Annotated in this window: 52 protein-coding genes and 1 tRNA gene (1 of these 53 running past the window's edge); 20 read left to right on the top strand and 33 right to left on the bottom strand. The window is 41.7% G+C overall.

Features of this window, described 5'->3' with window-relative positions; all coding sequences use genetic code 11:
• From F1E73_RS04715 to F1E73_RS04685, 7 genes are all read right to left on the bottom strand, one after another.
• Nucleotides 1-59, bottom strand: the beginning of a protein-coding gene (locus F1E73_RS04715) for a TIGR04283 family arsenosugar biosynthesis glycosyltransferase (protein ID WP_150451242.1). The gene continues 649 nt to the left of window position 1, outside the view; 59 of the gene's 708 nt are visible here — the first part of the coding sequence; it begins with the start codon at nt 57-59; its stop codon lies beyond the left edge, outside the window.
• A complete protein-coding gene (locus F1E73_RS04710; RefSeq protein WP_150451241.1) occupies nt 46-801 on the bottom strand; it encodes a DUF547 domain-containing protein in 756 nt (251 codons plus the stop codon). The genes F1E73_RS04715 and F1E73_RS04710 overlap by 14 nt, the downstream gene beginning before the upstream one ends.
• A 60-nt stretch (nt 802-861) precedes the next feature.
• Nucleotides 862-1,827, bottom strand: coding sequence for an arsenosugar biosynthesis arsenite methyltransferase ArsM (gene arsM, locus F1E73_RS04705; RefSeq protein WP_086475933.1), 966 nt, complete (start codon nt 1,825-1,827; stop codon nt 862-864).
• A 547-nt stretch (nt 1,828-2,374) separates the two neighbouring features.
• Nucleotides 2,375-3,190: a purine-nucleoside phosphorylase gene (locus F1E73_RS04700; RefSeq protein WP_150451240.1), complete on the bottom strand. Its 816-nt coding sequence runs from the start codon at nt 3,188-3,190 to the stop codon at nt 2,375-2,377.
• A 5-nt stretch (nt 3,191-3,195) separates the two neighbouring features.
• Nucleotides 3,196-3,810 carry a TIGR04282 family arsenosugar biosynthesis glycosyltransferase gene (locus F1E73_RS04695; protein ID WP_086475935.1) on the bottom strand — a complete coding sequence of 205 codons (615 nt, stop codon included), beginning with the start codon at nt 3,808-3,810 and terminating at the stop codon, nt 3,196-3,198.
• A gap of 80 nt (nt 3,811-3,890) precedes the next feature.
• The gene (locus F1E73_RS04690) at nt 3,891-4,385 is read right to left on the bottom strand and encodes a rhodanese-like domain-containing protein (RefSeq protein ID WP_223883355.1); all 495 of its coding nucleotides are present in this window, start codon (nt 4,383-4,385) and stop codon (nt 3,891-3,893) included.
• 220 nt (nt 4,386-4,605) lie between these two features.
• Nucleotides 4,606-4,678 (bottom strand) — tRNA-Phe (locus F1E73_RS04685).
• A 103-nt stretch (nt 4,679-4,781) separates the two neighbouring features.
• Between F1E73_RS04685 and F1E73_RS04680 the strand changes: the two genes are divergently transcribed.
• The 7 genes from F1E73_RS04680 to F1E73_RS04650 all read left to right on the top strand — a co-directional run bounded on the left by F1E73_RS04680 (nt 4,782) and on the right by F1E73_RS04650 (nt 12,520).
• Nucleotides 4,782-5,510 carry a type III pantothenate kinase gene (locus F1E73_RS04680; RefSeq protein WP_086475936.1) on the top strand — a complete coding sequence of 243 codons (729 nt, stop codon included), beginning with the start codon at nt 4,782-4,784 and terminating at the stop codon, nt 5,508-5,510.
• Nucleotides 5,511-5,579: 69 nt separating this feature from the next.
• Entirely contained in the window at nt 5,580-6,785 is a 1,206-nt protein-coding gene (locus F1E73_RS04675; RefSeq protein WP_317045156.1) for a hypothetical protein, read from the top strand.
• A 42-nt stretch (nt 6,786-6,827) separates the two neighbouring features.
• Entirely contained in the window at nt 6,828-8,198 is a 1,371-nt protein-coding gene (locus F1E73_RS04670) for a tetratricopeptide repeat protein (protein WP_086475938.1), read from the top strand.
• A 1-nt stretch (nt 8,199) separates the two neighbouring features.
• Nucleotides 8,200-8,808 carry an LPS export ABC transporter periplasmic protein LptC gene (gene lptC / locus F1E73_RS04665; protein WP_086475939.1) on the top strand — a complete coding sequence of 203 codons (609 nt, stop codon included), beginning with the start codon at nt 8,200-8,202 and terminating at the stop codon, nt 8,806-8,808.
• Nucleotides 8,801-9,001 carry a hypothetical protein gene (locus F1E73_RS04660; RefSeq protein ID WP_086475940.1) on the top strand — a complete coding sequence of 67 codons (201 nt, stop codon included), beginning with the start codon at nt 8,801-8,803 and terminating at the stop codon, nt 8,999-9,001. The genes lptC and F1E73_RS04660 overlap by 8 nt, the downstream gene beginning before the upstream one ends.
• Before the next feature lie 65 nt (nt 9,002-9,066).
• A complete protein-coding gene (locus F1E73_RS04655) occupies nt 9,067-10,296 on the top strand; it encodes a hemolysin family protein (RefSeq protein WP_394334909.1) in 1,230 nt (409 codons plus the stop codon).
• 103 nt (nt 10,297-10,399) lie between these two features.
• A complete protein-coding gene (locus F1E73_RS04650) occupies nt 10,400-12,520 on the top strand; it encodes a peptidylprolyl isomerase (RefSeq protein WP_150451239.1) in 2,121 nt (706 codons plus the stop codon).
• A 174-nt stretch (nt 12,521-12,694) separates the two neighbouring features.
• Here the strand turns inward: F1E73_RS04650 and F1E73_RS04645 are convergent, their stop codons facing one another.
• Nucleotides 12,695-13,642, bottom strand: coding sequence for a GYDIA family GHMP kinase (locus tag F1E73_RS04645; protein WP_086475943.1), 948 nt, complete (start codon nt 13,640-13,642; stop codon nt 12,695-12,697).
• Nucleotides 13,639-14,973 carry a hydroxymethylglutaryl-CoA reductase, degradative gene (locus F1E73_RS04640; protein WP_317132944.1) on the bottom strand — a complete coding sequence of 445 codons (1,335 nt, stop codon included), beginning with the start codon at nt 14,971-14,973 and terminating at the stop codon, nt 13,639-13,641. The genes F1E73_RS04645 and F1E73_RS04640 overlap by 4 nt, the downstream gene beginning before the upstream one ends.
• Before the next feature lie 210 nt (nt 14,974-15,183).
• On the opposite strand from F1E73_RS04640, the gene F1E73_RS04635 reads away from it, so the two are divergent.
• Genes F1E73_RS04635 through F1E73_RS04625 form a run of 3 tightly spaced genes read left to right on the top strand, consistent with a single transcriptional unit; the run spans nt 15,184 to nt 21,023 of the window.
• Nucleotides 15,184-17,352, top strand: a complete 2,169-nt coding sequence (locus tag F1E73_RS04635; protein ID WP_223883354.1) for a S9 family peptidase — start codon at nt 15,184-15,186, stop codon at nt 17,350-17,352.
• A gap of 15 nt (nt 17,353-17,367) precedes the next feature.
• On the top strand, nt 17,368-19,203 hold the full coding sequence (locus tag F1E73_RS04630) for a peptide MFS transporter (RefSeq protein WP_150451237.1): 1,836 nt from the start codon (nt 17,368-17,370) through the stop codon (nt 19,201-19,203).
• 35 nt (nt 19,204-19,238) lie between these two features.
• Nucleotides 19,239-21,023 carry a peptide MFS transporter gene (locus F1E73_RS04625; protein WP_150451236.1) on the top strand — a complete coding sequence of 595 codons (1,785 nt, stop codon included), beginning with the start codon at nt 19,239-19,241 and terminating at the stop codon, nt 21,021-21,023.
• Nucleotides 21,024-21,026: 3 nt separating this feature from the next.
• Here F1E73_RS04625 and F1E73_RS04620 read toward each other — a convergent pair whose 3' ends face one another.
• From F1E73_RS04620 to surE, 5 genes are all read right to left on the bottom strand, one after another.
• Nucleotides 21,027-23,009 carry a ComEC/Rec2 family competence protein gene (locus tag F1E73_RS04620; protein WP_223883353.1) on the bottom strand — a complete coding sequence of 661 codons (1,983 nt, stop codon included), beginning with the start codon at nt 23,007-23,009 and terminating at the stop codon, nt 21,027-21,029.
• Between the two features lie 43 nt (nt 23,010-23,052).
• Nucleotides 23,053-23,613, bottom strand: a complete 561-nt coding sequence (locus F1E73_RS04615) for a C40 family peptidase (protein WP_150451234.1) — start codon at nt 23,611-23,613, stop codon at nt 23,053-23,055.
• Between the two features lie 63 nt (nt 23,614-23,676).
• Nucleotides 23,677-24,804: a lipid-A-disaccharide synthase gene (lpxB, locus tag F1E73_RS04610; protein WP_150451233.1), complete on the bottom strand. Its 1,128-nt coding sequence runs from the start codon at nt 24,802-24,804 to the stop codon at nt 23,677-23,679.
• Between the two features lie 60 nt (nt 24,805-24,864).
• On the bottom strand, nt 24,865-25,146 hold the full coding sequence (locus F1E73_RS04605; RefSeq protein WP_086475950.1) for a hypothetical protein: 282 nt from the start codon (nt 25,144-25,146) through the stop codon (nt 24,865-24,867).
• Nucleotides 25,139-25,918, bottom strand: coding sequence for a 5'/3'-nucleotidase SurE (surE, locus tag F1E73_RS04600; protein ID WP_150451232.1), 780 nt, complete (start codon nt 25,916-25,918; stop codon nt 25,139-25,141). The genes F1E73_RS04605 and surE overlap by 8 nt, the downstream gene beginning before the upstream one ends.
• Before the next feature lie 336 nt (nt 25,919-26,254).
• Between surE and F1E73_RS04595 the strand changes: the two genes are divergently transcribed.
• The gene (locus tag F1E73_RS04595) at nt 26,255-28,438 is read left to right on the top strand and encodes a carboxy terminal-processing peptidase (protein ID WP_086475952.1); all 2,184 of its coding nucleotides are present in this window, start codon (nt 26,255-26,257) and stop codon (nt 28,436-28,438) included.
• 149 nt (nt 28,439-28,587) lie between these two features.
• On the opposite strand, the gene F1E73_RS04590 is transcribed toward F1E73_RS04595, so the two are convergent.
• The 5 genes from F1E73_RS04590 to msrB all read right to left on the bottom strand — a co-directional run bounded on the left by F1E73_RS04590 (nt 28,588) and on the right by msrB (nt 32,155).
• Nucleotides 28,588-30,153 carry a protein adenylyltransferase SelO gene (locus tag F1E73_RS04590; protein ID WP_150451231.1) on the bottom strand — a complete coding sequence of 522 codons (1,566 nt, stop codon included), beginning with the start codon at nt 30,151-30,153 and terminating at the stop codon, nt 28,588-28,590.
• A 34-nt stretch (nt 30,154-30,187) separates the two neighbouring features.
• Nucleotides 30,188-30,457 (bottom strand): GNAT family N-acetyltransferase, encoded by a 270-nt coding sequence (locus F1E73_RS04585; protein ID WP_150451230.1) that lies wholly within the window; start codon nt 30,455-30,457, stop codon nt 30,188-30,190.
• A 69-nt stretch (nt 30,458-30,526) separates the two neighbouring features.
• Entirely contained in the window at nt 30,527-30,982 is a 456-nt protein-coding gene (locus F1E73_RS04580; protein ID WP_150451229.1) for a peroxiredoxin family protein, read from the bottom strand.
• A 167-nt stretch (nt 30,983-31,149) separates the two neighbouring features.
• A complete protein-coding gene (gene msrA / locus F1E73_RS04575; protein ID WP_150451228.1) occupies nt 31,150-31,701 on the bottom strand; it encodes a peptide-methionine (S)-S-oxide reductase MsrA in 552 nt (183 codons plus the stop codon).
• On the bottom strand, nt 31,691-32,155 hold the full coding sequence (msrB, locus tag F1E73_RS04570; protein ID WP_150451227.1) for a peptide-methionine (R)-S-oxide reductase MsrB: 465 nt from the start codon (nt 32,153-32,155) through the stop codon (nt 31,691-31,693). The genes msrA and msrB overlap by 11 nt, the downstream gene beginning before the upstream one ends.
• Nucleotides 32,156-32,335: 180 nt before the next feature.
• Here msrB and F1E73_RS04565 point away from each other — a divergent pair, with 180 nt between their 5' ends.
• Nucleotides 32,336-33,151 (top strand): DNA/RNA non-specific endonuclease, encoded by an 816-nt coding sequence (locus tag F1E73_RS04565; RefSeq protein ID WP_086475957.1) that lies wholly within the window; start codon nt 32,336-32,338, stop codon nt 33,149-33,151.
• Here the strand turns inward: F1E73_RS04565 and rodA are convergent.
• From rodA to F1E73_RS04530, 7 genes are all read right to left on the bottom strand, one after another.
• On the bottom strand, nt 33,148-34,431 hold the full coding sequence (rodA, locus tag F1E73_RS04560) for a rod shape-determining protein RodA (protein WP_086475958.1): 1,284 nt from the start codon (nt 34,429-34,431) through the stop codon (nt 33,148-33,150). The genes F1E73_RS04565 and rodA overlap by 4 nt on opposite strands.
• The gene (locus F1E73_RS04555) at nt 34,421-36,289 is read right to left on the bottom strand and encodes a peptidoglycan D,D-transpeptidase FtsI family protein (protein ID WP_086475959.1); all 1,869 of its coding nucleotides are present in this window, start codon (nt 36,287-36,289) and stop codon (nt 34,421-34,423) included. The genes rodA and F1E73_RS04555 overlap by 11 nt, the downstream gene beginning before the upstream one ends.
• A complete protein-coding gene (gene mreD / locus F1E73_RS04550; protein WP_086475960.1) occupies nt 36,286-36,795 on the bottom strand; it encodes a rod shape-determining protein MreD in 510 nt (169 codons plus the stop codon). The genes F1E73_RS04555 and mreD overlap by 4 nt, the downstream gene beginning before the upstream one ends.
• Nucleotides 36,788-37,603: a rod shape-determining protein MreC gene (gene mreC, locus F1E73_RS04545; RefSeq protein WP_150451226.1), complete on the bottom strand. Its 816-nt coding sequence runs from the start codon at nt 37,601-37,603 to the stop codon at nt 36,788-36,790. The genes mreD and mreC overlap by 8 nt, the downstream gene beginning before the upstream one ends.
• Nucleotides 37,604-37,719: 116 nt before the next feature.
• Nucleotides 37,720-38,748 carry a rod shape-determining protein gene (locus F1E73_RS04540; protein WP_086475962.1) on the bottom strand — a complete coding sequence of 343 codons (1,029 nt, stop codon included), beginning with the start codon at nt 38,746-38,748 and terminating at the stop codon, nt 37,720-37,722.
• A gap of 56 nt (nt 38,749-38,804) precedes the next feature.
• Nucleotides 38,805-40,337: a bifunctional phosphoribosylaminoimidazolecarboxamide formyltransferase/IMP cyclohydrolase gene (purH, locus tag F1E73_RS04535; RefSeq protein ID WP_150451225.1), complete on the bottom strand. Its 1,533-nt coding sequence runs from the start codon at nt 40,335-40,337 to the stop codon at nt 38,805-38,807.
• 91 nt (nt 40,338-40,428) lie between these two features.
• Complete coding sequence (locus F1E73_RS04530) at nt 40,429-40,881, bottom strand: GAF domain-containing protein (protein WP_086475964.1); 453 nt, start codon at nt 40,879-40,881, stop codon at nt 40,429-40,431.
• Between the two features lie 174 nt (nt 40,882-41,055).
• Between F1E73_RS04530 and F1E73_RS04525 the strand changes: the two genes are divergently transcribed.
• The 3 genes from F1E73_RS04525 to F1E73_RS04515 all read left to right on the top strand — a co-directional run bounded on the left by F1E73_RS04525 (nt 41,056) and on the right by F1E73_RS04515 (nt 44,203).
• Nucleotides 41,056-41,475, top strand: a complete 420-nt coding sequence (locus tag F1E73_RS04525) for an HYC_CC_PP family protein (RefSeq protein ID WP_150451224.1) — start codon at nt 41,056-41,058, stop codon at nt 41,473-41,475.
• A gap of 95 nt (nt 41,476-41,570) precedes the next feature.
• Complete coding sequence (locus F1E73_RS04520; protein WP_150451223.1) at nt 41,571-43,805, top strand: TonB-dependent receptor; 2,235 nt, start codon at nt 41,571-41,573, stop codon at nt 43,803-43,805.
• A 35-nt stretch (nt 43,806-43,840) separates the two neighbouring features.
• A complete protein-coding gene (locus tag F1E73_RS04515; RefSeq protein WP_150451222.1) occupies nt 43,841-44,203 on the top strand; it encodes a heavy-metal-associated domain-containing protein in 363 nt (120 codons plus the stop codon).
• 96 nt (nt 44,204-44,299) lie between these two features.
• Here the strand turns inward: F1E73_RS04515 and groL are convergent, their stop codons facing one another.
• The 7 genes from groL to miaB form a co-directional block, all read right to left on the bottom strand.
• Complete coding sequence (groL, locus tag F1E73_RS04510; protein ID WP_150451221.1) at nt 44,300-45,934, bottom strand: chaperonin GroEL; 1,635 nt, start codon at nt 45,932-45,934, stop codon at nt 44,300-44,302.
• Nucleotides 45,935-46,040: 106 nt separating this feature from the next.
• A complete protein-coding gene (locus tag F1E73_RS04505; RefSeq protein WP_086475969.1) occupies nt 46,041-46,319 on the bottom strand; it encodes a co-chaperone GroES in 279 nt (92 codons plus the stop codon).
• Between the two features lie 143 nt (nt 46,320-46,462).
• Nucleotides 46,463-46,822: a preprotein translocase subunit SecG gene (gene secG, locus F1E73_RS04500; protein WP_086475970.1), complete on the bottom strand. Its 360-nt coding sequence runs from the start codon at nt 46,820-46,822 to the stop codon at nt 46,463-46,465.
• A 4-nt stretch (nt 46,823-46,826) separates the two neighbouring features.
• Entirely contained in the window at nt 46,827-47,747 is a 921-nt protein-coding gene (locus F1E73_RS04495) for a hypothetical protein (protein WP_150451220.1), read from the bottom strand.
• A 3-nt stretch (nt 47,748-47,750) separates the two neighbouring features.
• Entirely contained in the window at nt 47,751-48,269 is a 519-nt protein-coding gene (locus F1E73_RS04490) for an LptE family protein (protein WP_150451219.1), read from the bottom strand.
• Nucleotides 48,270-48,357: 88 nt separating this feature from the next.
• Nucleotides 48,358-49,629 (bottom strand): sigma-54 interaction domain-containing protein, encoded by a 1,272-nt coding sequence (locus tag F1E73_RS04485; RefSeq protein WP_086475973.1) that lies wholly within the window; start codon nt 49,627-49,629, stop codon nt 48,358-48,360.
• Between the two features lie 4 nt (nt 49,630-49,633).
• On the bottom strand, nt 49,634-51,079 hold the full coding sequence (gene miaB / locus F1E73_RS04480) for a tRNA (N6-isopentenyl adenosine(37)-C2)-methylthiotransferase MiaB (protein WP_150451218.1): 1,446 nt from the start codon (nt 51,077-51,079) through the stop codon (nt 49,634-49,636).
• Nucleotides 51,080-51,377: 298 nt separating this feature from the next.
• Between miaB and F1E73_RS04475 the strand changes: the two genes are divergently transcribed.
• The 5 genes from F1E73_RS04475 to porL all read left to right on the top strand — a co-directional run.
• The gene (locus F1E73_RS04475) at nt 51,378-51,770 is read left to right on the top strand and encodes a hypothetical protein (RefSeq protein WP_150451217.1); all 393 of its coding nucleotides are present in this window, start codon (nt 51,378-51,380) and stop codon (nt 51,768-51,770) included.
• 141 nt (nt 51,771-51,911) lie between these two features.
• Nucleotides 51,912-54,419, top strand: a complete 2,508-nt coding sequence (topA, locus tag F1E73_RS04470) for a type I DNA topoisomerase (protein WP_150451216.1) — start codon at nt 51,912-51,914, stop codon at nt 54,417-54,419.
• A gap of 1 nt (nt 54,420) precedes the next feature.
• Nucleotides 54,421-55,578 carry a formimidoylglutamase gene (locus F1E73_RS04465; RefSeq protein ID WP_150451215.1) on the top strand — a complete coding sequence of 386 codons (1,158 nt, stop codon included), beginning with the start codon at nt 54,421-54,423 and terminating at the stop codon, nt 55,576-55,578.
• 115 nt (nt 55,579-55,693) lie between these two features.
• Nucleotides 55,694-57,055, top strand: a complete 1,362-nt coding sequence (gene porK / locus F1E73_RS04460; protein WP_150451214.1) for a T9SS ring complex lipoprotein PorK/GldK — start codon at nt 55,694-55,696, stop codon at nt 57,053-57,055.
• Nucleotides 57,056-57,126: 71 nt separating this feature from the next.
• On the top strand, nt 57,127-57,671 hold a 545-nt coding region (porL, locus tag F1E73_RS04455), incomplete at its 3' end, for a type IX secretion system motor protein PorL/GldL (RefSeq protein ID WP_150451213.1).

Below are 57,671 nucleotides of genomic sequence, written 5' to 3'. Positions count from 1 at the left end.
GCAGCCTCGTTAAATACCGGGATGATAATGCTAATAGTTTGGGGGTTATTTGGTGTCATTCAGGGTCCAGTTGTAATCTAAATAATCAATCTTGGTATTGGCATTTAATGGAGTGTGTGCGTATCTGTTGATATACTCCCTAAGGGAGCCTTCCTGGGTGAAATCATTTTTAAACCATCTGAAAATTTTGGAAAGGGAGGCCCTATCCTCCGTTATAATATTACGACTTTTATCATTAATAAAATCAACCGCTGATTGTTCCAAAAGCAACTCCAAATTAGACGCCGTAAAGGCGCGATCTATTAGTTTGGGGCAGGAATAGGAGGCGCAATTAATGGCAAAATGAATTCGGGGTTCGTTCATTTTTCTAAGAATTTTATGCTCTAGGTCTCCTAGGGAGATCATTTGGTTTCCTATAGCAACTATTCGTTGGCCCCAGGGGTTTCTTAAATCTTTGATGCTCTTTAGCGGGTAATTATCAATAATGAGCTTTACGGTGGCCGCATTGTACAGATTGATATAATAGGCCAGTTTTTCTTGGCGATCCGTACCATCCGTGGGACCGTTGTATTTTAAATAATCTAGGTACTTATTAAGTTTATTGATATCCTTTTTAAAGCTGCTGTAATTTACAAAACCATTTTTGTCTAGGTGTTCCTGTAGTAGGTTGCTCCAAAGGGAATGGTCTGTTTGTGAAATTTTTTCCACCCCATTGTTCACCTTAACCAACGCTACTTCCGTGGGGATAGGGAGTTGGTTAAGGGAAAATAGCAAGAGCAATAAATAGATTGTATTTGTCATAAACTGTTATTGACTCTGTGGGTGTTTGGGGGGAAGTGGCAATACTCACTTCTGTAATTTTTAGCAGCAACCGCCCCCGTTATAATGCCAGGTGCTTTCACTAATATGGATGTCCGGATTGCTTTTTTGTAAGCTAGCAGCTGTTTTGTCACAAACTGCCAGGGGTTGGTTTTGCATCAATACATGGCCTTCTTGGTCGTCAAAATACTCCTCGTCTCCATAATAGATAGCAGTCTTTCCAGTAAAAACACAAGGTCCGTCCTTGGGCATAGGGTCTTTAATGGCAGCAATTTCTATAGACTCTATAAAGATAAGTTCTTCGGTAGGGTAGTGGTTTGGGGACAGTACCCTGTACGATTTTCTTGCTCTAATTTCAATGGTGCCAAAGCCGGCATCGGTAAGTACCTTTACGTACTCTTTTAAGGGGATGCTCCCACTAAGGCAGAGTGCGCGTAACCTATCGTCGTTTCTTAGGGTCTCGTTCATGGGCTGTTCACAAATGGGGTCGCTCATTACCAATCGCCCATGTGGCTTTAGAACGCGATACATTTCGGAAACCGCTTTTTTTAAGTCCTCGGCCTTAAAAATATTAAAGAGGCAATTTTGAGCCGCCACGTCAATACTTTCATCGGGAATAGGTAGGCTTAGGGCATCGCCCTTTTTTAGGTCTACAAATTCGCTCTTGAACCACGGATTCTCCTTGGCCGCAATTTTAAAATTGTTGCGAGAGGCTTCCAGCATTTCATCCACAATATCTACCCCAATTACACCTCCTTTTTGTCTGGAGAAATAAGCAAATTGTAGGAGCTCCATGCCACCACCTACGCCAACGTAAAGTACTTTGGGGTTGTTGATGAGGTCTTGGGGGGAAATGGTGCTTCCGCAGCCATAATTCATCTCCTGCATTATTTTTGGAATGGAAAGCCCGGGAAATTGCCATATCGGATTGGTGGTGCAGCATAGGCCAACATCGGGGGTTAATGCGGCATCTTTATATAATTCGTTTGTTGCATTTAAATAACTCATGGGGATAATATATTAATTGGCTAAGAATCTTAATTCCGTGCCTTTGTTTTAATGGGTTTGTTTCTAATAATATAATCGTCGTTCTAACCTTTATAAACTTTCTTTGTAGGGAGTTGATTTATTACTTTTTATTTTTCTTTTGGGCATCTTAATCCAACGCGGGCCAATCTTAAAACTCCAGACTTTGTGAACTTCCCTGGTTAGAGTTGACCGTTTTAGTAGGCAAAATCAGATAAAGTCCAATGTTACATACTTGTTAAGGTTTAAAGTCTCAGAGATGAGAGGTTGCAGGCTTATGCCAACTAAGGTACTCAATACTCACTACTTTGTGCTTACAACTCTATACCCCCTTTATCAATTCGCGGAACAATTTTATCATCTTGGGCTCCGTGGTGGTAGGTATTTCAATATCAAAACATATTGTCATCACACATTGTGATTTCGACTTCGCTCAATCACCGAGGTTAAAATTCACGGTAGATTATGTTCATGTTATCAAGCTTTTCCAAGTGAGCTGCTCAATACTCACTACTTTGTACTCACAACTCTATACTCCCTTTATCAATTCGCGGAACAATTTTATCATCTTGGGTTCCGTGGTGGTAGCTATTTCAATAATCTCCTGAATATTCACGGGCTGTAGATTTTCTGGATCACACTCATCCGTTAATACGGAAATGGCCACCACGGGCAGGTTTAAATGGTTGGCAACGATTACTTCGGGCACTGTGCTCATTCCCACCGCATCGGCTCCCAACATTTTTAACATTCGGTATTCTGCTCTGGTTTCCAATTGCGGACCTAATACGGAAACATACACACCTTGTTGTAAACTAATGTTCTCCTGCTTGGCAATGGATATAAGTTTAGTGCGCATTTCGGAATCATAAGGGTTGCTCATATCGGTGAATCTACTCCCAAATTCGCCCACATTTTTAAAGGCCAAAGGGGAACCGCCTTGAAAATTAATATGATCTTCGATCAGCATAATCTCCCCTTTTTTAAAGTTTAGGTTTATGGCGCCGGCAGCGTTGGAAATTAAAAGCTTTTTAATCCCCAGGCGCTCCATCACCCTAATGGGATAGGTTACGTCTATAAGGTCGTAACCTTCGTATAGGTGGAACCTGCCCTGCATTACCACTACTTTCTTTCCTTCCAATTCTCCAAATATGAGTTTGCCAGCATGGAATTCAACCGTGGCCAAGGGAAAATAGGGGATGTGATTGTAGAAAGCCTCTATTGGATTTTCTATTTCACCGGCTAGCTTTCCCAATCCAGTTCCCAGTACTATTCCTATTTCGGGTTTATGAAACCCTTTCTCGATAAGATAATCTACAGATTCGTTCAGTTGTTTACTGGTCATAAGTTTTATTGTTTTTTTAAAAAAGGTTTAAATGCCGCTATGTCTTTTATATCCTCATAGTAGTCGATATCATTTTTGGGTGATAGTAAAAAATACTCTTCATCCTTTAGGTGTGCCAAGGTGTTTTTTAGCACAGTGTCCGTGCCCCAAGACTTATTCTTGAATAATTCAGGGGTGGGTGTTTTCATTCCCAATAGGTAATATCCGCCATCCAGGGCGGGACCCACCACATAGTCATTGGAATCCAACGCTTCAAAAGCGGCTTTAAGCTCGCTTTCATTTAGGTCGTACATATCGCTACCTATTACTATAATCTTTTCGTAGCCCTCCTTAAATCCATCTTCAAAAGCGTTACCCATACGTTCACCTAGATCTGTGCCTCGTTGTACTTTTTTCAAATAAGTATTGGGGTTCCACAAATCATCTTCATTGATATAATCCGAATAGCACACCCATTTATCCACCTCTAAATCGGTGGTGATTTTCTGTGTATGTAAAAGTAAGAATTTGTAAATATTCAAGGCGGCCTCATTTCCAATACTGGCGGCAAGTCTTGTTTTGCACTTGCCCAATACGGGGTTGCGGGTGAAAATTAAGAGTAAGTTTTTAGGCTTTACCATAGGGTAGGTAATTTTTATATTTTAATTGGATCAATGTACTGCTCTAAGTAAAGATTTCCAATTATTCCTTTCTCGTTTCTCTAATAATAAACTTTTTCACCATGGGTTAAAAGCCTTCCCCAGTATCTGTTGTACGCATGTACGCTGTCCGTTTCTTGGCCCCTTGAATTGTATACGGGATTACCTTGATTTTTCCATTTGAAGATGCCGCCGTATAAATTAAGCACTTTGGTGTATCCCAATTGTCTTAATTTTTCCCCTATATGCTCGGACCGGATGCCAATGGAGCAGTAAACCACCAAAGGGGTATTTTTATGGGGAATTAAAGATTGGATATCCGTAGCGTTAAATGTCTCATATCCTATCCATAATGCCTCTGCTAGTCGGCTAACGGCATATTCTTTGCTTTCTCTGGCATCCAATAATGTGTAATGGGTGTGGAGTTTAAGTTCTTTAGTGGTAATATAAGGTACACTGTGATTGTTTAACTTTTTTAGGGTGTCTTCTATCCTTGGCTGTCCATGACTTTTAAATAGGCAAAGAAAGAGCGTAGCAAAGGGTAATAGATTTTTCACGTGGTAAGGTGGGGTTAAAAACCAAATATACTATTTACTGTGATCAATAATAGGCCGGTGCGGTCTTGTGATGGACTTCTCTTTATAGATGGGAGGCTAGTGGTTGGACTTAAAGTTTGTTCTTTTAGACCGGTTAAAATTTCACTTATTCCCGTAAATTAGCGTTGCTAAAGGGGGCAAATAAAAAAAAAAGCCCTTGAAAAATCAAGGGCTTTCGAGGTGGTGCCTCCAGGAATCGAACCAGGGACACATGGATTTTCAGTCCATTGCTCTACCAACTGAGCTAAGGCACCATAACGTCTGTAAGCGGGTGCAAATATAAATTCAATTTTAAGATATACAAACAAAAATGAAGAAAAAGCTCGTAGTTTTTTTACAAATAGTGATATTTGCGATATGAACTTAATTATCGATGCGGGGAATACCCTAGCAAAAATGGCGGTTTTCAAGGGTCGGGACATAATTAGTAGCCGTAAGGTGCCCCTGAAAGATTTTGCTGAGAATGTGAAAATAATTTTTTCTGAATTCAGCAGTATAGAATATACCATGCTTTCTACAGTAGGGGCATTGAGTGATGCTGAAATAAATATGGTGGCTGTTTTTTGTCGGGTCCACATTCTGAGTCATACTACCAAAGCACCTTTTAAAAATTCCTATGCCACGCCCCAAAGCTTGGGTGTAGATCGCATTGCCTTGGCAACGGCGGCCTTTTATCACAATCCCCATGGTAATACCTTGGTGATAGATGCAGGAAGCTGCATTACTTATGATATTATTAACGATTATGGGGAGTATTTAGGAGGGGCAATCTCTCCTGGGGTAACCATGCGGTATAGGGCACTGAATAATCAGACGGCCAAATTACCGCTTTTGGAAAAAGCCCCTATCAACGACTTCATCGGGAATACCACGGAAACCAGTATTCACAGTGGAGTGGTCAATGGAGTTTGTAACGAAATAGATGGCGTAATTTCACAATATCAAAGTAGATTTGCAGATTTAACAGTTATTTTAACAGGGGGGGATGCGCAATTTTTGTCAAAACGATTAAAAAATACCATATTTGCGCATTCTGATTTTCTCCTTCTGGGGTTAAATCATTTGCTGGAATACAACAAACGCTAGATGATCAAAAATTTTATAATTGCAATTTTATGCGTAACTTCGGTTAGCATATATGCCCAAAACAGTACAGTGTCCCCATATTCATATTTTGGTATTGGGGATTTTAGGGCAACCAATTCGGTAGAGAATAAAATGATGGGCGGTTTAAGTGTCTATGGAGATAGTATTCATATCAATTTAAATAACCCTGCCGCCTACGGAAAATTGGGCCTAACAACCTATACGGCGGGCCTATCACGAAACGAATATAATTTTAAGACCAACACCTCCAATGAGAGTGCCTCAGTTTCCAATTTGGATTACCTGTCCTTAGGTTTTAGGCTGGGTAAAGGATTGGGAATGGGTTTTGGTATTATGCCCTATACCTCGGTAGGTTATAATTTTCAATCAGAGCGTACCCCTGCCGGTCAGGGAACGGTTAGGGAATCATTCTCTGGTTCTGGAGGGGTTAATCGCGTTTACCTATCTGTGGGGTACGAGATGATAAAGAATTTGAGTGTAGGGGTGACTTCCAATTTTAATTTTGGAAATCAGGAAATCAATACTATACAAACAACCGAAGGGGTGCAGTTGGGTTCCTTTAATAGGGTGTCTTCAAGAATTAATGGATTCGATTTTAATTTTGGTCTCAATTATACTCCTAAGATAGATGGGAAGCATACGCTGTTTTCCAGTGTTATAGTAAATACGCAGGCAAATCTAGTTTCTAGGAATACCCGCACCATTGGCTCATTCTCCACCGCAAACGGTATGGATGTAGAGGTGATAGCGGTAGATTTAGAGGCTAAGGGGCTGGCGAGAACAGGGGTTCAAATTCCTACCACCACCACCTTGGGGTTGGGATATGGCCTAGATAGAAAGTGGTTTCTAGGGGCCGAGTATAGCTTTCAAGAGTTGAGTACTTTTGAGAATGAGTTGTCGCCTGCGAGTAATTTAGAATATCAGAATGCTAATACCATTAGGTTTGGAGGGTATTATATCCCCGAGTATAATTCCTTTTCTAGTTATCTAAAACGTGTTACCTATAGGGCTGGTGCCAGTATAACTACCTCAGGGATTGTGGTAGATAATAAAGAGATTAATGATTTTGGCATAACTTTTGGACTTGGTTTGCCACTAGGACAAGGAAGAGAATTTTCTAACGTGAATATTGGATTTGAACTAGGTAGAAGAGGAACCAAATACGGAGACTTGGTAGAAGAGAACTATTTCAAGGTAAATTTAGGTCTTTCTTTAAATGATACAGGTTGGTTCTCCAAGAGGAGAATTAATTAATAAAATGCTTACTACATTAACCACTTTAAAATATACAGACTTATGAAAAAGAAACTCTACATTGCAGCGATAGCCTTAATGGGAACTGTAGGTATGGGGCATGCACAGGCACAGAATCCGGAGTGTATGACCAACTTATCCATATACACCGAGCATGTAAAGGTTAAAAATTACGACGCGGCCTATACGCCTTGGAAAATGGTGTATGAAAACTGTCCTACCCTAAACTGGGCTAACATTCTATATGGCGCCAGGATATTAAAGGATAGGATAGATAATTCTACCGGAGATGCAAAAGCCGCTAATATTAAAGAACTCTTGGAGCTTTATGATAATCGTATGAAGTATTTTGCGGCTAAGACCAGTGTCGCAGAAACCATCATTGATAAGGTGTTGCTGAAGTTTGATGAAAAAATGATTTCTAACGAGGAGATTTATTCGGAGTTGGACAAAGCCTTCAGAGAAGATCCAGCAAATTATAAGAACCCAAAAGCCCTTTATCTATATTTTTCCAGTTTGGTAGATCTTCACGCTGAAGGAAAGAGAGACATAGAGGAAGTATTTGAAAGGTATGATGCGGTTACGGAAAGGATAGAAGAGGAGAATGAAAAGTTGACTGCTTCTATTGCCAAACTATTGCCAAAAGAAGACGCAGGTACTTTAACTGCTAGAGAAAAAAGACAGTTGAGATCTTTTAATAGCTATTCCGAGAATTACGGAAAGATATCTGAAAGTATTGATAGTAAGTTGGGTGCTCTGGCAAACTGTGAGAACTTAATCCCTCTTTATAACAGGAGTTTCGATGCTAAGAAGGACGATATCACTTGGGTAAAAAGAGCAGTGGGAAGAATGTATAGCAAAGAGTGTACAGAAGATCCTTTGTTTAGAAAGTTATTTGAGGCGCAATTGGCCATGGAGCCATCTGCTAGTGCTTATATGTACGGAGGTACCCTAAAAAATAATGCAGGAGACACCAAAGGTGCTATTGCCGATTTTAACAAGGCGTTAGAGTTGGAGACAGATTCTAGAAAGAAGTCCAACATTGCCTATAGAATTGCTACTAGCTACAGAAGAAGTAGTAAGTCTACCGCTAGGAGTTACGCTCAAAAAGCAATAGATGCTAATCCGGCGAATGGAAAAGCTTATTTATTGATTGCTAGTTTGTATGCTTCTAGTGCTAATGACTGTGGGGAGACTCCATTTGAGAAAAGAGCGATCTACTGGAAAGCCGCAGAAATGGCTCGTAAGGCAGGGCGTGTAGATCCTGCGGTTAGCGGAAGCTCTGCACAGGCAGCAACAAGCTACGATGCTAAAGCTCCATCCAGAACAGATATCTTTAACTCTGGAATGGCTGGTAAGACTATATCTTTCTCCTGTTGGGTTGGAGGTAGCGTAAAGGTGCCTAGCTTATAAGATGGTATTGAGTAGAATATATAAACTAACTAGCATTGCCGTAGTCTTTTCTATGGCAATGCTTTTTTGTTCCTGTGCCGATAATTATAAAAGGGTAGGGGACGAAGCCATCAAAAAAATGTTTCCCAGCGGGATTGCGGAAGATTTTACCTTAACCTACACCGAGACTTCAGACGCGAAAAATGAGGATGGGTCGTATGGCTCTAGGGTGATAGCCGTTTTGAAAAGCCCCGTCAGCAATGATTTTGATAACTTAGACTTCCCTCATAGGACTTTTCCAGATGGATTGAAGGTAGAATTCTTTGATGAAAAAAGGATGAAAACTACAGTTACAGCAGATTATGGGATTATATATTCCCGGACAAATCTCATAGATTTGCAGGGTAATGTAGTGATAGAAACCGAAGATGGTAAAAAATTAGAAACACCACAGTTGTACTGGGATAGGAAGAACGACTGGATCTTTACCCAAGAGAAATTTAAATACACCAATCCAGAGGAAGGAACCGTTATGGATGGGGAGGGGATGGATTTTAATAGGTCGTTTAGTTTCCTGCATGCCAATAGAACCTATGGGATAATGAGTATAAAAGAGAAAAAGGATGATTAAGATTTTAAGGTACACAGAGTATATTTACTTGGCCGTAGCGGTAATTTCCGTTTATGAAATTTATGCAGAGTGGAATTTGGACAGGAACCGGGCTTATCTGTTTGTGTTCTTTGCAGTAGTTTCTATAGGGATGTTTATTTTTAAAAAGTCCTACAGAAAACGGTTCGAGGAACGTCAAAATAAAAATAAATAGTAGTCTTGGAGGCAACAATAATCGTTATTGTTATTTCATTACTTTTTTCCGCGTTTTTTTCGGGGATGGAGATAGCATTTGTTTCTGCGAACAAGATCCATATCGAAATTGAAAAGAAACAGGATAACTTTATGGCGAGGGTGCTTACCCTCCTTACCAAAAGACCTTCCAAGTTTATTGCTACCATGTTAATTGGTAATAATATTGCCTTGGTGGTGTACGGACTGTTTATGGGAGATCTGTTAATGGAGTTGTTTTCGGGCTGGCAGACTTCTTCCATCGGTTTTGTGAGGTTGGTTTTCACAGATTTTAGCCTGATTACCCAAACGGTTATTTCTACCTTGATCATATTGCTGACTGCAGAATTTCTGCCCAAAGTTCTTTTTCAAATCTATAGCAATACCCTGCTGCGCGTATTGGCGTTCCCCGCCTATGTGTTTTATTTGCTGTTCTCCTTAATTTCCGATTTTGTTATCTGGATATCAGACTTTATTCTAAAGGTGTTCTTTAAGACCGATGGGGATGAGGTGCAATTGGCATTCAGTAAAATGGAGTTGGGCGATTATATTACCGAGCAAATGGAGGCAGTGGAAAAGGAGGATGAAATTGACTCTGAAATTCAAATTTTTCAAAATGCTTTGGAGTTTTCGGCTGTAAAAGCAAGGGAGGTAATGGTTCCTAGGACCGAAATTGTTGCGGTAGAGCTTCATGAGACTCCTAAAAACCTAAAGAAACTCTTTGTAGAAACCGGTTTTTCTAAAATTCTGGTGTTTAAAGATACTATAGATGACGTTATTGGCTATGTGCATTCCTATGAGCTTTTTAGGAAGCCTAAGACAATAAAGAGTATTCTGATGCCGGTAGAGTTTGTTCCAGAGACCATGCTGATCAACGATATCCTGAATATTCTCACCAAAAAAAGGAAGAGTATTGCAGTGGTGTTAGATGAATATGGAGGTACCTCTGGGGTGATGACCGTAGAGGATATCGTAGAGGAACTGTTTGGCGAAATAGAGGACGAGCACGATTCTACGGATCTTCACGAGGAAGCATTGGATGGGAGTACTTTTAAGTTTTCCGGAAGGTTAGAGGTAGATTATGTTAACGAGCAGTATAAGCTAGATCTTCCAGAAAATGACGAGTACGAAACCCTGGGCGGATTAATCATGAACGAAACGGGGGAGATCCCAGATCAAGATTCTGAAATTAGAATCCAAAATTTCCTTTTTACCGTATTGGAAGTGTCCAGTAATAAAATAGATCTTGTTTTGTTAAAAGTTTTAGAAAAAGATTGATTATTCCACTAATTTTTGGTGTTTTTTAGTTTTTATTATTTCAAAAGAAAGTAGTAGTTTTGCGACCCTATAGGTATAGGCTTAATTTTAAATAGATTACATAATGGCAGTATTAGAGAATATAAGGAAACGGACAACCGTGTTAATTTTGATCATAGGTCTGGCCTTGTTCGCATTTGTTATTTCGGGAGTTCTCAGCAGTGATGAGCTGGGTGGCGGAGCTAAGGTAGGGTCTTCCGTTGCCGAAGTAAATGGGGATAAAATTTCCATTGATCAATTTAGACGGAACGTGGAAGCATATTCTAGAATGGTGGGGCCATCGGCCTCGTCCATGCAATTGGTAAATCAAGTGTGGGAAAGGGAATTGAGAACTACTATCCTAAACCAGCAGTTCGAGGATTTGGGAATACAAGTGGGGCAAGATCAAATTATCAACTATATTAAAACCATTCCCTCCTATGTTCAGAATCCTGAATTTCACGATGCCAACGGTGTTTTTGATGAAAACAGGTTTAGAGCTGCCGTAGCAGATTGGAAAGAGAATAATCCAGCGCGTTATAACCTGTGGTTGCAAGATGAGCAAGCCATTATACAGAATGCCAAGGAGCAGTCCTATTTTAATTTGGTAAGAGCCGGAGTGGCTTCTACCCTTAAAGAGGGCGAGCTAGAGTATAAGTTGGCTAATAATAAAATAGATATTTCTTACGTAAGAGTGCCCTACGCCTCTATTCCGGATTCTACTGTGTCTGTGAGTAAAAAGGAAATTGAAGCGTATATAAAGGAGCATAAGGAAGATTTTAAACAGGAAGTGGCTAGAGATATCCAGTTTGTTTATTTTGAGGAAAAACCATCTGTGGAGGATGATGCTCAGGTGAAGGCCGAAATAACCAATCTATTGGATGACCAAGTAGTATACAATGCCCAGAAAGATGCAAACGATACCGTACCTGGATTTAGGAATGCAACGGATGTTGCTGCTTTCTTGGATCGTAACTCCGATATAAAATACGATACCATCTACAAGGCTAAAAATGAGTTGTCTGCAAAATTTGCAGATTCCCTAATGGCATTGCCAAAAGGAGCGCTTTTTGGTCCTTATTTGGATGGTGGTTATTACAAGGTGTCCAAAATGATGGATAAAAAGGCCAACGGTTCGGTAAAGGCAAGTCATATTTTGATTGCTTATGAGGGGGCGCAAAACGCAAATCCGCAAGTAACCAGGACGAAGCAGGAAGCTGAGACAAAGGCAAGAAATCTACTTAGGGAAGCCAGAAACAATAAAGAAATTTTTACCCAATTGGCCAGAGATAACTCAGACGGTCCGTCTGCGCCAAGAGGTGGTGATCTTGGATATTTCCAAGAAGGGGTGATGGTAGAGGAGTTTAACGACTTTGCTTTTAAAAACCCTGTAGGTACCGTTGGTATGGTGGAAACCGATTTTGGATTCCACGTAGTGAAGATCGATGATAAGCGCGATGTGGTTCAATTAGCTACTTTGGCAAGGGAATTGGAGCCTTCCGATGAGACTATCAATGCCCTTTTCACCGAGGCTACCAAATTTGAAATGGATGCCATTAACAGCAAGGACTTTTCTGCTACGGCTAAAGCTGGTGACTATGTAATTAGACCGGTAAATAAAATTAAGGCCATGGACGAAAACCTTCCAGGCTTGTCTGCACAGCGAGCTATCGTGCAGTGGGCTTTTAATGACGCTACCAAGTTAGGTGATGTAAAGCGTTTCGATCTAAACAATGGGTATGCCGTGGTTCAACTTACTGCAAGCTATAAGGAAGGACTTATGGCAGCAGAAGATGCTTCCATAATTGTGCTGCCTAAAATTAGAAATAAGAAAAAAGCAGCGCAGATTATCAATGCTAACAAGGGGAAATCCATGGATGCATTCGCAAGCGACAACAATGTTAATAAGGCCACGGCCTCTGCTTTAACGATGAAGTCGCCCATTATTCCAGGTGCAGGTTCTGAGGCGTATGTAGTTGGTTCTGCATTTGCATTGGAGCAAGGTGCTACCTCGGAGTTGTTAGAGGGTGAGACCGGCGTTTATATGGTTACTGTAACAAAGAAGGAGGAGGCTCCGGAATTGGATAATTACAGTACCTATGCCAATAACCTTCAGGCATCTGCAGCAGGAAGAGTAGATGTTTCTGTATACAACGCATTAAAAGAAGCGTCGGAGGTTGTAGATAAAAGAGCTACGTTTTACTAGTAGTTTCTAAACACGATAATAAAAAGGCGGATCTTTTAAAGATCCGCCTTTTTTTATGCCTTATAAGCTAATGGTGGAGGTTGTTATTATGTGGGGGAAGTGTGCTGGATTGCCGTAAAATCCATGCCTGAGAGCTTATTTCTGGGGCTCAATTAGTGTTGCAATCAGATTTTATTACTTAACCATTTTAGCATATGGAATCACCGTGTTGTATCCCTTGTCCCTAAAATAATGTACCGTGCTTTTATTGCCTACCGCCAATATAAAATCGCCTCCCCAAGCCCCTAAGCTCTTTATAGCTCCTTTAAAATCTGGGAATAGTTGTTCTTTCACTGTAGGGATACCTAGAATTTCACTCATGATAGCCTCGTGTTTGGTGATCAGCTTCTCTAGCTGTCTGCGGTTGGTGCTGGTAACAATACGTTGGGTAATGCTATTTATTTTTGGGAGTTCTGCGTAAAGGTCTAGATTCTTGGACCGGTAGGCAGCAATTCCATCCCGACTATTTTGTTTTTTGTTTAAATGGATAAAGTATAGGTCGTTTTTGTAGGAGGGATTAAAGGCGACTTCTTTTACAATTGGCTTTCCCTCTTTTAATTGATAGGTGATAGGGCTATTGTGCTGGGCGCAGGCAATATCATACCCGCTTCCAGAGAAGGCATCCCACAGTAGGGTATAGGCGTCTACCTGGGCCCATTGAGCAATATTATTGATCAATGTGGAAGAAGAGCCCAATCCCCAGTCCCTTGGAAAGTTTAATGAGGTGGTAATTTCAAATCCGGCCTCCCCTTCCAAAAAGTGTGGATTCAATTTTTGAGCTGCTGCCAAAATAGTATATAAGGTGTTGGAGACGCCTTCCGTTTGTAGAGGGTCAATAGCAATCCCCTCTTCCAAAGATTTTGGGGGTAAAAGCTGGCCTTCCGGGCCCAGGTGGTAGATTTCCTGAAACCATACCTTTCCCTTTTCATCAAGACTTTGCCAAATAAGCTGTTTGGTGCTTGCGGGTTTTACGGTTAGGGATTGTCCGTAAACCGTGGGTACGGCTAAACTTAAGGCGCCGTCTAGCACCAGGTACTCACCGGTTATAAGTAGTTTTCCGTTGCTGTAAAAGGAAGTGCTCATGCTTGGTTTCTTAGATTCTCAAAGGCACTTACCACCGCACTGTGAGAGGCGGTGTGCTTTTTGAAATATTTGATCAGGGTTTTCTTTTCAGATTCCGTTGCTCCCAGCTGATTGAGGATGTTTAGTAGATGCATTTTCATATGCCCCTGCTGAATGCCTGTGGTAACTAGAGAGCGTAGGGCGCCAAAATTCTGAGCCAGTCCGGCTGCGGCCACTATCTGCATTAGTTCCTTGGCATTGGGATTTTGAAGGATTTCAAGTGCCATGCGTACCATGGGATGAAGACTTGTTAAGCCGCCAACTGTACCTAAGGCTAGCGGAATTTCTATCCAAAATTTGAAAATATCATTTTCAATACTGGCATGGGTCAGGCTGGTGTACTGTCCGTCTTTGGCAGCATAAGCATGTGCCCCTGCTTCAATGGCCCTAAAATCGTTCCCAGTGGCCAAGACCACCGCATCTACCCCGTTCATAATTCCTTTGTTATGGGTAACCGCCCTATAGGGCTCCGCTTTTGCAATGGCTACTGCTCTCACCATTTTCTGGGCAAATTCCATGGGAGAGATTCCCTTGTCTTCGTTTAATTCTGCAACCGGGCAACTTACCTCTGCCCTCACCAAACAATTGGGAATATTGTTGGAGAGGATGCTCATCACAATTTCGATATTCCTTTCCTCCTTCGTAAAGTCAGCATACTCCGATGCCTCCTTTTTTAGGGTGTCGGCAAAGTTTTCTAAGCAGGAGTTGATGAAATTGGCCCCCATGGCGTCTAGCGTCTCAAAAGTACAGTGCAGTTGATGGTAGTGGTTGAGTTCCGCAGTTTTATCCCTTAGCTCAATTTTGTTGATGCCTCCGCCGCGTTTCTCCATGTTTTTGATAATGGGAGCTACATTGGAAATTAATTTGGGGTGTACCTCTTTAAAGAACTGCTGTAGTTTCTTGGTATCCCCATGGTACATAAAGTGCACCTGACCTACTTTTTCGGTTCCGATGATGCTGGTCTTAAATCCGCCTCTATGCTGCCAAAACTTTGCGGCCTTACTAGCGGCAGCAACCACAGAGCTTTCCTCAATGGCCATTGGGATGGCGTAAAGTCTATTGTTTATGAGGAAGTTGGGAGCAATTCCCAACGGGAGATAAAAATTTGTGATGGTGTTTTCTATAAACTCATCGTGTAATTGCTGAAGTTTTTGGTCAGTGCTCCAATACTGCTTCAGTATAGCAATGGTTTCTTCACTGTTGTGGGTATAGGTATTCGCTATCCACTCAATTTTTTCGTCCTTGGACAGTTTGGAAAAACCCTCTATCGGTTTAATCATAATTGCATTAATTTCATCGTGCAAAGATAGTAATTACGAGAACAAGGAATAATGAGGATGAAAAGTGTATTTTTGCATGGTTTCAACACGTTAATATTAGTCGAAAACAGCCTTTTTTGTGAAATTTTTAGTATTCTTGACACTTTTAAGCAAACTGATAAAATATGCAGGAGTCTTAAATGTCTTTTGCAATCATAACTTTATACATAATTATTGAATCTTGTGGGAAAAACATCTTTTTTAGTACTGATTTTCATCTTCACTTCCTTTTCTGCGCTACTAGCCCAAAATAATAAAATTACCCTCGAAGAAATCTATAGTGGTACCTTCAGTACCAAGGGGATGGATAAATTGCGATCCCTACAAAATGGAGAGCAATACACCATTTTAAACCTAGATAGGGCGAATAGGGAGTCTTCCATAGACAAATACGATTATAAAACCCTGGAGAAATCCGAAACCTTGCTTCGCTCTTCTGCATCCAAAGGCATCCCTTTCTTTACTTCCTATGAGTTTAGTAAGGACGAAACCAAAGTGCTGTTGGCAACGGAAATTACCCCTATTTTTAGAAGGTCTACCTTGGGGCTGTACTACGTTTACGACATGGAGACCCAAAAAACCATCAAGGTTTCTGAGGATAAAATTCAAGAACCTTCCCTTTCCCCAGACGGGACCCAGGTGGCCTACGTACGAGATAATAATATTTATATTTTTAATATCGCGGAAAACACCACCGTACAAATTACCGAGGATGGTGAAAAGAATAAGATTATAAATGGGGTTACAGATTGGGTCTACGAAGAGGAGTTTGCATTTGTTAGGGCTTTCGAGTGGAATTCCGATGGGAGCAAATTGGCTTTTATTAGGTTTGATGAATCCTTAGTTCCAGAATTCTCAATGGATGTATATGGCAGTGACCTTTACCAGACCCAGACCGTATTTAAATATCCAAAAGCAGGAGAAGAGAATGCCGTAGTTTCCCTTCGTATGTTGGATGTGAACTCGGGTAGTATCACGGAGATAGATCTAAACGATCCCTACTATATTCCAAGAATAAAATGGATGAACCATCCTAATTTTCTAAGTGTACAAACCTTGAATAGGCATCAGAATAATTTAAAGTTGGTGCAGGTAAATGCCACTAGTGGGACAACCAAAACCCTGTTGGAGGAGACAGACGAAGCCTATTTGGACGTAACCGACAACCTAACTTTTCTGAAGGATGATAGCTTTATCTGGACAAGTGAGCAAGATGGGTACAACCATATTTATCTATACGACTCCAGTGGGAAATTAAAATCTCAAGTGACTAATGGGCCCTGGGAAGTAACCAGGTATTATGGGTACGATTCCAAGTCGGGCCGTATCTTTTATCAGTCCACCGAAAACGGTTCCATCAATAGGGATGTGTACAGTATTCGCAGCAATGGAAAGGGGAAAAAACGTCTCACTGCTGCCCTGGGAAGGAATTCGGCCGACTTCAGTGCGGATTTCACCTATTTCATCAATTCCTATTCCAGTGCAACTACTCCCCCCACCTTTACCTTGCACCAAGCGTCCACTGGAAAAAAAATAAAGGATATCCTGGATAATAACCATTTGTTGGAGAAGCTAGCGGCCTATACCTTAAGCCCTAAGGAGTTTTCTACCATAGCAATCAACGGCAATGAGTTGAATATGTGGATGATAAAACCTGCCGATTTCGATCTCAATAAAAAATATCCATTGTTTATGACCCAATATAGCGGCCCGGGATCCCAGTCTGTTTCCAATTCTTGGATGGGGAGCAATGACTACTGGTACCAAATGCTGGCCAATGAAGGGTATATAGTGGTTTGTGTAGATGGAAGGGGCACCGGATATAAAGGCGCCCAATTTAAGAAGGTGACCTATAGGGAATTGGGAAAATACGAGGTGGAAGACCAGATTGATGCCGCGAAAAAATTGAGTGAACTGCCCTATATAGATGAAGAAAGAACCGGAATATGGGGATGGAGTTATGGCGGATTTATGTCTACCAATTGCTTGCTAAAGGGGAACGATACCTTCGAAATGGCTATTGCAGTAGCTCCAGTGACTTCTTGGAGATTTTACGATACTATTTATACGGAGCGTTTTATGCGTACCCCACAGGAGAATCCAAGTGGGTACGATGAGAACTCCCCCTTTAATTACCCTGAGCTTCTAAAAGGAAAATACCTGTTGGTTCATGGTAGTAGTGACGATAATGTGCACGTGCAGAATGCCATGCGAATGGTAGAAGCATTGGTGCAAGCCAATAAGCAGTTCGAATGGGCCATTTACCCAGACAAAAACCATGGGATATACGGAGGGAATACCCGGCTGCATCTCTATACTAAAATGACCAATTTTATTAAAGAAAATCTATAATTAACAAATCTACCTATGCAAACTTCAGTAACTCAAATGCCTCGGAAAGAACTTTTTGGCCATCCTGTTGGTCTTTTTATCCTGTTTTTCACGGAAATGTGGGAGCGGTTTTCCTACTATGGAATGCGGGGTATTTTAGTGCTCTATATTGCTGCCTCGGCTACGGCCGTAGATCCCGGATTGGGGTGGTCTAATAAGGATGCAATTTGGTTATATGGTTGGTATACTATGTTGGTCTATGTGGCTTCCATTCCCGGAGGTTGGATAGCCGATAAATTTTTAGGGCAGAAAAAAACGGTGATGTTAGGTGGATTATTGCTCTGTGCTGGTCATATTACGTTGGCTATCCCACAAGACTGGGCCTTTTTCACCGGTCTTATCCTTATTATTTTGGGTGTAGGAGGTCTAAAGCCTAATATTTCCACTATGGTGGGCGGTTTGTACAAAGAAGGAGACATAAGAAGGGATAGCGGATTTACCATTTTCTATATTGGTATTAATATCGGAGCCTTCTTAGCTAGTATCTCCGTTGGATTGGTAGCCTTCTATTACGGTTGGCACTATGGTTTTGGATTGGCCGGAATAGGGATGTTAATAGGACAGTCCGTATTCATCTGGGGACAGAAGTATTTAAAAGGAGTAGGAGAATTTAGTGGAGGGAAAAATGTTTCCGAAGAAGAGAGACAAGCCGCTAAACGCCCCTTGAATAAAGTTGAAAAGGATAGGGTACTAGTGTTGCTAATCTCCTTCTTGATAGTAATTGTTTTCTGGGGAGCCTTTGAGCAAGCCGGTGGTTTAATGAACCTTTACGCAGATGCCAAAGTAGATAGACATATTGGATTAAGTTGGTTAGAGGAAATCCCTGCTGCTGTTTTCCAATCGCTAAATGCGGGATATATTATCATTTTTGGAACCATGGTAGGCGGATTCTGGATCTGGTGGAAGAAAAAAGGCAGAGAGTCGTCTTCCTTGTTTAAAATGGCCATCGGTACCATGATTATGGGACTTGGGTATGTCTTTATGATGTTTGCCTCCAAGGAAGCTAGTTCCGAAGTCTTTGGAAAGGCAGCCATGGTATGGATCTTCCTGGCGTACTTGTTTCATACCTTGGGAGAACTTTGTACTTCCCCGGTTTCACTTTCCTTTATTACCAAGCTGGCTCCAATTAAATACGCCTCCATTATGATGGGAGTTTATTTTGCCGCCACAGGATTTGGAAACAAACTGGCCGGAAGCATTGGGGAGTCTTCCCAGTTGCATCCTTATCAGGGGGAAATGATGGTAGATAAAGAAGGCATCCTGCCTTTTATCTCCAAAGATTCCATGGAAATAAAAACCCTGGATAAAGGGATCGTCAAGATTTACGATTTCCCTATAAATGAGGATAAAAACTTCAATATTAAAAGTGAGGTCTTTATAGACAATGGTTCGGTAGTTTTCCAAGAAATGGGAACCGGAAAGTTGCTTAACAGCTTGTTCGAGATAAACGATACAGGAAAAAGCACCCAATCTAGATTAATAGAAACCTTAAAGGAGAACAACGCGGTGGCCGGTAATCCTTATCATGCCAATCTGGTGTTCGAGAAAGATAGTGATGCTGCCAAGATTATAGAGAACAAAGGAGACGGTAATAATTACCAAGTGTCCTTTGTATTGGAGGAAGAGCAAAGCGAACAGGAGTTCAGTACGTTTATGTGGCTCACCATTTTCACCGTGAGTTTTGGATTGCTTCTTATTGTGTTCTTGAAGAAATTGAAAAAACTTACCCATGGGGCAGAGGATCATGAGTATGATGTTAAGGATAATGAGCCTTATGAACTCGGGGATCCAGATATCAAGAAAGGGAATTAAACCGTAGACAAGGAAGCTTAATAAATACATATTTTATGAATACCGATATTGAAAAATTATTTAAGGATAATGTTATAGGTCATCCGGCCGGACTTTTTGTTTTGTTTTTTACTGAGATGTGGGAGCGATTTTCCTTTTATGGAATGCGAATCTTGCTGGTGTTGTTCTTAACTGCGCCAATGATCAGTGATAACCCAGGATGGGAATGGCCAAGGGAACATGCATTATCCTTAATTGGGACCTATGCCTCCCTACTTTACCTAACTCCAATTATAGGGGGCTATATAGCAGATAGATTTACGGGCTATAAATGGGCAGTAATCATAGGGTGTTTTATAATGACGCTTGGCCATGCTTCCATGGCTGTAGAAACTCCATTTGCCCTGTATTTAGGTCTGGCATTCTTGGTAATAGGAACCGGGTTTTTTAAACCAAATATTACCTCCATGATTTCCGAAATGTACAAAGGAAAGGAGTCTAAAAAAGATGGAGCCTATACTATCTTTTATATGGGGGTGAATGCAGGTGCCTTTTTCGGAATGATGCTCTGTGGGTATCTGGCAGAAAATCTTGGTTGGAGTTACGGATTTGGCCTGGCCGGTATCTTTATGTTTCTAGGGATGTTGCAGTTCTGGTTGGCTAAGGATTTATTCGGGAAGATAGGGGAAAAACCGAGTGTAGTTAAAGAAGCGAAATTGCAGCAAGATTTATTGGATGAGGCCAATGCGGGAGGAGAAAAGAAAGAGGAAGAAGAAAAGCCCAACCCGTTTACAACATTGGATATGGTACTGATTGTGCTATCCTCCCTAGGTGGATTGCTGTACTTGTTTAACGACCCTATGTCCAAAGTGGGTGACATCAATATTTTAGATTTTAAAGTAGGTGCCTTAGACGGATCCAATTTTACGGTGCTATTGGCCCTAGCTATGTTTTTATACCTAATTGTCAGCAGGATCTCTAGATATTCCAAGATAGTACGCGACCGAATTATTGCGGTATCCATTTTCGGGATTTTTACCGTCTTCTTCTTTGCGGCCTTTGAGCAATCTTTGGGATCCATGACTATTTTTGCAAGGGATTATACCGCTAGGGAATTAGCGGGGAATTCGGCCTTGGTATTTAAGATCATAGATCTGATCCTTACCGTGGGTCCCTTGGCGGTGATTACTTGGGTACTGTATTTATTGTTTAAAAAGACCTATTCCAAGATCCCTTACTCTAATATTATATTGGCGCTAGCATTTATTTTCCTGTGGGGTATCGTAATCTGGAAAATAGACAGGGAGTTTAGTCAGGATACTACAGAGGTAGGTGCCTCATGGTTTGGGATATTAAACTCTTTCTTCATTATTAGTTTGGCACCGTTCTTTTCCAAATGGTGGGAGAGTAAATACAACCCTAGTGCCGCTATGAAGTATGGTTTGGGATTAATTCTATTAGGGGTAGGGTTTGGTATTTTGGCGTTCGGTACCGTTGGGATACCATCAGGGGCACAAACCGCTTCGGTAAGTATGATGTTCTTAATCTTGGCTTATTTATTCCACACCATGGGAGAACTCTGTTTATCACCTGTTGGTTTATCTTATTTAAGTAAGTTAGTGCCAGGCAGAATGATCGGGTTTATGTTTGGAATCTGGTACCTAGCCATCGCTATCGGTCAGAAAGCCGCAGGGACTATGGGGGGAATGATCGATAAAATTTCGGAGGAATACTCCTTGGGGACCTTCTTTTTAATTTTTGCTTTGGTGCCAGCAGCCGTAGGATTTGTTTCCATTGTGCTGAACCCGTTGTTGAAAAAAATGATGCACGGAGTGCGATAAAATTCAAGGTTTATTAAAAATATAGGCTCCCTTTTCACCAGTATAGTGGAAAGGGAGTTTTCTTTTTTGGCAGGTGGCTTTCCAACGTGCTATATAGCTGTGGTAATTACTGCCGTCTGCTAATATTAGTTTGGGCTGCACCGAATCTAAGAGCCGTTCTAAGTTTATTTTTGGGGATTGGGTTAGTAAAAGGGTAGTGGCTTTTAGGTAATGGGAGGGAAGCTTACTAAAGGTGCTGTCTATCACTATCAAACTTTCTTTCCCTATCTTAAAGCTGTTCTTTATGGGCCGATGTTCTATTTGACGAAGGTGTTGGGCAATAGAGTAATCCGTAACCATCCTATTGGCCTTAGACCAATTGTTGGTGTATACCATAGCCTTCTGCCCCGTTTGATGCAATAAAGTAGTGTTGTTGCCAGTATGCCCTAAGACCAAAAGTTCTTTTTGGTAGATGTGCTGAGTTTTCCCAATTACCCAAAGTTGAAAACAAATGATGCTGCAAAGGAAAAGAGCGGTTCTTTTAAAAGTGACTTTTTCCAGCATCCATACTAGGGTGATAAGGATGGTGTAACCCAAGAGTAATTGAATGGCATCAAAGGATATGTTTCTAAAAATAAAACGCTCTTGTTGTGCTACCCATGCAATAGTAGTGTTCATCCAGCCTATAATATTATTGTAAAGAACAACTAGTACATGGGGAAGGCTGTTGGTCAATGCTAAGGTGATCACAACGATTCCTATGCCTAAAATCAATGCCAAGAAAGGAAGGATCAACAGGCTAGAGAGAAAGAACAAGCCGGGGAATTGATGAAAGTAATATAGACCGAGGGGAAGTACGCCCAGTTGTGCGGCTACACTTACTGCAAGCAATTCCCAGCCCCTTTTTAGGACCCAATTTTTGGGTATCCATAATTTTTGGAGAAGGGGGTAGATCCAGATAATGGCAAAAACGGCGGCATAGCTTAACTGAAAACCTACTTGGAACAATAGTAGGGGGTTTATTAGGAGTAGGATGAAAAAAAAGGAGAGGGCTAGGATGTTAAAATGATTGGTTGGCCTATTCAAGTATAGGGCATAGGCAACAAAGCTGAACATGGTAACGGCACGGAGAATAGAAGGAGACATGCCTGCCAAAAATGCAAATGCCCAAAGTAAGAGTACAATGCTTACCATCTTTACGACCCTTCCGTTGGGTAGGAATTCCAAGGGTGCTAATAAAAAGTGCAATAACCCTAATAATATCCCTATGTGTAAGCCAGAAAGAGCCAAGATGTGAAAGGCCCCTGCATCCTTATAATCGGTGTTGGTGGCCTCGGTTACTTCGTTCCGCTCCCCCAATAATAGGGCTTGGATAATTCCTAGCTCCGCGGTCCCGAAAGCTTCTTTTCTTAATTGGGAGGTGATGTGGTTCCGTGTCCGCGCTGCCAGTCCCCAAAGGGTTTCCGTTGGATGTTCTTTTAAAATATAGCGCTCTTTAGACAGGCGAATTTGGTGATGTACTCCCAGTCCTTCCAAATAGCTTCCATAATCAAATTGGTAGGGGTTTAACGGCCGCGGAACAGCTTGGAGGGTAGTGTGGGTGATAAGTTCATCATCTACTCTTAGCGCTGCTGTAGCAGGGTTTTTATTAATCTGCACTAATACCTTTCCCTTTAGCTTTTTGCCATCCATATACTGTAATTGGGCAATATAGCGTTGGGAAAAAGCATTCTCTTTTAAGACCTCTTGGATTTTTAGCGTGTAGGTGCGGGATTGGGCTATCCCAAAATGGGAATAGTGGTGGGGGTTATTTTGAATGGTTGCCAAGCTAACACTTAGCATCCCAATCATTGCGGTTAGTAAGGCCACAAGAATTCCAAAGTGCAATCGCTTTTTTTGAACAAAGAAATGCTCCCATCCCAATAGTAGTAAGAGGGTTAGGCAGCCAATCATCGCAATTTTTGGGGATAGATTAATGTAATCTCCCAAAAGGATTCCCAGCGCCAAACACAGGCAAAGTTTTATGGCTGTGAACCTTAGTAGTTGCATATTAAAGGATCCTGGTTGCCTTTACAAAGGCAGAATTCCAATACCCTTCCCGCAACGAGGAAACTATAACACCCCTAGAGGTTGTAGAATGAATAAATTTTATGTCATTTCCGTCTACCGATACCACTAAACCTACATGGTTTATGTTTTTCTTCCGGTTGGAAGTGCCAAAGAATAGTAAATCTCCTTCCGCTACCTCCTTTAAACTAATTTCCTCCCCTTCTTTTGCTATCTCGTAAGAGGCACGTGGAATATCTATATTGTGCTCCCCAAAAGATACGTAGAGTAGGCCAGAACAGTCCATTCCCTTAGAAGTGGTGCCTCCAAACTTATAGCGCGTTCCGGAAAAGGTAAGAGCTGTGCCAATGATATCCCTAGATTTGTTGGGAGTGGTTACCGACTTAGCTTCAACCACTTTGGCTTCTTCCTTGGTGGGTGCAACAGACACTTCGGAGGGGGAAACGCTGATCGTTCTCTGGGCAGTATCCACATTTCTTTTCTTGGACGCTCCGCAGCCGATTACTAAAAACACCCCTACTAAAGAAAGAAATTTTCTGATCATTATATTGAAAAGTAAGTGGACCTATTAGTCAAATTTAAAAAATTAAATGAGAATCTTAGGATTTTAGTGAGATGCATCCTGGGCAGCTGCTACAACAAGGGCTGCAGCTTTCTCACTAGCACCCCCGCCTCCCAATTTTTTCTCCAAACTGGCATAGGCTTCCAGTTGCCGCTCTCTATGGGGCCCTTCCAAGATAAGGCCTAGTTCCTTTATTAGGTTCTGCTGGTTTAGGTCGCCCTGAATAAGTTCTTTTACCACCTCCTTATCCATAATTAAGTTTACTAATGATATAAATTTTAAGGTAATGATTCGTTTCGCAATTTGATAGGAGATCCAGTTGGCTCTATAACACACTACCTGTGGAACTTTAAATAAGGCGGTTTCCAAGGTGGCGGTCCCACTGGTGACCAAGGCGGCATGCGATATGCTAAGAAGGTCGTACGTCTTATTAAAGACCACCCCAACCTGAGACGATTTTAAAAACGGCTGGTAAAAATCGGGTTCCAAACTAGGGGCACCCGCTATTACAAATTGATACTCGGGGTACTGCTTGGTTACGGAAAGCATTAGCGATAACATTTTCTGTACCTCTTGCTTCCTACTGCCGGGCAGAAGGGCAATAATAGGTTTCTTTCCGTCCAAATTATTTTGGTCCCTAAAGGTTTCATTGGCAGTTCTGGGGAGTTCGCCAATGGCATCTATAAGAGGGTGGCCCACAAAATTTACCGGGAAATGGTGCTTGTTCTCATAAAAATCCTTTTCAAATGGAAGGATGACGTGCATGGCATCTATATCCCTTCTTATTTTTTTGATCCTTCCTTCCCTGGAGGCCCAAATTTGAGGGGAAATATAATAGTGGGTAGGGAATCCTTGTTCCTTGGCCCATGCAGCAATGCGCAGATTAAAACCTGAGTAGTCTATAAATACAATAATATCAGGGTTATATTGGGAGATGTCTTCCTTGCAAAAGGCAATGTTTTTAAAAATTTGATTGATATTGGCGATGACCTCAAAAAAGCCCATAAAGGCCATTTCCTTATAGTGTTTTACCAAAGTGCCCCCGGCCTGTTGCATTAAATCGCCTCCCCAACAGCGGATATCGGCATCGGAGTCTTTGGTCTTTATTGCTTTAATCAGGTTGGACCCATGCAGGTCCCCAGATGCCTCGCCGGCAATGATATAGTATTTCATAGGTCTTGTTTAGTAGGATAGCCGTAGTTGTTTTGTTATTGCAATAGGCCGTTTATATATCTATGAGATCTTATAATATAAAATTAGAAAGGCGGTCATTAAGGTAGCGATCAACACCCCGCGAGCCCGGTAATCCCTTTTTATTTTAAGGAAGCCAAAAAAGGCCGCAAGATTTAGGACGGCGCCTAAGGCTAATAGACTTCCTACATGTCCTTGCTGGACTGCCATACTATAGGTTTCGGCTATGCCATAGTCCGAAAAAATAAGGATATATAGTAAGGTGCCAAAGGTATTGGCAATGATTCCTACTATAAATCCGATAAGTATTTCTTTTTTAATCATGCAGTTTCCAGTTATTTAGGTTCTGTATGGCATGGTAGGCCGTAAGATCAAACTGCGTAGGTACTACGGAGATATATCCCTGGGACAGGGCAAATTCGTCCGTATCCTCCCCATTGTCCAACAACTCAAACTCTCCAGTTAGCCAATAGTATTCCTTGCCATTGGGGCTGGTTCTTTTGTCGAACTTTTCCTTCCAATTGGCCCTGGCCTGCCTACATACCTTAATGCCTTTAGGTGCGTCTGCAGTTGTCTTGGGAATATTCACATTTAACACCACCCCTTTTGGTATCCCATGGTCCAAGGCTTGCCGTACAATTTGTTGTATTGCCTCCTTGGCTGGTTCAAAATTAGCATTCCACCCGTAATCACAGAGCGAGAAACCGATGGCTGGGATGCCTTCAATTCCCGCTTCTATAGCAGCACTCATGGTGCCGGAATAGATTACATTGATGGAAGAATTGGAACCGTGGTTAATACCGCTTACGCATAAATCCGGTTTTCTGTCTAATAACTCCCTCAATGCCAATTTTACACAGTCTGCCGGGGTTCCACTACAACTGTATTCGGCCTTAGCTCCATCATGGGTGTCTACCGTTTCTTCTTGTATATACAAGGTGCTGTCTATGGTTATTGCATGCCCCATCCCAGATTGGGGACTGTCCGGAGCTACTACAATTACATCACCTATTTCCTTCATAAAGCGTATCAACGCCCGTAATCCCGGGGCGGTAATTCCATCATCATTGGTCACTAAAATCAAAGGTTTTGCCATAGTATATAATTATGTTCACAAAAATACGTTTTTAAAATGTTATGGATCTGCCCTGCTCTACCACTTGTGGATGAATGGCCCTAAAAATACACTAGCTCCCCCTAGTTTTTTTAAAGGTGGAGTATTGGGTAGGATTGTGATATTAACAAAAGATTAATGGCAGTTATGCAACAAGTGGCATGATTTTTTCCTTATTTTATGCAAAATGGTATTTGAAAAGGGTTTTGAAATATAAATCTTGGTTAACAGCAGCCGTTTGATTAATTTTAATAGAATATATTAAATCCTGGCATGTGGGAATGAGACCCATGGTGGGGGTAAATTAAAAATGAATAAATGAAAAAGAATTTAGCCTACGCATTGTTGATAATGCTGATTGCGGTTAGCTCATGTAGTTTTACTAATAAAATTGACAAATCCTTTGATACGGACGATAAGGATAAATTATTGCTAGACCTTATTACCTATGTATTGGAACGGGGGCATTATCAGCCTACGGACATCGATGACAATTTTTCGGCAAAGGTTTTCAAGAATTTCTTTGATGTTATTGATCCTACGAAACGCTATTTTTTGGAAGCAGACATTCAGGAGTTCGAGAAGTACAAATTCCAGATAGACGATCAGATCAAAAATACGGACCTCTCCTTCTTTGAAATGGTTTATGCCCGACTGATGAAACGAATGGAGGAAGCGAAGGGGATCTACAAGGAAGTGCTTAGTGAGCCCTTCGATTTTGACGCTACGGAAAGTCTAGATATCGATTATAAGGAACAAGGCTACGCCACTTCGCGAAAAGAATTAAAGGAGCGCTGGAGGAAGCAATTGAAGTATGCCACCTTGGGCAACTATCACTCCAAGCTAACAGCGCATGAGGTAGATGCCGCTACCAATACACAACAAGAAGGGGAGGAAGTAGATGTTTTTGAAGAAGAAATAGAAACTTCAAAACCATTGACTCCTGCCGAAGCCGAAGCGGAGGCGAGAGAAAACACCCTAAATACCTTGGATGATTATTTCGATTTTGTTGCCGACTTACAGCGCAAAGATTGGTATGTACAATACTTGAATACCATTGTGGACGTATTTGATCCCCACACTTTTTATTTTGCCCCGGATGACAAGGAGAAGTTTGACACTAGTATGTCTGGAAAATTTGAAGGAATTGGTGCCCGCTTGCAGAAGAAAAGAGATCAGACCAAGATTGTAGAGGTTATTTCCGGAGGTCCGGTATGGAGAGATCAGCGATTGGAAGTAGGTGACGAGATTCTAAAAGTGGGGCAGGATGGAGAAACACCAGTAGATATTGTAGGCATGCGCTTAGATGATGCCATTAAATTTATTAAAGGCCCCAAAGGAACCGTGGTAGATCTTACCGTTAAAAAGGTAGATGGATCTATTGTAGTTATCTCTATAACCCGTGATGTAGTAGAATTGGAAGAATCCTATGCCAAATCGGCCAAGATTATTAGGGATGACCAGAAGTTTGGACTAATTAATTTGCCAAAATTTTATGTGGATTTTGAAGACTACAACCAAAGAAACGCCGCTACAGACGTGGCCAAGGAAGTAGAGCGCCTAAAAGAGGCAGGTGCTCAAGGGCTAATCTTGGACCTGCGCGATAACGGTGGGGGATCTTTAAAGACAGTAATAGAAATAGCCGGACTCTTTATTGAAAAAGGACCGATTGTACAAGTGAGGTCTACCGGAAAAAGCCCTGAGGTGTATAATGATAGAGACGCCCGTATCCAATGGGATGGTCCTCTAGTTATCCTGGTAAATGAATTGTCTGCTTCGGCATCCGAAATTTTGGCTGCTGCAATGCAAGATTATAAAAGGGCCATAGTAATAGGAAGCGAACAAACTTTTGGGAAGGGAACTGTTCAAAATGTAATTCCCTTGGAAAATATAGTTCGCAGTAACGAGCATGGTGATTTAGGAGCTATAAAACTTACCACTCAGAAATTTTATAGGATTAATGGCGGCTCTACCCAATTAGAAGGGGTAAAGAGCGATGTAGTGGTGCCAGATAGATATAGTTATATAGACCTTGGAGAAAAAGATCAGGAAAACCCATTGGCCTGGGACAAAATTGCTCCTGCTTCCTATACTCCCTTGGAAGGATATATAGACTATGAGACTACTGTTGCCAAGAGTATGGAACGAATGGCGCAGAATGAACAAATTAAATTGATTGAAGAAAATGCCAGATGGATTAAAAAAGGGCAAGATGAGAATGTAGTTTCGTTAAACTATGAGGACTTTAAAAAGGAATTGGAACTCAATAGAGAGAAAGCCAAGTACTTTAAAAAGATCTCCGACTACGATTCAAAGCTTACCTTTAAATCGCTCCAATACGAGCAGGACCTATTTGCACAGGACTCCGTTTTGAAGGAGAAGCGTATTCGTTGGCATAAAAATCTTGCTAAAGATGTTTATGTAGAAGAAGCGGTAAACGTATTGCAGGATATAATAAAGGATTCCATGGAAAAATCTAGATTGGCCAGTATAAAAGGCTAAATCATTTAGGATATCCCCTTATAAGGAAACACCCTTTACCTATTGTTGGTAAGGGGTGTTTTTATTGTATTAGCTTTATGATAAAGCTCGGAATCATACAACTGCCAATAATCGTCATTTGTACGCAAGAGCCAATGAAACGTGGTGGGTTAGGAACTGCAGGAAAGCATGGAACAACCAACTTTGTTGCGTGCCCAATCGGGTCGCTTAGCAAACCATTTTTCTGCTTCCTTTTGCTCACCATAAGGGTCTAATAGTAATTGATACATTTCTTCTACTAAGGAGTAGTCTCCTTTTTCTGCCGCTTCTATGGCCAATTGGGCCATATAATTCCTAAGGACGTATTTGGGATTTACGCTATTCATTTTCTTTCTTCTTTCGTCATTGGATAGGTCTTCCCGTTGCAGTCTTGCCGCATAGGCTATAAACCATTCTTTCCATGTTTCGGTAAACCCACCGTTAAGCTCCTGAGGTAGATAGAAAGCATCTTTCACCATGTCTAAAAACTTGTCAGAAATGGTTTCTTCCTTATCTATATAGCTGAGGTTTCTAAAAAATATAGTCATATCCGTTTCGGTCAACTGTAGGTTTTCCTCCAGGGCATTTAGTAGTGAAGTATCTTCTTCCGCATCTGAATAAAGGCCAATCTTAGATTTCATCATCGCTAGATACTGTTTTTGATAGGCATCTTTATACCCCTCCAATATGGCTTCTAGTGGGGCTGCTTCTTCTATCAATGGAAATAAGGAGCTAGCAAGCCTATACAGATTCCAAAGCCCAATATTGATCTGGTTTCCATACCTATAGCGTTTTTCACCCCTGTCCGTAGTATTGGGTGTCCAACCCTCATCGTAGCCCTCTAGCCATCCATAGGGGCCGTAGTCTATGGTTAAGCCCAAAATGGACATATTATCTGTGTTCATTACCCCATGCACAAATCCAACCCGTTGCCAATGGATCAGCATTTCCAAGGTTTTATCGGTCACTTCTTTAAAGAATTGGATGTATCCTTCCTTACTCCCCAGTGCTATATGTGGGTAGAAGTGTTTGATGGTGTAATCGGTCAATTTTTTTAGGGTGGCCTTGTCGTCCCTAGCCATTAATATTTCAAAATTCCCAAAGCGTAAAAAAGAGGGAGCCACCCGGCATACTACTGCTCCGGGCTCATATTCTGGATGCCCGTTATAAAGAATATCCCGCAGTACCTTATCTCCAGTTTCGCATAGGGACAACGCCCTAGTTGTAGGGACGCCCAAGTGGTACATGGCCTCAGAACATAGGTATTCCCTAATGGAAGAACGGAGCACAGCCAAGCCGTCGGCATTTCTGGAATAGGGGGTTTCCCCTGCCCCTTTAAGTTGTAGTGCCCAGATCTTGTTTTGGTATTCCATCTCAAATAAATTGATGGCCCTTCCGTCACCTAATTGTCCCGCCCAATTACCAAATTGATGTCCTCCATAGCACATAGCGTAGGGGGTGGTGTTGGGTAGCACGGCGTTCCCAGAGAAAATTTGAAGGAAGTCGTCAGTTTGTAGGTCGGCTTCCGTAAGGCCTAATTCCTTGGCCAATACCGGAGAGGCATGCACTAAAGTAGGATTAGAGGTTTTCCTGGGGGTTACATAGGAAAAACATTCCTTTACGGGTCTTCTAAAGTTTTCTAATATGGGATCTGCTGGCAGTTCCTTGGTGAAAGTATCTTTAATATTAAATTTCATAGTGTCTATTAATGTGTTGTCCATAAGGGTGGAGCTACTCAATAATGTTGCTCCATTTCTCACTCCTTCTGGCTACGGTGCGTATATAGGAGCAAACGGCTTTGGCGCGGTAACCTTCTTTGGTCAGTTGCTCAAAAGTCTGCTCAACCAATTGCTTTCCATAACCCTTTCCCCTAAGGTGATAAGGTACTTCGGAATAGGTTAAATACATAGTGCCATCCCTAAGTTGATAGTCCACCCTAGCTTCTTCGCCTTGGATATCCAAAGTAAATTGTTGCTTGTCCTTGTCGTGTTTTACCGTCATATGCTATTTTTTACTGTTTTATAAAGACTTGCATGGGGCTTGCTTCATTTTAAAGTTGAGATGTAATTCCTAAATGAAATCAGAAAATACAACCCTGTTTTCCTCATTAATCAATATTATCCAAGGGGTACCACCAGTACGATAGTTGGTCATCACCTTGGAGATGGAATGGGTACTTTCATCACCGGGGTCGTGTCCAAATGGAATCGCTAATCCATATTCCTTCTGGGTTTTTATCATATTGTCATAGGTATTCTCTTTATGCCCTTCAAAAACGGTCTGTATAGCCAAAAATAAGATGTTTTTCTGGTCTCTCTTTTCGTTAATCATCCTTTTTAGCGAAGGGAAACCCCGGCTATGGCATCCTTTGCACCAGTATTGGAAACAATAGATAACCTTAAATACCTCCGGATAATCGGATAGTAAAATCGGTGCTGTTGGCTTTCCAGCGGCATCTACCCATTGGTTTACTTCCAATTCCTTTGCTGTAACGATACGGGCTGACTCCCTTTCTTTTCCTTCCATAACTATATACTTTTCCTTAAAGGGGATGTACCCCATTGTTGTATCAAGGTAGGCAGGAAAGGATCTAATGGAAATGCCTAATAGTTTATCGATGCCGATACTTTTCAAGGAATATCCCCCAACTATTGTTTATAGGGACTAATCCCTACTAAAGTGGGATGGATACCCTAGACCCTCGTCTTTTTTAGCTTATCGGCATGTGCCTGACGCAATTTCGCCAATTTAGGAGTGATCACTGCACTGCAATACCCTTGGGTTTTATTATTACGATAATAATTTTGATGCTCTTCTTCCGCCTCGTAAAAGATGGAAAGTGGACTTATTTCGGTGACTATGGGTTGGGAATAGAAAGGAGCCATTTTTTGTATAACTGCTTGCGCCACCTCCTTTTGTGCTTCGTTATGGTAATAGATTACGGAACGATATTGTGTTCCCACATCTGCTCCTTGCCTATTTAAAGTGGTGGGGTCATGGGTGGTCATAAAAATAACCAACAAATCCTGATAGGAAATAAGCTTCGGGTTAAAGGTTACCTGCACTACTTCTGCATGCCCCGTTAGGCCAGAGCAAATTTCCCTATAGGTAGGTTTCCCCGGGGCATTCCCTCCAGAGTATCCCGATATTACTTTTTCTACTCCCGCTACTTCTTGGAATACCGCCTCTACGCACCAAAAACAACCACCTCCAAAAGTGGCTAATGCCAAACTATTATTTTTCATTGGATACTCCTTCCTTTATTAATTTCATGGACTCAGAATTTATGCAATACCTCAATCCGCTGGGTTCCGGGCCATCGGGAAACACATGTCCTAAATGGGCGTCGCAGCTGTTGCAAAGTGCCTCTACCCGGATCATCCCATAGGAGGTGTCTTTATGATATTTAACGGCGTTCTCTTTTATAGGTTGTGTAAAACTAGGCCATCCGGTACCCGAGTTAAATTTTATGGAAGAATCAAACAAGGGGGTTCCGCAACAAATACAACCGTAAACACCCTCATCGTAGGTGGTACATAATGCGCCGCTGTGCGGGGGTTCCGTACCTTTGTTTCTGGCAATTCTAAATTGTTCAGGGGTGAGAAGGGCTTTCCATTCCTCCTCGGTTTTTTCTATCCTTTTTTCCGGGCTAGGATTCCCTTTAACACTAAAATTAATTATATCTCTCCAGGTTAACATGGTGTATTGTCTTTCTTTATAATTATTATTACTACTTTAATATCCTACAACCTAGGACGCTTGAGACGTACTAAAAAGTGCAGCCCCTCATTGTTCTAAGTCCATATAGTAGTCGTATTTTAAGTGGGGAGCTTACACTATTAGATAGTCCGCCACCTAAGTTTGGGTTAATTGTAATATATGAATAAAATTAGGAAAAATAAGATCATTTATACCCTCTTAATGATTCTTTGTATAGTGGGGTTTTGGTGGTTTGATACTTATTATTCACCAGCCAGTGCTACTAGGACAACGACTTATATGGCGCCAGAAACAACGGTGTCCAAAGATTATTGGCCCAGCTCTAGTACGGGGGCGGTGGTGCATCACAATCATTATATGTTGTCTTATAGTGAAAAACACGAACAGGCAGAGTGGGTTGCCTATCGGGTAGATAGGTCCCATATTACCCAGGACGATAGAACGCGGCCTTATTTTATTCAGGATCCCAAGGTGAAAACAGCTTCTGCAGATTGGAGAAATTACAAGGGGTCTGGGTATAATCGTGGGCATTTGTGCCCTGCTGGGGACAGAAAGTTTACGCAGGCTGCCTATGACGAGACCTTCTACACCAGTAATATTAGTCCGCAACATCCGGATTTTAATGGGGGCGTGTGGAATAGGTTAGAGCAGCAAGTTCGGCGCTGGGCTAAGAGGGAAGGCCCACTAACCGTAGTGACGGCAGGGGTCCTAAGGGGAAATTTGCCCACCATAGGAAGGGAACAAGTGGCTGTGCCCCAATATTTCTATAAGATAGTAGCAAAAGGGGAAGGGGAGGCCCTTAAGGTAATAGCCTTCCTTATCCCTAATGAGAAAACGGACGTAGGTCTCAAGCGTTTTGTAGTGCCGGTGGACCAAGTGGAGGAATTAACAGGGATCGATTTTTTTCAAGGCGTGCCAAGTGAGCTGCAGGAAAAGCTGGAGGCGACCGTGAATACAAAGGCTTGGAAATTTTAACCCAATTCGTTCATTCTATTGGCGTCCAATTTAAGGAAGACAAATAGTAAGGCGGTAAAGAACACCAGTCCAGATCCTCCATAACTAAAGAAGGGAAGTGGAATCCCTATAGTGGGTAATATACCTATTACCATCCCGATGTTTATAAAATAATGGATAAACAGGATGCAGATTACCCCATAGCCGTACATTCTGCTAAAGGGGTTCTTTTGTCGTTCTGCCAAGAAAGCCAATCGAAGGAGCAAAAGGGTAAATATAATGACCACCGAAGAAGTCCCTACAAAACCCCATTCCTCACCTACAGTACTAAATATATAATCGGTGTGTTGTTCCGGTACAAAGTTGCCTTTGGTGCGGGTGCCCTGCATAAAGCCCTTCCCAAAAAATCCTCCAGATTCTATGGCTTTTTCAGATTGATGGGTGTTATACCCTATCGTACGCTGAATTTCATTCATTTTCCTAGGGTCCTTTTCCAAACGTAGCCATAGGCTAAATCTATCTCTATGGTGCTGTTTTAACACGGTGTCGTAAACAAAATCAACAGAAAGTGAGAATAGGATAATTGCCAAATAACTTAGTACTATAGGTAGGAGGGGAACCTTAAAGGATGGTTTCTTTAATAGCATAAATAAAGCTAACGCCAGTCCAATTCCTATTATCAACCATACGGTGCCAAACATAAGCGTGGTAATAAAAATAACAATTACGGTTGTTCCAAGACCCAAATAGTATAAAGGCAATCCCTCTCTGAAAATTACAAATGCCAAGAAGAAGAAGGTTAGTGCGCTTCCAGGGTCGGGCTGCAGAAAGATAAGCGCTGCAGGGATAAGTATAATTAAAAAGGCGTAAAATTGATCTTTTAGACGCTTTATATCTGTTTGTATGTCGTTTAAATACTTGGCCAATGCCAATGCCGTAGTCATCTTGGCAAGCTCTGCTGGCTGAAGGTTAAAGAAACCGAGGTCGTACCAAGCGGTAGCCCCATTAATGGTGCGCCCAAAGGGATAGAGGCCCAGTAGGAGTACTATGGAAGCCAGGTAAAAGATGGTGGCAAAGCGTTCGTAAAAGCTAGCTTCAAGGCCAAGGATAATAACAATAGTTACTATGCTTGCTCCAAAAAACAGTAATTGCTTCCCGTAGAGGGTATAAAAATTGAATACTGAAGGGTAGTTCTCGTCAAAGGCGGTGGAATAAATATTAATCCAGCCCATAAAAACTAGGGAAAGGTAAAAGATTATACTAATCCAATCTAACCGTCTTACTGTACTTCTACCAGGCACGCTCGTTTATTTTAAAAGGTTTACCACTATAGGGCTTGGCATATTCGTGCTCCAATGTTTTTTCTAGCATTCTTTTCTCAAGATCTTTCCTACTAATTTCCCCATTCAGATATTTTTCAATCATTAAGGTGGCAATATGTCCTGCATACCGACTTCCAAAGTAACCATTTTCTACATATACCGCTATGGCAATTTTGGGATTGTTTACAGGTGCAAAGGCCACAAATACGGAGTTATCCGTCAATTGGGTTCTTACTCCGTTAATTCTTGTAAAGTTTTCCACGGTTCCGGTCTTTCCTGCTATTTCCAAGTCTTTTACTTGGAGCCATCTGGCCGTCCCCTGTTTATAAACATCTGCCATAGCCTGAATTACAGGCTCAAAATGACGTTTGTCTATGGTGGTGTGTTTTGCTTCCGTGAATTTTGGATTTGAAATGTTTTCGGAACCTATCTTTTTTAATATGTGAGGGGTATAATAATACCCTCGGTTAGCGATTGCCGCTGTCATGTTGGCCAGTTGGATAGGAGTGGTCTCTACTTCTCCCTGTCCTATAGCATTCGATATAATATAGGTGGGTGCCCATCTATTAGCCCCGTATACCCGATCGTAATATTCTCTACTGGGGATCCGTCCCGGTCTTCCCGTTGGGAGGTCGTAGCCTAAATAAGTACCCAAACCAAAACTTTTCATATGCTTTTCCCAAGCTTCTTGTCCCTCGCCGGTACTATTGAACTGATCGTAAAATCTTCTAAAGACTCCAGCGGAAAAAGCATTACAAGACCGGTAGAGGCCTGTATGTAGGTTGCGCAAACCACCTCCACAATGGCAGCCTCGTTTTCTTCTTCCCACAAAGAATCCGTTGTAACATTGAATGGTAGTTTCCGTGGTAATGGCACCCTCCTGAAGTCCTACCAAAGCATTTAAAATTTTAAAGGGAGATCCAGGGGCTTGGGATGCCAGCAAGGCTCTATCAAAAGTGGGCTTGGAAATACTGTCGTAATGCAGCTTACTGTAATTTCTAGACCGCTCGCGTCCTACTAAAATGGATGGGTCATAGCTGGGTCCTGAAATAAGGGCCAATATTTCCCCGGAACTGGGCTCCAAGGCCACAATTCCTCCGTGTTTCCCTACCATTAACTTTTCGCCGTATTCCTGGAGAGATTTATCCAAAGTAACCGTAATCTGTTGCCCTTGTATCGGCAGGGTGTCCAAAGCACCGTCCTTATAGGGACCAATATCCCTATTAAAACGGTCTTTCTGAATGTATTTTACTCCCTTACGGCCTCTTAATATTTCTTCGTATTCCTTTTCTATCCCCGTTGTTCCTTTTAATTCTCCGGCAGCATAGGAAGGGTTTTTCTTTAAATCCCATGGGTTCACTTCGCTGATATATCCAAGGACATTGGCGCCACTATTGGTATCATAATAACGTAGCGATCGCTTTTGAATATAAAAGCCTTCAAACCTTCTCATTTTTTCCTGAAGCCTACCATAATCTTGTTTGGAAAGTTGGGGAACCAAAACCGAGGGAAGTCTTGGGGAGTAGGTGCGGGCCCTTTTCAACTGTTGTATAAAGTGCTCCTTGTCAATGCCCAGTAGTCCACAAAATTCTAGGGTATCTAGCGGTTTTACATCACCGGGTATCACCATTACGTCGTAGGCCGGTTGGTTGGCTACCAACAATTCACCGTTTCTATCATAGATGTACCCTCTTTCTGGGTAATCGTATACTGCTTTTATGGCCGGATCTTCCAATAATTGGTTTGGGGAGAAACTAAATATTTGCAGATAGGATAATCTGCCTATAAAAGTTAATCCCGCCAATAAGATTATTGAGGATAACAGTATCTTTCTCATCGCTTTTTAATACTAAAAAGTGTCCGCAGTAGCAAGCTTATTACCAAGGTGGCCAATCCCGTGAATAAAACTTTTTTCAAAATTAGCAGAGTATTTCCTAAACTGAAAATTTCCAGGGAAAAGAATATCAAATGATGTATAAAGATCAATAAGGTTAGAAATACTATTTGTTGTGCTTGGGTGGTACTGGATATTCGGAAGTTTTGAAATTCTAGATTAGAGCCAAAACAAAAGCGCATAATGGCTGGACGTAAATACGCAATGGTTACGGTGGCCGCTGCATGTATGGCCATGGTGTCTGAAAACCAGTCGACCATAAGGCCTAGCAAAAAACTCCAAAGTATAAAGAAAGCCCGCTGGTCGTTTATGGGGTACCAGTATAGGAAAAGTAGATACACCATGGGGTTTATATAACCAAAATAATTCAGATTATTGAACACCAGGACCTGTACTATAATTAATAGTAAAAATCTAATAACAATAAAAAGGGCGTTATTACTAATCATTACCTACTTTAGATTCTAGTTCTATGATTTCTTCTCGTTGGTTGTTTTTAATGATGTACACGTTCTTTACCGTGGTCATGTCATTAAATAATTTAACATCTATTTGGTAGGAGCTATGGTTAGGGTTCACCTCAAAATGCGCTATTACGCCAATGGGAATGTTTTCTGGGAAAATACTGGAGCTTGCACCGGTAACAATGGTATCTCCTACTTTTAAGGGTACTAGTCGCTCTATATCCTTTAATTGCACGGTACGGTAGTCTTTGGTGTCCCATACCAAGGAGCCATAATGATTGGTGTTCAGGATTTTTGCATTAATCCTAGACCTCACATTTAAAATGCTCTGTACCATTGAAAAGTTTTTGGAGGTGTGCTCTACAATACCAAGAATCCCCTTGGAGGTAATAACCCCCATGTCTATTTCCAATCCGTCTACACGGCCTTTGTCCAGGGTAATATAGTTTCTCGGTAGTGAATAGCTATTCTTTATAATCTTGGCAGCAGTTACGCTGTAGGTAATTTCGGTGCTATCTAGAGGTTTTGGTGGTGCTTTTTCCAGATTGTATAACTGTTGGCGAAGCCATTTGTTTTCTTCCACCAGTTTTTCGTTTTCTGTTCCTAGGCTAAAAAAAGAGGAAATACTGTGGGTAGATTCGTAGACATTGCCGGTAAGCCAATTGGCCGAATTAAAAAACTTGGAATGGTGGTAAGAGCGTGCTCTTACGGTAAATACCAATGCTATGGTCAATAAAAATACATAGAGCAGGAAGTTTTTATATTTTAATATAAAATTTATAATCTGCTGCATGTGCTAGAATTAATTTATCGAACCTTCATTAGTAATTGGTGAATTATTGGGTAAAGGTTGGTTTGGATTTATTTGTGGATTATAGGAAGCTCCCAAAAAGGGAGCTTTTCCAAGATTTATTTAATTAAAATACTTTTGTAGCGGTCCAAATTCTTCAAGGCGATTCCGGTTCCCCTTACAACGGCCCTTAAAGGATCTTCGGCAATGTATACGGGCAAGTCCGTTTTCTGCGATAAGCGTCGGTCTAGTCCCCTAAGCATAGAGCCACCCCCTGCTAAGTAGATTCCTGTATTGTAAATGTCCGCAGCCAATTCTGGTGGGGTTTGCGATAAGGTTTCCATAACCGCATCCTCTACCCTTAGGATAGATTTATCCAAAGCCTTCGCTATTTCCCTGTAGGAAACGGAAACTTGCTTTGGTTTCCCAGTAAGCAGGTCTCGTCCCTGAACGGACATTTCATCCGGAGGGGATTGTAGGTCTTCGGTTGCGGAACCAATGGTAATCTTAATGTTTTCGGCAGTACTTTCACCAACATAAAGGTTGTGCTGGGTGCGCATATAGTAGATGATGTCATTGGTAAATACATCCCCTGCAATTTTAACCGATTTGTCACAAACAATGCCACCAAGTGCAATTACAGCGATCTCCGTGGTTCCACCACCTATATCTACAATCATATTTCCCTTGGGCTGCATAATATCCAGGCCAATACCGATGGCAGCGGCCATGGGTTCGTGAATTAAGTATACTTCCTTTCCGTTAACACGCTCTGCAGATTCTTTTACCGCTCTCATTTCCACCTCCGTAATTCCGGATGGGATACAGATAACCATTCGCAAAGCGGGTGGGAACCATTTATTTTTGAGGGCTGGTATGTTCTTAATGAACATACTGATCATCTTTTCCGAGGCATCAAAATCGGCAATAACTCCATCCTTTAACGGCCTAATGGTCTTGATGTTTTCATGGGTCTTCCCCTGCATCATACTGGCTTCTTTACCAACCGCTATGATTTTGCCACTAATTCTGTCCCTGGCAACAATGGACGGACTGTCCACTGCAACTTTGTCGTTGTGGATAATCAGGGTGTTAGCGGTACCTAAATCTATCGCTATCTCCTCGGTTAATAAATCAAAGAATCCCATTTTTTAGCTGTTTGTTTTCGGATTAAAAGTCAATGTTATCGTCAAAAGTAAGGAAATTAATGTTTAAAATGGCGGGTGCCAGTCATTACCATAGAAATTCCATTTTCATCGCAATAATCTATGCTCAACTGATCTTTAATAGACCCTCCAGGTTGTATAACGCTAGTAATACCACTTTTATGCGCAATTTCTACACAATCTGGGAAAGGAAAAAAGGCATCACTGGCCATAACCGCTCCATTTAAATCGAAATTAAAGGATTTGGCTTTGTGAATTGCTTGGTTTAGAGCGTCTACACGGGAAGTTTGTCCGGTACCGCTGGCACAAAGCTGCTTGTTTTTGGCCAATACTATGGTGTTGCTTTTGGTGTGTTTACACAGCTTAGAAGCGAAGATTAAATCTTCTAACTCTTGGTCTGTGGCCTGCGTCTTGGTAACGTTAGTAAGGTCTTCCAAAGCATCGGTCTTGTTGTCTTTATCTTGTAGTAATACACCATTTAAACAGGTTCTTACTGTAGTACTGGGTAGGGCCACATCTTTTTTGATTAAGATGATACGGTTCTTCTTGCCTTTTAGGAGGTCCAAGGCCTCTTCTGTATAGCTAGGTGCAATGATCACCTCACAGAAAAGAGAGTGGATTTCCGTAGCAGTAGCTTCGTCTATCTCCTTGTTGCTTATAAGTACACCTCCAAAGGCAGAAACTGGATCTCCTGCCAAGGCGTCAAGATACGCTTGTTTTAAGGTTGGGCGGGTAGCCAAACCACAGGCATTGTTATGTTTTAAGATGGCAAAAGTGGGCTCGTCCTCTTTAAATTCTTCCATTAAGTTTACCGCGGCGTCTACATCCAATAAGTTGTTGTAGGAGAGTTCTTTTCCGTTCAATTTCTGGAACATAGCATCAAAATCCCCAAAGAAAAATCCTTTTTGGTGTGGGTTTTCCCCGTATCTAAGAATCTGTCCATTAAGCTCGCTAAGTTTCAATGCGGGCTGCTCCAGATCTTTGTTAAAGTAATTGAAGATAGCCGAATCGTAGTGAGAAGAAATGTTGAAAGATCTTGTTGCAAAACGCTTGCGTTCTTCCAAAGTGGTACTGCCGTTTCCTTGGGTCATTATTTCTAACACCTCGTCGTAATCGTTCATAGAGGAAACACAAAGGGTGTCTTTGTAATTCTTGGCAGCTGCACGGATCAAGGAAATACCTCCTATGTCTATTTTTTCAATAATATCTTCTTCGGAAGCTCCACTGGCTACCGTTTTTTCGAAAGGATATAAGTCTACGATAACAATATCCAATTGTGGGATGCCAAATTCCTTCAGCTGATCGCGGTCCCCTTGATTGTCCTGACGGTTCAAAATTCCCCCAAATACTTTTGGGTGCAAGGTTTTAACACGACCTCCCAGTATGGAAGGGTAACTTGTAATGTCCTCTACCGGAACTACATCGATGCCCAATTCTTTAATAAACTTTTCCGTGCCACCAGTAGAATAGATGGTGATTCCCAGTTCGTTAAGTTTTTTTACCAAGGGTGCCAGACCATCTTTATGGAATACTGAAATAAGGGCCGAGGTAGCTTTTTTAGAGGTGCTCATTTTTTTGTACTTATTGTTATAAATTATCAGGTTGTAAAAGTAGTTTTTTTGTGCTTAAAAACAGCAGGTTTAACAACAATCAGCTTAAAGTTTAATAAATTTTAGATACTTCTTGATTGACGAATTCCAAAAAGCGCTCATCTTCTTCCGTAAAGGGGTCCAGGGTGTTAGAGTCGATGTCTATTTGCCCAATATTTTCCCCATCCACAAAGAGGGGCACCACTATTTCGGATTTAACGGTGAGGCTACAGGCAATGTAATTGTCTTGAGCCTTAACGTCTGGGACCACAAAGTTTTGGTTAGATACGGCCACCTGTCCGCAGATGCCCTTTCCAAACGGGATTACGGTATGGTCTGTGGGCTCGCCCGCATAGGGTCCTAGGATAAGTTCTTCCTTGGTGCCGTTCCTAAAATAGAATCCGACCCAATCATAATAGGGGACACTGTCCTTCAGTAAAGTGCAAACAGCTTGGAGTTTTGCCTGAATATCATTGTCGGAAGCATTTAAGATGTCCGAAACTTTTGGTTTTAGTTGATGGAGCATAGTATTTTTTTGCAAAAATAACCTTATTTCCCAAAATTGTCTGCAAGATTTGGGAGTGCTCTTTTCCAGTATTTTATTTAGGTGGTTTTTATTAAGTATTGGGTGGGGAGAAATAGGAAGAAGTTTTAGGATGACAGGGCGAAGGTGTATATATAATTACTTATTTTTGTGTTGATGAAAAAAATCCTTTTTAAGATATCCTCCTTATTGCTGTCCTTTTTAGTGCTGGCAGCTACGGTTTCCTGGACGGTAAAAAAGCATTACTGTTTTGGGAACTTAGTGGATATTGCTTTTTTTCAGGAAGCGGAAAGCTGTGGTACTATTGCTGATCTAGAAACGGGAATGCTAGATTTTACAGTAGAGGAACCTCCTTGCTGTAGTAGTGAAGTGCTGTCAATTAAGGGCTTGGAAGACCTTGTTTATTCTTCCATTAAGGACTTAAAATGGGAGCTTCCTTTTATTTTTATGGTGCCTACAGCGGTTCCAAGTCATCACCCAGCACTATTATTTGATCCTTCCATTCCCAACAACTACAGAGCGCCCTCCCTCCAATTAGGGGAGTTGCAAGTGCGCTACCAGGTTTTTCTACTTTGAATTTGTATTAATATTTATTTCAACGTTCTGCATCTATAAACCGATGTGGGGGTATGTCGTGTATTTGTATAATATTAATATTGAGAATTATAGTAATGAAACGTTTTTTGACAGTTGTTTTATTGGGCCTTCCTATACTGATATTTTCCCAACATGTAGAAGGGGTGATATTAGAATCTAACCCAAATGGAAAAGAGATTGGGTTGTCCGGCGCCAATGTATATTGGTTAAACTCACAAACCGGGACCATAAGTGGTGAGGATGGTAGTTTCAGCATTCCATTTAATCCAGAGTTTAATCGGTTGGTGGTGAGTTATATAGGGTTTAAGACAGATACCCTGCTAATTAATGCACCAAAAGTGCTGCGGCACCACCTAAAGCCTTCCAATGAATTGGAGGAGGTGGTAGTGCAGAAGAAGAGGGATGCTTTGCAAAAGTCCTATTTTAGTACGCAGAACGTGGTAACTATTAACAGCGCAGAGCTGTTAAAGGCTGCCTGCTGTAATCTATCCGAAAGTTTTGAGACCAATCCGTCTATAGATGTGAATTTTTCCGATGCACTCTCGGGAACTAAACAAATTCAAATGTTAGGACTTACCAGTCCCTATTTGTTGATAACCCAAGAAAATATCCCCATGGTGCGTGGTGGGTCTCAGGTGTACGGACTTAGTTTTGTGCCGGGGACTTGGGTAGAAAGCATTCAGATCACCAAGGGTGGTGGAAGTGTGGTGAACGGCTACGAGAGTATATCTGGGCAGATAAATGCAGAGCTGGTAAAGCCCTTTACCGATGAGCGTGTTTTTGTGAATGGGTATGCCAATATGAATGGGAGGCTGGAGCTGAATACGCATCTCAACCACGCGCTAAACGATAAATGGAGTTCCGGACTCTACCTGCATGGTAATTATAGGAACGCCAAGGAGGATGGGAATAATGATGGATTCTTAGATGCCCCCTTGGGTGGTCAGGTTAATATTCTAAACAGATGGCAGTATCAAAATCCGGAAAAGGGATGGGTGAGCTTTATTAATCTCCGATTTTTAAAGGACGATAAGCAAACGGGAGAAGTCAATTTTAATCCGGCTACAGACAAGTTCACCACTAACTCCTGGGGGAGTGAGATAGATACGAGGCGGTTTGATTCTTCCTTAAAAATAGGTTACGTTTTTCCCGAGCTTCCTTTTCAGAGCCTAAGTTTTCAAACAGCTTATAGTTTGCATAAGCAGGATTCTTATTTTGGCTTTAATCAGTATCATATAGATCATGAGAGTAGTTATACCAATTTGCAGTTCAGTTCTATTATTGGCGATACAAGAAGTAAGTTTAAGACGGGTTTAACTATCGCCTATGACGGCTATACCGAAATGGTGAACGCGGTAGATCACTCTAGGGTAGATAAATCCGCAGGGGCCTATTTTGAATATAGTTACGATGATTTAAAGCAATGGAGTCTTACTGCCGGATTAAGGGTGGATGCGCATAATAATTTGGGGGAATTTGTGACCCCTAGGTTACATCTACGCTATCTTCCTTGGGAGCGGGCAAGTCTTAAGGGTTCGGTTGGCCGAGGTAGAAAAGCAGCCAATATTTTTGCCGAAAACCAGCAACTATTTGGGTCTGCACGCGAAATTGTTTTAGCTGGGCAGGGTAGTGGTGCCTATGGCCTAGAAGCAGAGGATGCCTGGAATTACGGAATGGGCTTTTTACAGGGATTCACACTTTTTAATAGGCCTGGAAACTTCTCACTGGACTATTATGTTACGGACTTTAAGAATCAGGTAGTGGTAGATTGGGAAGATCCACGAGAGGTCTCCTTTTATAATTTGGATGGAAAGAGTAGGGCTAAAAGCTTTCAGGTTGAGTTGAACCATGAACTCCTAGAAAATGTAGAGGTAAGAACCGCCTATAAGTACTACGACGTAACAACCGATTACCTATCGGGGTCTTTGCAAAAGCCATTGCAGGCGCAGCACAGATTCTTTACCAATATTGGATACGTCACCAAAGCAAAGGAAAACGGTTCCCTTTGGCGAATGGACTATACCCTGCATGTTTTGGGGAGGCAACGCCTGCCCAATACTACTAGTAATGCAGCCGAATATCAACTGGGAGAGTTTTCACCTTCATTTGGGTTGATGAACGCCCAGCTGACCAGGGTGTTCTCCAATAAATTTGAAATTTATATTGGAGGAGAGAATTTGACGGACTATGTTCAGGATCGCCCTGTCTTGAGTGCAGGGGATCCCTTTGGCGTTAATTTTGATACCACTATTATCTATGGTCCTACTATGGGAAGAATGTTTTATACAGGATTTAGATATAAATTATAATTTTATAGGAACAATAATTGATAAAAAGAAGAAATATGAAGCTAAAAAAAATATTCTTGGGTCTTGTCTTTGCTGTAATTTCATTAGTGGCCTTCGGACAGGAGAAAAATAAAAAATTAACCTTTGAGGTTAACGGGAAGTGCTCCATGTGTAAAGAGCGAATAGAAGAAGCGGCTTTAGGGGTGAAGGGGGTTAAATTTGCCTCTTGGGATATTCCTACGCATCAATTATCCATTATAATGGATGAGCGTAAAACCAATTCCATGAAAATTAAAATGGCCATCGTAGCTGTTGGGCATGATACCAAGGAGTTGAAAGCTGCCGATGAGGTCTATAACGGCATACATCCTTGCTGCAGGTATCGCGAAGATAATTCGGATGATGGCGAGCAGCATTAAGGTCTCTTGATCTTTTAGGGGGATTAAAACGAAAAGCCGTTCTTGAAAATTTCAAGAACGGCTTTTTTAATAAGTGCTTGTTTTAGCAAGATGCTATTACATCATTCCAGGCATTCCACCACCCATTGGGGCTTGTGGACCTGAAGGAGCATCCTCCTTGATGTCGGTTAGGGCACACTCGGTAGTTAAGATCATTCCGGCAACCGAAGCTGCATTTTCCAATGCAATTCTGGTTACTTTCTTTGGGTCAATAATACCCGCTTTAATCATGTCTACGTACTCTTCGGTCTTGGCATCATATCCAAAGTCGCCTTTACCGTCCAATACCTTAGCAACCACTACGGAACCTTCGCCACCTGCATTGGCAACGATAATTCTCAATGGAGCCTCAATAGCTCTGGCTACTATCTGGATACCAGTCTCCTCATCAGGAGTTTCTGCTTTTATTTCGGATAGAAGTGCTTTGGTTCTGATCAAGGCAACTCCTCCACCGGCAACGATACCTTCTTCTACAGCTGCTCTAGTAGCGTGTAGTGCATCGTCTACCCTGTCTTTCTTCTCTTTCATTTCTACTTCGGAAGCGGCACCTACATATAGTACAGCAACTCCACCGGCTAATTTAGCCAAACGCTCCTGAAGTTTTTCTTTGTCGTAATCAGAAGTAGTGCTATCTATTTGAGCTTTAATCTGGTTTACTCTAGTCTTAATAGCTTCTGGGTCTCCAGCGCCGTTTACTACAGTAGTATTGTCCTTGTCAATGGAAATCTTCTCACAGGTACCCAACATTTCCAAGGTAGCGTTTTCCATAGTAAAGCCTCTTTCCTCAGAAATTACGGTACCACCAGTTAGGATAGCGATGTCTTCTAACATAGCTTTTCTTCTGTCTCCAAAACCTGGGGCTTTTACCGCTGCAATTTTCAAAGAACCTCTTAGTTTGTTTACAACCAAAGTGGCCAATGCTTCACCATCTACGTCCTCTGCGATGATCAATAATGGTTTTCCAGACTGAGCTACTGGCTCCAATACTGGTAAAAGATCCTTCATGGAAGAAATCTTCTTGTCGTAAAGAAGAATGTAAGGGTCGTCCAAATCTGCAGTCATCTTTTCAGAATCAGTTACAAAATATGGAGATAGGTACCCTCTGTCAAACTGCATTCCTTCAACAACGTCTACATAGGTTTCCATTCCTTTGGCCTCTTCCACGGTAATAACCCCTTCCTTGCCAACTTTGCTAAATGCTTGTGCAATTAAGTCACCAATAGTTTGGTCGTTATTGGCGGAAATAGAAGCAACCTGCTTAATTTTATCGGAAGAATCACCAACCTTCTTGGCTTGGTTGGCCAAGTCTGCGATGATAGTACTTACAGCCTTGTCTATACCTCTTTTAAGGTCCATCGGATTTGCACCGGCCGCAACGTTCTTAAGTCCTTCTTTTACGATTGCCTGAGCAAGTACGGTAGCAGTAGTAGTACCATCACCTGCCAAATCGTTGGTTTTGGAAGCAACTTCCTTTACCATCTGGGCACCCATATTTTCCAGGGTGTCTACCAATTCTATTTCCTTAGCTACGGTAACACCATCCTTAGTGATGTTTGGTGCGCCGAATGATTTGCTGATAATTACGTTTCTACCCCTTGGTCCCAAGGTTACTTTTACTGCATTAGCCAATGCATCAACACCGCGTTTTAAGCCGTCTCTTGCATCGATATCAAATGTTATATCTTTTGCCATAATTAATTTGTATTGTGCTATCCCGCATAAACGGGAATCTGATTAATATTAAATTTTAATTAAAACGATTAGGCGCCCCCAAGTAGGTGGGAGCTATAGAATTTAATTAAATGATCGCTAGGATGTCGCTCTCGCGCATCATTAAGTATTCGTTACCTTCCAATTTTAGCTCTGTGCCGGCATATTTTCCATAAAGAACAGTGTCACCAACCTTAAGGGTTACTTTAGCTTCGTCAGTACCGGGACCAACAGCTACTACCTTGCCTTGTTGTGGTTTTTCTTTTGCGGTATCTGGAATGTAAAGACCGGAAGCAGTCTTGGTTTCTGCAGCCATAGGCTCTATAAGAACTCTATCCGCTAATGGTTTAATGCTAACTTTAGCCATATTAATTAGATTTTAAATTGTTATTAATTTCCAATGATTATGGCAGAAATTATGCCATTGTTGAAAAACTGACACTTTATGAAATAAAAATGCCAGCTTGTCACGAAAGCTGGCATTGTTGTAAGATTTATGTCTTTTAGTCCCTATTCTACACTATCCGTAGCATTGTTGGCAGGTGTTGTTGCCGGAGCTCCAGGTAATACACCTGGGGTAGTATTTTCAATGGGGTCTCCATTCAGTAATTTAGAATCGGTATCGCTAAAGCTGCCTTTTACCGCTATGTTAGATACCAGGATCAATACCACTAAAAGAGCGGCTAGGGTCCAAGTACTTCTGTCTAGGAAATCTCCTGTTTTTTTAACACCTCCTACAACCTGACTTCCGCCACCTCCGAAAGAGCTAGAGAGGCCTCCTCCTTTTGGGTTTTGTACCATAATGACTAACATTAGTAAAAGGGCCACCAAAATGATCAGGACTAAGAATATTGTAAATGTAGTATTCATCAAATTATGTTTTATCTTGTTGTAATTTTTCCACCGCTTTTATTCGGTCAGCAAAGAAACTACTTTTTTCTGGATATTTCAAACTTAAAATTCTGTAAGCCTGTATGGCTTGTTTGTATTTTTTCTGCTCCACATATACCTTGGCAAGGGTAGCGGTCATCAGTTCGTTCTGGTCAATGGTCAGGGAATCTTTAATGGATACCTTAGTAGTATTCTCTTTGGGGACTATTTTGGGATTGGCCTGAATGAACTTATCTATAAGTTCAAATTTTTTCTTTTTGTGGTCAGAATTGTTTTGGGCCGACTCCTTTTTTTTGGGTTTTGAGGCTGTCTGTGGCGTGGTTTTCTCCCTTTTTTGTGGTTGGTTGGTGAGCTGTAACCATTCACCAAATGAGTAGCGTTCTTTTTTTGAAAAGCTAAGGGGTTTCCCTATTTCAAGAATTTCTTCCGCTTTTTTTTTATCCTCGGCTAAGGATTCATCTATTTTGGGGTCCTTGGAGGTGAATAGGGAGGGATCTAAAATTTGATTGGCGTCCTTTGCAGTACGGGGCCATGGTTCGTCCTCCGAAGTGGCAATCAGGGATTGCTCTTCCTTAAACTCCGACTTAACTTCTTCGGAAACGGTGGGGGTTTCGTTTAGCGGGGTGGTTTTCCCAGAAATAGAATCGGCAATCGTATTCTGGAGAAAATATTTGGAAGTGATAAAGTCGAACAAGATATCCCTATCTGCGGTATAGGCGGCCGTAACTTTAAGGGCGTTGTTATACTTAAAGCTGTTGAGGTTGCGCAAGCCTTTTAAGTGCATGGCCCTAGCCGCTTGGAAATATGGATATTCTTCCAAAATGTCTTCCAATTGGTGGGTCTGCACTGGGGAAACCAGTTTATCAGGGTTTTGTAGTAGGTATGTAAAATCCTGTACGTTCATAGATTACCAATCTGCCAATGATTTGTTGAATATGTCTTGAGTGATACGCTCAAAGATGACTTGATGGGCTTGGTCCTTCACAGTAGAAAACTGTGAATTTGCCGGGTAATCATAAAAGAACGAAAAACGCTGTTCAAAATCAACATCTTGTTTGGTGTTGTTAAAAAATCGAACATTCACTGCAATGGTCAGTCTGTTTTGGGCAGCGGTCTGCTGCGCGGTGGCAGACATTGGAGAAATGCGGTATTCCACAATTTCCCCTTCGTATAAAAGGTCTCCGTTAGAGGTAACTAAGTTAAGGCTGGTCTGGTTTAGGATTAGGTCTTGTAGCGCCAAAGTAAAATCCCTGTCCATTCCTGGCTCAAACGTAGATCCCGGATTTTGGGAGGCATAGTTTTGAAAATAAGGTACCTGGAAAGTTTTGGCGCTTCCCACATCACCTCCGGTAAAGTTATAGATACCACAACTAGAAATACCTGCCACCAAGACAAGCATAAAAATTAACTGTTTACTCTTTATCATTCTCTTTTTTCTTACTGTCCACTGACTACTGTTCACTGACTACTGTTCACTGCCCACTGCCCACTGATCACTGCCCACTGCCATTCGTCTACAGATTGTATTGTTTAATTTTTCGGTATAAGGTACGTTCCGATATTCCCAGCTCTTGGGAGGCTGCTTTTCTTTTTCCTTTATTTCTTTCCAAGGATTTTTTGATGAGTTCTATTTCCTTTTCTTGTAAAGATAGGGTTTCTTCCTCTTCTATTTCCTCCGCAAAATGATACTTGTCCTCTTTTGAAGGGGGGCTGCTTGGGCTGTCCATAGGAGGTCTTGGTAATTCCAAAATACTAGGAGCTACTTCCTCCTCTTCCTCCGTATAGATTTCTTCTTCTTTCCCGTATATTTTTCGGATTAGATTCTCGTTTTCCTCCTGTACTTTTGCGCTGTCGTTGTTGTTCAGCAGTTCTAGCGTCAGCTTTTTAAGGTCGTTTAGATCCCCCTTCATGTCAAATAAGACCTTATAGAGAATTTCCCTTTCATTGCTAAAATCGCCCTTCTTTTTGTCCTCTTCCACTATAGCGGGCAGGTTGGTGTTCCCTGCGTTAGGTAAATAGCTGTTTAGGGTAGCGAGGGAAATAATTCTGCTCTCCTCCAAGACGGAAATCTGTTCGGCGATATTTCGCAATTGCCGGATGTTTCCGGGCCAGCGGTATTTAACAAGCAGCTGAACTGCATCATCTTCCAATCTGATGGTAGGCATTTTGTATTTCTGCCCAAAATCTGCAGCGAATTTTCTAAATAACAGGTGAATATCGTCCTTCCGTTCTCTTAAGGGCGGTATATTGATCTCTACGGTACTTAATCTATAGTACAGATCTTCACGGAATTTTTCCTTTTTAATAGCTTCGAACATATTCACATTGGTCGCCGCTACTATCCTAACATCCGTTTTCTGAACCTGGGAAGAACCTACCTTTAGGAACTCCCCGTTTTCCAATACCCGTAATAATCTAACCTGGGTGGTTAGCGGGAGTTCGCCCACTTCATCCAAAAATATGGTGCCGCCGTCGGCTACTTCAAAATAACCGCTTCTAGTAGCGGTGGCCCCGGTAAACGCCCCTTTCTCATGTCCGAAGAGTTCACTGTCAATGGTTCCTTCGGGGATGGCACCACAGTTAACCGCTATATATTTGGCGTGCTTTCTATGGGAAAGGGAGTGAATAATTTTTGGGATGGCCTCTTTCCCCACACCACTCTCCCCGGTTACCAATACGGAAATATCCGTAGGGGCAACTTGGATGGCCTTTTCAATGGCACGATTCAGCTTCACATCGTTGCCAACAATTTCATATCGTTGTTTTGTTGCTTGGATCGATTCCATGGACTTAATTATTATGAGAATATCCTACAGGGGTTCCTAGCAGGGTTCCTGAGGTGCAATCATTGATTTTTACATTGACGAAATCCCCAGGTTTATAGTGTTCCTTGGGGAATACCACTACCGCATTTTGGGAGTTTCTGCCCATCCAATCTAGTTCGGATTTTTTGGAGGTTCCTTCAATAAGGACTTCTACGGTCTTCCCTAGCTGTTGTTTGCTTCGGTAATGACTGTGTTCTCGCTGTAGGTCAATGATTTCTTGCAGTCTTCGCTTTTTGGTTGCTTCCGGGACATCATCTTCCAGGTTTTTGGCAGCTGCCGTGCCCGGTCTTTCCGAATATGCGTACATATAGCCAAAATCATATTTTACCTCCCGCATTAAGGATAAGGTATCCTGATGGTCATCTTCCGTTTCCGTTGGAAAGCCAGCAATCATATCTTGGGATATTGAACAGTCTGGAATAATCTCCATGATATTTCTTACCAATTCCAAATACTCCTCACGAGTATGTTGCCTATTCATTTTCTGAAGAATGCTATTGCTACCACTTTGCACCGGAAGGTGAATGTAATTGCAGACATTTTCATATTTACCCACCACTCTTATCACATCCAGGGTCATGTCCTGAGGATTGGAGGTAGAGAAACGGATTCTTAGTTTTGGATGTGCCTGCGCCACCATTTCCAATAGACTGGCAAAGTTTACCGAAGTGGCTTTTTGTATTTCCGAGGCGTGCTTAAAATCCTTCTTTAGGCCACCACCGTACCATAGGTAGCTATCTACATTCTGCCCTAGTAAGGTTATTTCTTTATAACCCTTACCTACAAGGTCTGTTACCTCTTCCAAAATGGATTGGGGATCCCTGCTTCGCTCCCTGCCCCTAGTAAAGGGAACAACGCAGAAAGTACACATATTATCGCATCCACGGGTAATAGATACAAAGGCAGAAACCCCGTTGGTATTAAGTCGAACCGGGGAAATATCCCCATAGGTTTCTTCCTTGGAAAGAAGGACGTTTACCGCATTTCGGCCCCCATCTACTTCGCTTATTAAATTGGGTAGGTCTTTGTAGGCATCCGGGCCTACTACCATATCTACAATTTTCTCCTCCTCCAGTAACTTGGCTTTTAGCCTTTCGGCCATGCAACCCAACACACCAACCTTCATATGGGGACGGTGACGTTTAACTGCGTTAAATTTTTCCAATCGCTTGCGAATGGTAAGTTCTGCCTTTTCTCTAATAGAGCAGGTGTTTACCAGTACTAAGTCTGCATCTTCCAATTCCTGGGTGGTGCTAAACCCCTCTTTTGATAAGATGGAAGCCACTATTTCACTGTCCGAAAAATTCATGGCGCAACCATAGCTCTCTATGTATAATTTTCTGGAACTTGTTTCCTTAGCTTGTAGGGATAAGGCAGTTCCTTGTATGGATTCATCTATTGTCTTCTCCATGTTATGGTAAATATGCTTTTTGCTTTATTGGTTTGCAAAGATAGCATTATATGGAGATATGTGACATATTGACAGTTAAAAATAAAATAAAAAGTGCTGTCATTTATACCTTATTATATAGCTTGTCTAAGGAAGCAATGAAGCAGGGCTTTTTGGTTACGCAACGCAATGGGTTATTCCACATCTATTATAGGACTGCTGAGGGATGTGATATTTTAAGGCCTCTTTCCTGTGGAGATTGTTGGGCTGGATTATCCTAGCTTAGGGCAGAATGAAATGGTTTAAACAATATATAAGAATGGTATACTTTTTTTTAAAAAATTATAGGTTTCTAATAGTGCCCCTCTCTTTACTGGTTTTCTCGTGTTCGAGTACGGGGGATCCCATAGGGGATGAAGCGCAATTAAAAAGTTTGCATGCAGGAATTCAGAAAATGGCGAAAAGCGAAACCTGTGTGGATAGTGCTGAGTGGCGATTTACAGCTTTTGGTTCCAAGGCCTGCGGCGGACCCCAGTCTTACATCGCTTATTCCACGAAGATAGACACGGTGCTTTTTAAAGACAAGGTAAAGCGGTATAACGAGGCAATGGCGGCCTACAATGAAGCGCATGGTGTGGTGTCTGACTGTGCGGTGGTGGAAAAGCCTGCTGGGTTAATCTGTAGGGATGGAGAGCCCGAGTTTGTCTACTGAAGAATTGCCAAACTCTAAAATTTTATTCCAATATTTTATCGAAATCACCTGTTTTTGCCAGGTGATTTTTTGTGTCATATAAGAACCTGATGGCATGAAATTAAAAAAATCAGTTACTTTTGTTTCTCCAAAAACGAGTTAATGGCAAAGAATTTAGTAATTGTAGAGTCTCCTGCTAAGGCAAAGACTATTGAGAAATTTTTAGGAAAGGACTTTAAGGTAACCTCCAGTTTTGGGCATATTGCCGATTTACCTTCCAAGGAATTGGGTGTGGATGTGGAAAATAATTTTGCCCCTAAGTATATCGTGGATAAGGATAAAAAAGCGGTGGTCAAAAAACTAAGGGATCTTGCTAAAAAGGCAGAAACCGTATGGCTGGCCAGTGATGAGGACCGAGAGGGAGAGGCTATTTCTTGGCATTTAACCGAGGAGTTGAAATTGGACAAAAAGAAGACCAATCGGATCGTCTTTAACTCCATTACCAAATCTGCAATCCAAAAAGCAATTGAAAATCCAAGGGAGATTAATTACAACCTAGTAAACGCTCAGCAAGCGAGAAGGGTGTTAGATCGTTTAGTGGGGTACGAATTATCCCCCGTGCTTTGGAAAAAAATAAAACCGGGACTTTCTGCCGGTAGGGTACAGTCTGTAGCTGTACGGTTAATAGTGGAAAGAGAAAGAGCTATCGAGGCCTTTGTTCCTGAGGCAGCCTTTAGGATTTCGGCCGAGTTTAAGACGAGTGAGGGTAGCATAGTTACCGCTAAATTAAATAAGACCTATGCTAGTAAAAAGGCCGCGGAAGACTTTTTAAAACAAAATATAGGAGCCAGCTTTTCGGTAGCGAAATTAGAGAAGAAACCGGCGAAAAAATCGCCCGCAGCGCCCTTTACTACTTCCACCCTGCAACAGGAGGCATCTAGGAAATTGTATTTCTCGGTTTCTAAGACCATGCAAGTAGCACAGCGATTATATGAAGCTGGATTGATAACATACATGAGAACGGATAGCGTAAATCTTTCCAGTGAGGCAATTGGTGCTGCCAAGGATGCTATCATTAAAAATTACGGGGAAGAGTACAGTAAGGTTAGAAACTTTACGGGTAAGACAAAGGGTGCCCAGGAGGCACACGAGGCCATTCGCCCTACAGATATGAACAATCAATCTCCTTCTTTGGAGCGGGATCAGGCCAAATTGTACGAACTTATTTGGAAGCGTACCCTAGCCTCGCAAATGAGCGATGCTCAGTTAGAGCGTACCAACGTGAAAATAAAGGCCAATACCCATAAAGAAGAGTTTACTGCCAATGGGGAGGTGATAAAATTTGATGGTTTCCTTAAAGTGTATTTAGAAGGAACGGACGAAGAAGATATTGCTGAAGAGCAAGAAGGAATGCTTCCTGCCATGAAAGAAGGGGAGGCATTGGAGAATAGGTATATAACCGCTACAGAACGATTCTCCAGAGCGCCCTACCGTTTCACAGAGGCTTCCTTGGTGAAGAAGTTGGAAGAGTTGGGAATTGGAAGACCTTCTACCTATGCGCCTACGATCTCTACTATTCAAAATAGGGGCTATATAGAAAAGGGGAATATAGAAGGAACGGAGCGGAAATATGTGCAGCTGCGGTTTAAAGCTGATAAAATATCGACCCAAGAATTAACCGAAAATGTAGGCTCGGACAAAGGGAAAATGGTGCCCACTGATATTGGGATCATTGTGACCGATTTCCTAGTAGGACATTTCGAATCTATTTTGGACTACCATTTTACCGCAAAGGTAGAAGAGCAGTTTGATGAGATTGCCTCCGGAAACGAAGATTGGCAAAAGGTGATGAAGAATTTCTATAGTGATTTTCATCCTCAGGTAAAACATGTGGAAGAAAACGCAGATAGGGCCAGTGGAGAGCGCATCCTTGGAACCGATCCAGAGTCGGGCAGGCAGGTGTCCGTTAGGTTGGGGAGGTTTGGACCCATGGTGCAAATTGGGACGGTAGACGATGAAGAGAAACCCTTGTTTGCTAGTTTGTTGCCAGATCAATCCCTAGGTACTATTACCTATGAGGAGGCCATGGACCTGTTTAAATTACCTAGAAAGCTAGGGGAGTATGAAGGAGAGGAAGTAGAAGCTAATGTGGGTAGATTTGGACCTTATGTGAAATTTGGGAAAACATTTATCTCTATGGCCAAGGGAGAAAGTGCCATGGAAATTACGATGGATAGAGCTATAGAGCTTATTGTGGAAAAACAAAAGGCAGACGCCCCCATCGCAATGTACGAAGGTAAAGAGGTGACCAAAGGTGTTGGGAGGTTTGGACCATTTATTAAATGGGACGGGATGTTCATCAATGTAAACAAGAAATACGATTACGACAACCTTACCAAAGCCGATATTGAGGAATTGATAGAGGTGAAAAAGCAAAAAGAGATCGATAAATTAATACAGGAGTGGCCAGAAGAAGGGATCCGTATTGAAAAGGCTAGGTGGGGAAGGCATAACATTATAAAGGGTAAGATTAAGGTAGAGGTTTCAAAAGACGTAGATCCTACCAAGATAAGCTTGGAAGAAGCAAAGGCATTGATCGAGAAAAAAACGCCTAAGAAGAAAGCCAAAGCAAAACCAAAAGCAAAGGCAAAACCAAAGACTAAAAAGTAATATGGCCTTCAATTTTTTAGTTCCCGTTAAGGAGGAGGTTTTGGCCTATTGTGAGTTGTTAACCTCCCAAGCCATGGGGAGACAAATTATTAAACATTCCGAAAAGCATGGTCTTCCAGATTTGTCCAAGGCCAGTGTAGCGCTTTTGGGAGTAAATGAAACTAGGAACGCCTTTGGTGAGCCTAAAGAGCCACTAGATCTGTCAGGGATTAGACGGCAATTCTATAGTCTGATGAAAGGTAATTGGAATACCAATATGGTAGATCTGGGGGATGTGGAGCCTGGAGATGCGGTAGAGGATACCTTCTTTGTGGTAAAGGAGGTGGTGGCAAAGCTAATTGAGAAAAATATTATTCCTATAGTAATAGGTCCTACCCAGGATCTTACTTATCCCACTTATAGGGCTTTTGATGGACTTATGAACATGGTGAATTTGGTCTCCATAGATAGTAGGTTCGATTTTGGATTGGATGGGGATCAGATTTCTACGGATTCTTATATGAGTAGGATCATCACCGATAAACCCAATAATCTTTTTAATTTTTCCAATATTGGCTACCAAAGCTATTTTAATGCACAGGAGGAATTAGATCTTATGGAGCGTTTATTTTTTGATTATTATCGGCTAGGCCAGATGATCAATAATATGACTTTGGCAGAACCTGTACTTAGAAATGCCCATTTGGTAAGTTTGGACGCCCAGGCTATCCGTGCGGCGGAAATGGGGTTTTCCAATAATTTTTCGCCCAATGGGTTTACCGGGAGAGAAATATGTACCATTGCCAGATATGCGGGGATAAGCGATAATGTATCCGTGTTTGGGATATATGAGGTTGAGAATAATAATCAATCTTTTCAGCTGATCTCTCAGCTGATGTGGTATTTTATTGAAGGTCTTAACTTCAGGATTAAAGAATACCCAGATAGTGAGAATAACGACTTTAGCAAGTATACCGTGCCAATCGAAAATGAGTCGCTTATCTTCTATAAAAGTCATCTTACCGAAAGATGGTGGGTAGAAGTACCTTCAATACTTATGGCACATACTAAAACAAATTCACCTGCGTTATTACCTTGCACTGAACTGGAATATTTGGAAGCATGTGACCAGAATATCCCGGAGAGGTGGTTTAAAGCGTATAAAAAAGGCTTTAATTGAGTTAAAATTTTTAGGGTATAAAGACTATTTTATACAATAAAAAAATTAAAATTAAGTTTTAGAGAGTAATACTTGTGTTTGCATTTATAAAGATAATCGAAATTTAACCAGACGTATGAAGAAGCTATTGTTGTCATCCATAGCATTTGTTTTTTTACTCTCAAGTTGTGGGTCCGGAACAAAGGGAGAACTTGTAGGAGCTAAAGGAAAAAAATGGCATCCAGAAAAACCCTATGGGATGGTATTAATCCCACGTGGCTCTTTTACCATGGGGAAAACAGAGGAAGATCAGGCAAAGATTCTCAATGCGCCGGCAAAAACTGTAACGGTTAGGTCCTTTTATATGGACGATACCGAAATCACCAATAGTGAATACAGGCAGTTTGTAGAATGGGTGAAAGATTCCATTGTACGAACCCAGTTGGCAATTTTGGCAGACGAATTGGGATTAGGTCCCGAAGATGGGGGCATTGGGGAATATGCATTTTTGGATGCAGATACTACTCGTCTTTCTGTGTACGACAAGTATATGTTGGATAGGTATTCCGGACAGGGAGAAACTGGCTATGAAGGAAGGGCATTGAATAAAAGGCCTAACTTAATATGGGATGTTTCTAAATACCCAGATGAATACTATACAGAAATTATGGTAGACTCCATGTACATTTCGGAGGAGGAATCCTATAATGGGCAGCGTCATATAGATGTTAAGCGCTTAAAGTACAAGTATACCTGGATGGATATAGAGGCTGCGGCCAGATCCAGAAATGGGAACAGAAGAGATTTTATAAAACAGGAAGAATTGGAAGTGTACCCAGATACCACGGTATGGATAAGAGACTTTTCCTATTCTTATAATGAGCCAATGCACAATGATTACTTCTGGCACGATGCGTATAGTGAATACCCAGTGGTAGGGGTTACCTGGAAACAGGCCCAGGCATTTTGTAATTGGAGGACTAAATTTAAGAACGACGACCAAAAAAGTAGGGGCAAGCAGTTTGTAAACCGCTTTAGATTGCCCACCGAAGCAGAATGGGAATATGCTGCCAGAGGTGGAATTGAAGGGGGTACGTACCCATGGGGTGGTCCGTATGTAATTGGTGACACGGGTTGCTTTATGGCCAACTTTAAACCCCAAAGAGGGGACTATGCTGCGGATGAGGCCTTATACACCGTAGAGGCCAGGTCTTATGAGCCCAACGATTACAACCTGTACAATATGGCAGGGAATGTTTCGGAATGGACCAATAGTAGTTATGATCCCAATGCGTACGAATATGTGTCTACCATGAACCCATATGCCGGAACAGCAGAAAATAAACGAAAGGTAATCCGAGGAGGATCTTGGAAAGATGTGGCTTACTTTTTACAGGTAAGTACCAGGGATTACGAATACCAGGATTCAGCACGTAGCTATATCGGCTTCAGAACGGTGCAGGATTATATGGGGGAAGAAGATTCAACAGGAAGGTAATACTTACTAGGAGTTATAATCAACAACGACCAAATACTTATTATTAATTATACTTAACTAAATTCACGAATATGGCACAATCAAAATCAACTAAAAAATTATTTCAGATGGCCTATGGCCTAGGGGCATCTATAGTGATCATAGGAGCATTGTTTAAAATTCTTCACTGGCAATTTGGTCCGTTAACGGGCGGACTTCTGTTAGCAGTTGGTCTTATTACAGAGGCATTGATATTTGCAATCAGTGCATTTGAACCTGTGGATGAAGAGTACGACTGGTCTTTGGTGTACCCAGAACTAAACGGAGGCGCCCTTGCTGCCAAAGCAAACGCCAAGGAAGCGGCGGAGGTTAGGGAAGCAGAAGTGTCCTTATCTAGAAAATTAGACGAACTTTTAAAAGAAGCTGGTGTAGACGCCAGTCTTATGCAGAGCCTTGGTTCCAGTATCAAAAATTTTGAAGGTGCAGCCAAAGGAATCGCCCCTACCGTAGACGCTATGGAATCTACTAGGAAGTACTCAGATGAGATGGTGCAGGCAGCTGCCCAAATGGAATCTTTGAATAGTCTGTATAAGGTGCAACTGGAAAGTGCCAGTAGACAGGCATCTATCAATGAGGA

Origin of the sequence: Arenibacter lacus (genome assembly GCF_008711145.1) — a bacterium.
Lineage (GTDB): Bacteria > Bacteroidota > Bacteroidia > Flavobacteriales > Flavobacteriaceae > Arenibacter > Arenibacter amylolyticus.
The sequence above is the reverse complement of the archived record's forward strand: the minus strand, read 5'-3'. Positions and strand labels throughout refer to the sequence as shown.

Excerpts from the sequence above, each read along its gene's own strand:
- F1E73_RS04605 (WP_086475950.1), bottom strand. The coding sequence starts at position 25,146 with ATGATTAAAAAAGAAATACTTATCGGATTTATAGTAGGAATCATTGCC.
- F1E73_RS04695 (WP_086475935.1), bottom strand. The coding sequence starts at position 3,810 with ATGGTAAAGCCTAAAAACTTACTCTTAATTTTCACCCGCAACCCCGTA.
- F1E73_RS04565 (WP_086475957.1), top strand. The coding sequence starts at position 32,336 with ATGAATAAAATTAGGAAAAATAAGATCATTTATACCCTCTTAATGATT.
- F1E73_RS04520 (WP_150451223.1), top strand. The coding sequence starts at position 41,571 with ATGAAACGTTTTTTGACAGTTGTTTTATTGGGCCTTCCTATACTGATA.
- F1E73_RS04680 (WP_086475936.1), top strand. The coding sequence starts at position 4,782 with ATGAACTTAATTATCGATGCGGGGAATACCCTAGCAAAAATGGCGGTT.
- F1E73_RS04515 (WP_150451222.1), top strand. The coding sequence starts at position 43,841 with ATGAAGCTAAAAAAAATATTCTTGGGTCTTGTCTTTGCTGTAATTTCA.
- F1E73_RS04490 (WP_150451219.1), bottom strand. The coding sequence starts at position 48,269 with ATGATAAAGAGTAAACAGTTAATTTTTATGCTTGTCTTGGTGGCAGGT.
- F1E73_RS04595 (WP_086475952.1), top strand. The coding sequence starts at position 26,255 with ATGAAAAAGAATTTAGCCTACGCATTGTTGATAATGCTGATTGCGGTT.
- msrA (WP_150451228.1), bottom strand. The coding sequence starts at position 31,701 with ATGAAAAATAATAGTTTGGCATTAGCCACTTTTGGAGGTGGTTGTTTT.
- arsM (WP_086475933.1), bottom strand. The coding sequence starts at position 1,827 with ATGAGTTATTTAAATGCAACAAACGAATTATATAAAGATGCCGCATTA.
- F1E73_RS04525 (WP_150451224.1), top strand. The coding sequence starts at position 41,056 with ATGAAAAAAATCCTTTTTAAGATATCCTCCTTATTGCTGTCCTTTTTA.
- F1E73_RS04660 (WP_086475940.1), top strand. The coding sequence starts at position 8,801 with ATGATTAAGATTTTAAGGTACACAGAGTATATTTACTTGGCCGTAGCG.
- F1E73_RS04650 (WP_150451239.1), top strand. The coding sequence starts at position 10,400 with ATGGCAGTATTAGAGAATATAAGGAAACGGACAACCGTGTTAATTTTG.
- mreD (WP_086475960.1), bottom strand. The coding sequence starts at position 36,795 with ATGATTAGTAATAACGCCCTTTTTATTGTTATTAGATTTTTACTATTA.
- F1E73_RS04670 (WP_086475938.1), top strand. The coding sequence starts at position 6,828 with ATGAAAAAGAAACTCTACATTGCAGCGATAGCCTTAATGGGAACTGTA.
- F1E73_RS04630 (WP_150451237.1), top strand. The coding sequence starts at position 17,368 with ATGCAAACTTCAGTAACTCAAATGCCTCGGAAAGAACTTTTTGGCCAT.
- F1E73_RS04625 (WP_150451236.1), top strand. The coding sequence starts at position 19,239 with ATGAATACCGATATTGAAAAATTATTTAAGGATAATGTTATAGGTCAT.
- miaB (WP_150451218.1), bottom strand. The coding sequence starts at position 51,079 with ATGGAGAAGACAATAGATGAATCCATACAAGGAACTGCCTTATCCCTA.
- F1E73_RS04465 (WP_150451215.1), top strand. The coding sequence starts at position 54,421 with ATGGCCTTCAATTTTTTAGTTCCCGTTAAGGAGGAGGTTTTGGCCTAT.
- F1E73_RS04530 (WP_086475964.1), bottom strand. The coding sequence starts at position 40,881 with ATGCTCCATCAACTAAAACCAAAAGTTTCGGACATCTTAAATGCTTCC.
- msrB (WP_150451227.1), bottom strand. The coding sequence starts at position 32,155 with ATGTTAACCTGGAGAGATATAATTAATTTTAGTGTTAAAGGGAATCCT.
- F1E73_RS04505 (WP_086475969.1), bottom strand. The coding sequence starts at position 46,319 with ATGGCTAAAGTTAGCATTAAACCATTAGCGGATAGAGTTCTTATAGAG.
- F1E73_RS04495 (WP_150451220.1), bottom strand. The coding sequence starts at position 47,747 with ATGAACGTACAGGATTTTACATACCTACTACAAAACCCTGATAAACTG.
- F1E73_RS04655 (WP_394334909.1), top strand. The coding sequence starts at position 9,067 with ATGGAGATAGCATTTGTTTCTGCGAACAAGATCCATATCGAAATTGAA.
- F1E73_RS04475 (WP_150451217.1), top strand. The coding sequence starts at position 51,378 with ATGGTATACTTTTTTTTAAAAAATTATAGGTTTCTAATAGTGCCCCTC.
- F1E73_RS04590 (WP_150451231.1), bottom strand. The coding sequence starts at position 30,153 with ATGAAATTTAATATTAAAGATACTTTCACCAAGGAACTGCCAGCAGAT.
- F1E73_RS04645 (WP_086475943.1), bottom strand. The coding sequence starts at position 13,642 with ATGAGCACTTCCTTTTACAGCAACGGAAAACTACTTATAACCGGTGAG.
- F1E73_RS04710 (WP_150451241.1), bottom strand. The coding sequence starts at position 801 with ATGACAAATACAATCTATTTATTGCTCTTGCTATTTTCCCTTAACCAA.
- F1E73_RS04485 (WP_086475973.1), bottom strand. The coding sequence starts at position 49,629 with ATGGAATCGATCCAAGCAACAAAACAACGATATGAAATTGTTGGCAAC.
- groL (WP_150451221.1), bottom strand. The coding sequence starts at position 45,934 with ATGGCAAAAGATATAACATTTGATATCGATGCAAGAGACGGCTTAAAA.
- surE (WP_150451232.1), bottom strand. The coding sequence starts at position 25,918 with ATGGCAAAACCTTTGATTTTAGTGACCAATGATGATGGAATTACCGCC.
- F1E73_RS04540 (WP_086475962.1), bottom strand. The coding sequence starts at position 38,748 with ATGGGATTCTTTGATTTATTAACCGAGGAGATAGCGATAGATTTAGGT.
- mreC (WP_150451226.1), bottom strand. The coding sequence starts at position 37,603 with ATGCAGCAGATTATAAATTTTATATTAAAATATAAAAACTTCCTGCTC.
- lpxB (WP_150451233.1), bottom strand. The coding sequence starts at position 24,804 with ATGAAATACTATATCATTGCCGGCGAGGCATCTGGGGACCTGCATGGG.
- F1E73_RS04580 (WP_150451229.1), bottom strand. The coding sequence starts at position 30,982 with ATGGAAGGAAAAGAAAGGGAGTCAGCCCGTATCGTTACAGCAAAGGAA.
- F1E73_RS04615 (WP_150451234.1), bottom strand. The coding sequence starts at position 23,613 with ATGATCAGAAAATTTCTTTCTTTAGTAGGGGTGTTTTTAGTAATCGGC.
- topA (WP_150451216.1), top strand. The coding sequence starts at position 51,912 with ATGGCAAAGAATTTAGTAATTGTAGAGTCTCCTGCTAAGGCAAAGACT.
- F1E73_RS04555 (WP_086475959.1), bottom strand. The coding sequence starts at position 36,289 with ATGAGAAAGATACTGTTATCCTCAATAATCTTATTGGCGGGATTAACT.
- lptC (WP_086475939.1), top strand. The coding sequence starts at position 8,200 with ATGGTATTGAGTAGAATATATAAACTAACTAGCATTGCCGTAGTCTTT.
- purH (WP_150451225.1), bottom strand. The coding sequence starts at position 40,337 with ATGAGCACCTCTAAAAAAGCTACCTCGGCCCTTATTTCAGTATTCCAT.
- porK (WP_150451214.1), top strand. The coding sequence starts at position 55,694 with ATGAAGAAGCTATTGTTGTCATCCATAGCATTTGTTTTTTTACTCTCA.
- F1E73_RS04585 (WP_150451230.1), bottom strand. The coding sequence starts at position 30,457 with ATGACGGTAAAACACGACAAGGACAAGCAACAATTTACTTTGGATATC.
- secG (WP_086475970.1), bottom strand. The coding sequence starts at position 46,822 with ATGAATACTACATTTACAATATTCTTAGTCCTGATCATTTTGGTGGCC.
- F1E73_RS04700 (WP_150451240.1), bottom strand. The coding sequence starts at position 3,190 with ATGACCAGTAAACAACTGAACGAATCTGTAGATTATCTTATCGAGAAA.